General features: G+C 64.5%; 60 protein-coding genes and 3 riboswitches (1 of these 63 cut by a window edge). Of the genes, 45 read left to right on the plus strand and 15 right to left on the minus strand.

The annotated features are described in order from the left end of the window. The first annotated feature begins 198 nt into the window (after positions 1-198). From rpsJ to bfr, 30 genes are all read left to right on the plus strand, one after another. Positions 199-510 carry a 30S ribosomal protein S10 gene (gene rpsJ / locus PNI01S_RS09045; protein WP_003243886.1) on the plus strand — a complete coding sequence of 104 codons (312 nt, stop codon included), beginning with the start codon at positions 199-201 and terminating at the stop codon, positions 508-510. 82 nt (positions 511-592) lie between these two features. Next, on the plus strand, positions 593-1,228 hold the full coding sequence (gene rplC, locus PNI01S_RS09050; RefSeq protein ID WP_024767389.1) for a 50S ribosomal protein L3: 636 nt from the start codon (positions 593-595) through the stop codon (positions 1,226-1,228). A gap of 14 nt (positions 1,229-1,242) precedes the next feature. Next, positions 1,243-1,845 (plus strand): 50S ribosomal protein L4, encoded by a 603-nt coding sequence (gene rplD / locus PNI01S_RS09055; protein WP_017521904.1) that lies wholly within the window; start codon positions 1,243-1,245, stop codon positions 1,843-1,845. Beyond that, positions 1,842-2,141, plus strand: a complete 300-nt coding sequence (rplW, locus tag PNI01S_RS09060; protein WP_015475322.1) for a 50S ribosomal protein L23 — start codon at positions 1,842-1,844, stop codon at positions 2,139-2,141. The genes rplD and rplW overlap by 4 nt, the downstream gene beginning before the upstream one ends. A gap of 11 nt (positions 2,142-2,152) precedes the next feature. Beyond that, a complete protein-coding gene (gene rplB, locus PNI01S_RS09065; RefSeq protein ID WP_024767388.1) occupies positions 2,153-2,974 on the plus strand; it encodes a 50S ribosomal protein L2 in 822 nt (273 codons plus the stop codon). 16 nt (positions 2,975-2,990) lie between these two features. After that, entirely contained in the window at positions 2,991-3,266 is a 276-nt protein-coding gene (rpsS, locus tag PNI01S_RS09070) for a 30S ribosomal protein S19 (protein ID WP_015475324.1), read from the plus strand. 12 nt (positions 3,267-3,278) lie between these two features. Further along, the gene (rplV, locus tag PNI01S_RS09075; RefSeq protein WP_015475325.1) at positions 3,279-3,611 is read left to right on the plus strand and encodes a 50S ribosomal protein L22; all 333 of its coding nucleotides are present in this window, start codon (positions 3,279-3,281) and stop codon (positions 3,609-3,611) included. Positions 3,612-3,624: 13 nt separating this feature from the next. Then, positions 3,625-4,311, plus strand: a complete 687-nt coding sequence (gene rpsC / locus PNI01S_RS09080) for a 30S ribosomal protein S3 (RefSeq protein WP_024767387.1) — start codon at positions 3,625-3,627, stop codon at positions 4,309-4,311. Between the two features lie 11 nt (positions 4,312-4,322). Beyond that, complete coding sequence (rplP, locus tag PNI01S_RS09085; protein WP_009617163.1) at positions 4,323-4,736, plus strand: 50S ribosomal protein L16; 414 nt, start codon at positions 4,323-4,325, stop codon at positions 4,734-4,736. Next, positions 4,736-4,927 carry a 50S ribosomal protein L29 gene (gene rpmC, locus PNI01S_RS09090; protein WP_003093720.1) on the plus strand — a complete coding sequence of 64 codons (192 nt, stop codon included), beginning with the start codon at positions 4,736-4,738 and terminating at the stop codon, positions 4,925-4,927. The genes rplP and rpmC overlap by 1 nt, the downstream gene beginning before the upstream one ends. 2 nt (positions 4,928-4,929) lie before the next feature. Beyond that, positions 4,930-5,196 carry a 30S ribosomal protein S17 gene (rpsQ, locus tag PNI01S_RS09095; RefSeq protein ID WP_024767386.1) on the plus strand — a complete coding sequence of 89 codons (267 nt, stop codon included), beginning with the start codon at positions 4,930-4,932 and terminating at the stop codon, positions 5,194-5,196. Between the two features lie 16 nt (positions 5,197-5,212). Continuing rightward, positions 5,213-5,581 (plus strand): 50S ribosomal protein L14, encoded by a 369-nt coding sequence (rplN, locus tag PNI01S_RS09100; protein WP_017521901.1) that lies wholly within the window; start codon positions 5,213-5,215, stop codon positions 5,579-5,581. A gap of 12 nt (positions 5,582-5,593) precedes the next feature. Further along, positions 5,594-5,908 carry a 50S ribosomal protein L24 gene (gene rplX / locus PNI01S_RS09105; protein ID WP_024767385.1) on the plus strand — a complete coding sequence of 105 codons (315 nt, stop codon included), beginning with the start codon at positions 5,594-5,596 and terminating at the stop codon, positions 5,906-5,908. A 19-nt stretch (positions 5,909-5,927) separates the two neighbouring features. Next, the gene (gene rplE / locus PNI01S_RS09110; protein ID WP_017521899.1) at positions 5,928-6,467 is read left to right on the plus strand and encodes a 50S ribosomal protein L5; all 540 of its coding nucleotides are present in this window, start codon (positions 5,928-5,930) and stop codon (positions 6,465-6,467) included. 13 nt (positions 6,468-6,480) lie between these two features. Next, the gene (gene rpsN, locus PNI01S_RS09115; RefSeq protein ID WP_024767384.1) at positions 6,481-6,786 is read left to right on the plus strand and encodes a 30S ribosomal protein S14; all 306 of its coding nucleotides are present in this window, start codon (positions 6,481-6,483) and stop codon (positions 6,784-6,786) included. A gap of 188 nt (positions 6,787-6,974) precedes the next feature. Continuing rightward, positions 6,975-7,367, plus strand: coding sequence for a 30S ribosomal protein S8 (gene rpsH / locus PNI01S_RS09120; RefSeq protein ID WP_015475331.1), 393 nt, complete (start codon positions 6,975-6,977; stop codon positions 7,365-7,367). An 11-nt stretch (positions 7,368-7,378) separates the two neighbouring features. Further along, positions 7,379-7,912, plus strand: coding sequence for a 50S ribosomal protein L6 (rplF, locus tag PNI01S_RS09125; RefSeq protein WP_015475332.1), 534 nt, complete (start codon positions 7,379-7,381; stop codon positions 7,910-7,912). 10 nt (positions 7,913-7,922) lie between these two features. After that, a complete protein-coding gene (rplR, locus tag PNI01S_RS09130) occupies positions 7,923-8,273 on the plus strand; it encodes a 50S ribosomal protein L18 (protein WP_017521897.1) in 351 nt (116 codons plus the stop codon). 3 nt (positions 8,274-8,276) lie between these two features. Then, complete coding sequence (gene rpsE, locus PNI01S_RS09135; RefSeq protein ID WP_009617173.1) at positions 8,277-8,777, plus strand: 30S ribosomal protein S5; 501 nt, start codon at positions 8,277-8,279, stop codon at positions 8,775-8,777. A gap of 2 nt (positions 8,778-8,779) precedes the next feature. Next, positions 8,780-8,956 (plus strand): 50S ribosomal protein L30, encoded by a 177-nt coding sequence (gene rpmD / locus PNI01S_RS09140; protein WP_009617174.1) that lies wholly within the window; start codon positions 8,780-8,782, stop codon positions 8,954-8,956. A gap of 3 nt (positions 8,957-8,959) precedes the next feature. Continuing rightward, entirely contained in the window at positions 8,960-9,394 is a 435-nt protein-coding gene (rplO, locus tag PNI01S_RS09145; protein ID WP_017521896.1) for a 50S ribosomal protein L15, read from the plus strand. Beyond that, the gene (gene secY, locus PNI01S_RS09150; RefSeq protein ID WP_024767080.1) at positions 9,395-10,726 is read left to right on the plus strand and encodes a preprotein translocase subunit SecY; all 1,332 of its coding nucleotides are present in this window, start codon (positions 9,395-9,397) and stop codon (positions 10,724-10,726) included. A gap of 24 nt (positions 10,727-10,750) precedes the next feature. Beyond that, complete coding sequence (rpmJ, locus tag PNI01S_RS09155) at positions 10,751-10,867, plus strand: 50S ribosomal protein L36 (protein ID WP_014854209.1); 117 nt, start codon at positions 10,751-10,753, stop codon at positions 10,865-10,867. 130 nt (positions 10,868-10,997) lie between these two features. Continuing rightward, entirely contained in the window at positions 10,998-11,354 is a 357-nt protein-coding gene (gene rpsM, locus PNI01S_RS09160; protein WP_024767079.1) for a 30S ribosomal protein S13, read from the plus strand. A gap of 18 nt (positions 11,355-11,372) precedes the next feature. Continuing rightward, a complete protein-coding gene (gene rpsK, locus PNI01S_RS09165; protein WP_003093689.1) occupies positions 11,373-11,762 on the plus strand; it encodes a 30S ribosomal protein S11 in 390 nt (129 codons plus the stop codon). A gap of 16 nt (positions 11,763-11,778) precedes the next feature. Next, the gene (rpsD, locus tag PNI01S_RS09170) at positions 11,779-12,399 is read left to right on the plus strand and encodes a 30S ribosomal protein S4 (RefSeq protein ID WP_017521893.1); all 621 of its coding nucleotides are present in this window, start codon (positions 11,779-11,781) and stop codon (positions 12,397-12,399) included. 22 nt (positions 12,400-12,421) lie between these two features. Further along, positions 12,422-13,423 (plus strand): DNA-directed RNA polymerase subunit alpha, encoded by a 1,002-nt coding sequence (locus PNI01S_RS09175; protein ID WP_024767078.1) that lies wholly within the window; start codon positions 12,422-12,424, stop codon positions 13,421-13,423. 43 nt (positions 13,424-13,466) lie between these two features. After that, the gene (rplQ, locus tag PNI01S_RS09180) at positions 13,467-13,856 is read left to right on the plus strand and encodes a 50S ribosomal protein L17 (protein ID WP_015475338.1); all 390 of its coding nucleotides are present in this window, start codon (positions 13,467-13,469) and stop codon (positions 13,854-13,856) included. A 272-nt stretch (positions 13,857-14,128) separates the two neighbouring features. After that, a complete protein-coding gene (gene katA, locus PNI01S_RS09185) occupies positions 14,129-15,577 on the plus strand; it encodes a catalase KatA (protein ID WP_084357969.1) in 1,449 nt (482 codons plus the stop codon). A gap of 125 nt (positions 15,578-15,702) precedes the next feature. Next, positions 15,703-16,167 carry a bacterioferritin gene (bfr, locus tag PNI01S_RS09190; protein ID WP_024767076.1) on the plus strand — a complete coding sequence of 155 codons (465 nt, stop codon included), beginning with the start codon at positions 15,703-15,705 and terminating at the stop codon, positions 16,165-16,167. Positions 16,168-16,234: 67 nt separating this feature from the next. Here the strand turns inward: bfr and uvrA are convergent, their stop codons facing one another. Further along, positions 16,235-19,069 (minus strand): excinuclease ABC subunit UvrA, encoded by a 2,835-nt coding sequence (gene uvrA, locus PNI01S_RS09195; RefSeq protein WP_054906705.1) that lies wholly within the window; start codon positions 19,067-19,069, stop codon positions 16,235-16,237. A gap of 213 nt (positions 19,070-19,282) precedes the next feature. On the opposite strand from uvrA, the gene PNI01S_RS09200 reads away from it, so the two are divergent. The 3 genes from PNI01S_RS09200 (at position 19,283) to PNI01S_RS09210 (ending at position 21,552) form a co-directional block, all read left to right on the plus strand. Next, complete coding sequence (locus tag PNI01S_RS09200) at positions 19,283-20,671, plus strand: MFS transporter (protein WP_024767075.1); 1,389 nt, start codon at positions 19,283-19,285, stop codon at positions 20,669-20,671. Between the two features lie 18 nt (positions 20,672-20,689). Beyond that, positions 20,690-21,187: a single-stranded DNA-binding protein gene (ssb, locus tag PNI01S_RS09205; protein WP_017521888.1), complete on the plus strand. Its 498-nt coding sequence runs from the start codon at positions 20,690-20,692 to the stop codon at positions 21,185-21,187. Positions 21,188-21,363: 176 nt separating this feature from the next. After that, positions 21,364-21,552 (plus strand): hypothetical protein, encoded by a 189-nt coding sequence (locus PNI01S_RS09210; protein ID WP_024767074.1) that lies wholly within the window; start codon positions 21,364-21,366, stop codon positions 21,550-21,552. 131 nt (positions 21,553-21,683) lie between these two features. On the opposite strand, the gene PNI01S_RS09215 is transcribed toward PNI01S_RS09210, so the two are convergent. The 7 genes from PNI01S_RS09215 to cobG form a co-directional block, all read right to left on the minus strand. Further along, positions 21,684-24,128, minus strand: coding sequence for a TonB-dependent siderophore receptor (locus PNI01S_RS09215; RefSeq protein WP_084357971.1), 2,445 nt, complete (start codon positions 24,126-24,128; stop codon positions 21,684-21,686). Positions 24,129-24,431: 303 nt separating this feature from the next. Then, entirely contained in the window at positions 24,432-25,400 is a 969-nt protein-coding gene (locus PNI01S_RS09220) for a FecR domain-containing protein (protein ID WP_167632559.1), read from the minus strand. After that, entirely contained in the window at positions 25,397-25,894 is a 498-nt protein-coding gene (locus tag PNI01S_RS09225) for a sigma-70 family RNA polymerase sigma factor (RefSeq protein WP_084357973.1), read from the minus strand. Before PNI01S_RS09225 ends, PNI01S_RS09220 begins: the two co-directional genes overlap by 4 nt. A 187-nt stretch (positions 25,895-26,081) precedes the next feature. Then, positions 26,082-27,731 (minus strand): precorrin-3B C(17)-methyltransferase, encoded by a 1,650-nt coding sequence (gene cobJ / locus PNI01S_RS09230; RefSeq protein WP_084357975.1) that lies wholly within the window; start codon positions 27,729-27,731, stop codon positions 26,082-26,084. Continuing rightward, on the minus strand, positions 27,731-28,471 hold the full coding sequence (locus PNI01S_RS09235; protein ID WP_084357977.1) for a precorrin-2 C(20)-methyltransferase: 741 nt from the start codon (positions 28,469-28,471) through the stop codon (positions 27,731-27,733). The genes cobJ and PNI01S_RS09235 overlap by 1 nt, the downstream gene beginning before the upstream one ends. Beyond that, positions 28,471-29,097 (minus strand): precorrin-8X methylmutase, encoded by a 627-nt coding sequence (locus PNI01S_RS09240; RefSeq protein ID WP_084357979.1) that lies wholly within the window; start codon positions 29,095-29,097, stop codon positions 28,471-28,473. The genes PNI01S_RS09235 and PNI01S_RS09240 overlap by 1 nt, the downstream gene beginning before the upstream one ends. Then, positions 29,090-30,436, minus strand: coding sequence for a precorrin-3B synthase (cobG, locus tag PNI01S_RS09245; protein ID WP_065083716.1), 1,347 nt, complete (start codon positions 30,434-30,436; stop codon positions 29,090-29,092). Before cobG ends, PNI01S_RS09240 begins: the two co-directional genes overlap by 8 nt. A gap of 86 nt (positions 30,437-30,522) precedes the next feature. Continuing rightward, a riboswitch (cobalamin riboswitch) is annotated at positions 30,523-30,762 on the minus strand. Between the two features lie 67 nt (positions 30,763-30,829). On the opposite strand from cobG, the gene PNI01S_RS09250 reads away from it, so the two are divergent. From PNI01S_RS09250 to PNI01S_RS09265, 4 genes are all read left to right on the plus strand, one after another. Further along, positions 30,830-32,041, plus strand: a complete 1,212-nt coding sequence (locus tag PNI01S_RS09250) for a bifunctional cobalt-precorrin-7 (C(5))-methyltransferase/cobalt-precorrin-6B (C(15))-methyltransferase (RefSeq protein WP_065083715.1) — start codon at positions 30,830-30,832, stop codon at positions 32,039-32,041. A 2-nt stretch (positions 32,042-32,043) separates the two neighbouring features. After that, positions 32,044-33,141: a cobalt-precorrin-5B (C(1))-methyltransferase gene (locus PNI01S_RS09255; RefSeq protein WP_065083714.1), complete on the plus strand. Its 1,098-nt coding sequence runs from the start codon at positions 32,044-32,046 to the stop codon at positions 33,139-33,141. Continuing rightward, positions 33,138-33,866 carry a cobalt-precorrin-6A reductase gene (locus tag PNI01S_RS09260; RefSeq protein ID WP_024767462.1) on the plus strand — a complete coding sequence of 243 codons (729 nt, stop codon included), beginning with the start codon at positions 33,138-33,140 and terminating at the stop codon, positions 33,864-33,866. The genes PNI01S_RS09255 and PNI01S_RS09260 overlap by 4 nt, the downstream gene beginning before the upstream one ends. A 138-nt stretch (positions 33,867-34,004) precedes the next feature. Further along, the gene (locus PNI01S_RS09265) at positions 34,005-34,628 is read left to right on the plus strand and encodes a glutathione S-transferase family protein (protein WP_065083713.1); all 624 of its coding nucleotides are present in this window, start codon (positions 34,005-34,007) and stop codon (positions 34,626-34,628) included. 82 nt (positions 34,629-34,710) lie between these two features. Here PNI01S_RS09265 and PNI01S_RS09270 read toward each other — a convergent pair whose 3' ends face one another. After that, entirely contained in the window at positions 34,711-35,376 is a 666-nt protein-coding gene (locus tag PNI01S_RS09270) for a vWA domain-containing protein (RefSeq protein ID WP_262499413.1), read from the minus strand. Beyond that, complete coding sequence (locus PNI01S_RS09275; RefSeq protein WP_065083711.1) at positions 35,373-36,380, minus strand: magnesium chelatase ATPase subunit I; 1,008 nt, start codon at positions 36,378-36,380, stop codon at positions 35,373-35,375. The genes PNI01S_RS09270 and PNI01S_RS09275 overlap by 4 nt, the downstream gene beginning before the upstream one ends. Before the next feature lie 580 nt (positions 36,381-36,960). Between PNI01S_RS09275 and PNI01S_RS09280 the strand changes: the two genes are divergently transcribed. The 3 genes from PNI01S_RS09280 to PNI01S_RS09290 all read left to right on the plus strand — a co-directional run bounded on the left by PNI01S_RS09280 (position 36,961) and on the right by PNI01S_RS09290 (position 38,791). Beyond that, complete coding sequence (locus tag PNI01S_RS09280; RefSeq protein WP_084357981.1) at positions 36,961-38,058, plus strand: 3-deoxy-7-phosphoheptulonate synthase; 1,098 nt, start codon at positions 36,961-36,963, stop codon at positions 38,056-38,058. Between the two features lie 113 nt (positions 38,059-38,171). After that, positions 38,172-38,552: a hypothetical protein gene (locus PNI01S_RS09285; protein ID WP_084357983.1), complete on the plus strand. Its 381-nt coding sequence runs from the start codon at positions 38,172-38,174 to the stop codon at positions 38,550-38,552. 26 nt (positions 38,553-38,578) lie between these two features. Beyond that, on the plus strand, positions 38,579-38,791 hold the full coding sequence (locus PNI01S_RS09290) for a hypothetical protein (protein ID WP_084357985.1): 213 nt from the start codon (positions 38,579-38,581) through the stop codon (positions 38,789-38,791). A gap of 62 nt (positions 38,792-38,853) precedes the next feature. On the opposite strand, the gene cobN is transcribed toward PNI01S_RS09290, so the two are convergent. Continuing rightward, positions 38,854-42,585: a cobaltochelatase subunit CobN gene (gene cobN, locus PNI01S_RS09295; RefSeq protein ID WP_084357988.1), complete on the minus strand. Its 3,732-nt coding sequence runs from the start codon at positions 42,583-42,585 to the stop codon at positions 38,854-38,856. A gap of 111 nt (positions 42,586-42,696) precedes the next feature. Next, entirely contained in the window at positions 42,697-43,749 is a 1,053-nt protein-coding gene (gene cobW / locus PNI01S_RS09300) for a cobalamin biosynthesis protein CobW (RefSeq protein WP_084357990.1), read from the minus strand. A gap of 234 nt (positions 43,750-43,983) precedes the next feature. Next, a riboswitch (cobalamin riboswitch) is annotated at positions 43,984-44,178 on the minus strand. Positions 44,179-44,238: 60 nt separating this feature from the next. Then, a riboswitch (cobalamin riboswitch) is annotated at positions 44,239-44,450 on the plus strand. 106 nt (positions 44,451-44,556) lie between these two features. Between cobW and PNI01S_RS09305 the strand changes: the two genes are divergently transcribed. From PNI01S_RS09305 to cobM, 4 genes are all read left to right on the plus strand, one after another. Then, positions 44,557-44,742, plus strand: a complete 186-nt coding sequence (locus tag PNI01S_RS09305; RefSeq protein ID WP_024764032.1) for a CbtB domain-containing protein — start codon at positions 44,557-44,559, stop codon at positions 44,740-44,742. A 91-nt stretch (positions 44,743-44,833) separates the two neighbouring features. Beyond that, on the plus strand, positions 44,834-45,553 hold the full coding sequence (locus tag PNI01S_RS09310; protein WP_084357992.1) for a CbtA family protein: 720 nt from the start codon (positions 44,834-44,836) through the stop codon (positions 45,551-45,553). A 69-nt stretch (positions 45,554-45,622) separates the two neighbouring features. Next, the gene (locus PNI01S_RS09315; protein WP_037017174.1) at positions 45,623-46,039 is read left to right on the plus strand and encodes a cobalamin biosynthesis protein; all 417 of its coding nucleotides are present in this window, start codon (positions 45,623-45,625) and stop codon (positions 46,037-46,039) included. Then, positions 46,036-46,782 carry a precorrin-4 C(11)-methyltransferase gene (gene cobM, locus PNI01S_RS09320; protein ID WP_084357994.1) on the plus strand — a complete coding sequence of 249 codons (747 nt, stop codon included), beginning with the start codon at positions 46,036-46,038 and terminating at the stop codon, positions 46,780-46,782. Before PNI01S_RS09315 ends, cobM begins: the two co-directional genes overlap by 4 nt. A gap of 97 nt (positions 46,783-46,879) precedes the next feature. Here the strand turns inward: cobM and PNI01S_RS09325 are convergent, their stop codons facing one another. The 3 genes from PNI01S_RS09325 to ccoG all read right to left on the minus strand — a co-directional run bounded on the left by PNI01S_RS09325 (position 46,880) and on the right by ccoG (position 51,880). Continuing rightward, positions 46,880-48,670 (minus strand): ATP-binding response regulator, encoded by a 1,791-nt coding sequence (locus tag PNI01S_RS09325; protein ID WP_065084358.1) that lies wholly within the window; start codon positions 48,668-48,670, stop codon positions 46,880-46,882. A gap of 298 nt (positions 48,671-48,968) precedes the next feature. Then, a complete protein-coding gene (gene mapR, locus PNI01S_RS09330; protein ID WP_024764028.1) occupies positions 48,969-50,384 on the minus strand; it encodes a GntR family transcriptional regulator MpaR in 1,416 nt (471 codons plus the stop codon). 86 nt (positions 50,385-50,470) lie between these two features. Beyond that, positions 50,471-51,880, minus strand: a complete 1,410-nt coding sequence (ccoG, locus tag PNI01S_RS09335) for a cytochrome c oxidase accessory protein CcoG (protein WP_084357996.1) — start codon at positions 51,878-51,880, stop codon at positions 50,471-50,473. 345 nt (positions 51,881-52,225) lie between these two features. Here ccoG and nirA point away from each other — a divergent pair, with 345 nt between their 5' ends. Further along, positions 52,226-53,527, plus strand: the 5' portion of a protein-coding gene (nirA, locus tag PNI01S_RS09340; protein WP_024764026.1) for a nitrite reductase NirA. Its footprint extends 363 nt past the window's final position; the window shows 1,302 of its 1,665 coding nt (coding positions 1-1,302); it begins with the start codon at positions 52,226-52,228; the stop codon falls past the right edge of the window.

A 53,527-nucleotide genomic window follows, 5' to 3' on the forward strand; every position in this document is an offset into this window, starting at 1 on the left:
CCGTACCGTTGGCGCCGGCGTGGTTGCCAAGATCATCGAGTAATCGCTGATCCGCTGCAGAAAAAGGGACCCTTCGGGGTCCCTTTTTCGTTGAGTTGGTTAAATATTGACACCCCCCAGGCGCATCCGTACAATTGCGCCTCCTTTTAACGGGCGGAGTCCGTCCGTTGGGAATGGCAACTTGGAGTCTGAGGTCAAATGCAAAATCAACAAATCCGTATTCGGTTGAAGGCTTTTGATCACCGCCTGATCGACCAATCTACCCAGGAAATCGTGGAAACCGCGAAACGTACTGGCGCTCAGGTGCGTGGTCCGATTCCTCTGCCGACCCGCAAGGAACGTTACACCGTGCTGATTTCCCCGCACGTCAACAAGGACGCTCGTGACCAGTACGAAATTCGTACCCACAAGCGTGTTCTCGACATCGTTCAGCCGACCGACAAAACCGTCGACGCGCTGATGAAGCTCGACCTTGCTGCTGGCGTCGAAGTACAGATCAGCCTCGGCTAATGCCTTCGGCATTGGTCGTGTAACGCTCTGAAATGGGCGGCCATAGCGGGTGAAAGCCCCGTACACTAAAGAGGTTCTAAAGATGACAATTGGTGTTGTCGGTCGTAAGTGCGGCATGACCCGCATCTTCACCGAAGATGGTGTCTCCATTCCGGTCACGGTCATTGAGGTCGAGCCGAATCGCGTCACCCAGTTCAAAAACGAAGAAAGCGATGGCTATCGCGCTGTGCAGGTCACTGCTGGCGAGCGCCGTGCTTCTCGCGTGACCAAGGCGCAAGCCGGTCACTTTGCCAAGGCGAATGTCGCCGCCGGTCGCGGCGTGTGGGAATTCCGTCTGGGCGAAGAGGAGTTCAAGGCAGGCGATTCCATCTCTGTCGATCTGTTCCAGGCAGGCCAGCTGGTAGACGTTACCGGCGAGTCCAAGGGTAAAGGCTTTGCCGGTACCATCAAGCGCTGGAACTTCCGTGGTCAAGATAACACCCACGGTAACTCCGTTTCCCACCGCGTCCCGGGTTCCATCGGCCAGTGCCAGACTCCTGGTCGAGTGTTCAAGGGCAAAAAAATGTCGGGCCACATGGGTGCTGAGCGTGTAACCGTTCAATCCCTTGAGGTCGTGCGTGTCGATGCAGAGCGCAATCTGCTGCTGGTCAAAGGTGCCGTTCCCGGCGCTACCGGTGGTGATGTGCTGGTGCGTCCGGCAGCCAAGGCTCGCGGTTAAGAGAGGAAGCTGAGATGCAACTGAATGTAAATGGCGCTCAGGCGATCGAGGTTTCCGAGCGTACTTTTGGTAGCGAATTCAACGAGACCCTGGTTCACCAGGCAGTCGTCGCCTACATGGCTGGCGGTCGTCAGGGCACCAAGGCTCAGAAGACTCGTTCCGAAGTCTCCGGTGGCGGCAAGAAGCCGTGGCGTCAGAAGGGCACTGGTCGTGCTCGTGCTGGCACCATCCGTAGCCCCATCTGGCGTGGCGGCGGCGCGACTTTCGCAGCCAAGCCCCAGGATCACTCCCAGAAGCTCAACAAGAAGATGTACCGCGCTGCTCTGCGCTCCATCCTCTCTGAGCTGGTTCGTCTGGATCGTCTGGTTGTCGTTGCCGACTTCGCTGTCGACGCACCGAAGACCAAAGGTCTGGTCAGCAAGCTGGAAGGCCTGGGCCTGAAAGATGTACTGATCGTCACCGAAGGCGTCGATGAGAACCTGTACCTGGCAGCTCGCAACCTGGCCCACGTCGATGTACGTGACGTTCAGGCTTCCGATCCGGTCAGCCTCATCGCCTACGACAAGGTGCTGGTCACCGTGTCTGCCGTGAAGAAGTTCGAGGAGCTGCTGGCATGAACCAGGAACGCGTATTCAAAGTGCTGCTGGGCCCGCATATCTCCGAGAAGGCCACCGGCCTGGCGGACGGCAACAGCCAATTCGTTTTCAAGGTTGCCACTGATGCAACCAAGCTGGAAATCAAGAAGGCCGTAGAAAGCCTGTTCGGCGTGAAAGTACGTCGCGTCACCACCCTGAACGTTCAGGGCAAGACCAAGCGTACCGTTCGCGGCCTGGGCAAGCGTAACGACTGGAAAAAAGCGTACATCGCTCTCCAGCCGGGCCAGGATCTCGATTTCGCAGCTGGCGCTGAGTAAAGGGGTGCATCATGGCAATCGTTAAATGCAAACCGACTTCCGCTGGTCGTCGTTTCGTCGTCAAGGTAGTGAACCAGGACCTGCACAAAGGTGCTCCGTTCGCTCCCCTGCTCGAGAAGAAGTCCAAGTCGGGCGGCCGTAACAACAACGGTCGTATCACCACCCGTCATATCGGTGGTGGCCACAAGCAGCACTATCGTCTGGTCGACTTCCGTCGCAACAAGGATGGCATTCCTGCCATCGTTGAACGCGTCGAATACGATCCGAACCGTACTGCTCACATCGCTCTGCTGAAATACGCGGACGGCGAGCGTCGTTACATCATCGCCCCCAAAGGCGTGGTGGCTGGCGATCAACTGATCTCCGGTATCGGCGCTCCGATCAAGGCCGGCAACAACATGCCGCTGCGCAACATCCCGGTGGGTAGCACCATCCACGGTATCGAACTGAAGCCTGGCAAAGGCGCTCAGATCGCTCGCTCCGCTGGCGCTTCGGCTCAGCTGGTTGCCCGTGAAGGTGCCTACGTAACCGTGCGTCTGCGTTCCGGTGAAATGCGCAAAGTCCTGGCTGACTGCCGTGCGACCCTGGGCGAAGTCTCGAACTCCGAGCACAGCCTGCGTTCGCTGGGTAAAGCCGGTGCCAAACGCTGGCGTGGCGTTCGCCCGACCGTTCGTGGTGTTGCCATGAACCCGGTCGACCACCCGCATGGTGGTGGTGAAGGTCGTACCTCTGCTGGTCGTCATCCGGTATCGCCGTGGGGTCTTCAGACCAAGGGTAAGAAGACTCGCGCGAACAAGCGTACCGACAACATGATCGTCCGTCGCCGCAAGTAAATAGAGGGATACGACAGTGCCACGTTCTCTGAAAAAAGGTCCTTTTATCGATCTTCACCTGCTGAAGAAGATCGAAGTGGCGGTGGAAAAGAACGACCGCAAGCCGATCAAGACCTGGTCGCGCCGTTCGATGATTCTGCCGCACATGGTTGGTCTGACCATCGCTGTCCACAACGGCCGTCAACACGTGCCGGTCCTGGTCAACGAAGACATGGTCGGTCACAAACTCGGCGAGTTCGCTGCTACCCGCACTTATCGTGGGCACGCTGCGGACAAGAAAGCCAAGCGTTAAGGGGTAAGGAAGATGGAAGTAGCCGCTAAGCTCTCGGGCGCTCGTATCTCCGCCCAGAAAGCCCGCTTGGTCGCCGACCAGATCCGCGGGAAGAAGGTGGGCGATGCGCTCAACCTCCTGGCTTTCAGCAACAAGAAAGCCGCCGAGATCATGAAGAAAGTGCTGGAGTCGGCCGTTGCCAACGCCGAGCACAACGAAGGCGCCGATGTGGACGATCTCAAAGTCTCCACCGTCTTCGTCAACGAAGGTCGTTCGCTCAAGCGCATCATGCCGCGTGCCAAAGGCCGTGCTGATCGCATCGTCAAGCGGTCTTGCCATATCACTGTCAAGGTTGCGGACAAGTAACGGAGTCGATCAGATGGGTCAGAAAGTACATCCCAATGGCATCCGCCTGGGTATCGTCAAGGAGCACACCTCCGTTTGGTACGCAGATAAGCGCACTTACGCCGATTATCTGTTCGCCGACCTGAAGGTACGTGAGTATCTCCAAGACAAACTAAAAAGCGCGTCCGTAAGCCGTATCGATATCCATCGTCCGGCTCAAACCGCACGCATCACCATCCACACCGCTCGTCCCGGCATCGTGATCGGCAAGAAAGGTGAAGATGTTGAGAAGCTGCGTCAGGACCTGACCAAGCAAATGGGTGTGCCGGTGCACATCAACATCGAAGAGATCCGCAAGCCGGAACTCGACGGTATGCTGGTTGCGCAAAGCGTAGCTCAGCAGCTGGAGCGTCGCGTTATGTTCCGTCGCGCCATGAAGCGCGCCGTACAGAACGCCATGCGCATTGGTGCCAAAGGCATCAAGATCCAGGTAAGCGGTCGTCTGGGCGGCGCTGAAATCGCTCGTACCGAGTGGTATCGCGAAGGTCGTGTGCCCCTGCACACCCTGCGTGCCGACATCGACTACGCAACCTACGAAGCGCACACCACCTACGGTGTGATCGGTGTGAAGGTTTGGATCTTCAAAGGCGAGGTCATTGGTGGCCGCCAGGAAGAGCTGAAGCCCCAAGCGCCCGCTCCTCGTAAAAAAGCTGCTAAGTAAGGAGTACGCAAATGCTGCAACCCAAGCGTACGAAGTTCCGCAAGCAAATGACCGGTCACAACCGTGGCCTGGCTCATCGCGGTTCTAAAGTCAGCTTCGGCGAGTTCGCCCTCAAGGCAACCAGCCGTGGCCGTCTCACCGCGCGTCAGATCGAGTCCGCACGTCGTGCGCTGACCCGTCACGTAAAACGTGGCGGCAAGATCTGGATCCGCGTATTCCCCGACAAGCCTGTTACCAAGAAGCCCCTGGAAGTACGTATGGGTAAAGGTAAGGGTGGCGTCGAGTACTGGGTAGCCCAGATTCAACCGGGCAAGGTCCTGTACGAGATCGAGGGTGTATCCGAAGAGCTGGCGCGTGAGGCATTCGCCCTGGCTGCTGCAAAGCTGCCGCTCGCCACCTCCTTTGTTAAGCGGACGGTGATGTGATGAAAGCGAATGAACTTCGTGAAAAATCCGTTGAGCAGCTGAACGAGCAACTGCTCGGCCTGCTGCGCGACCAGTTCAATCTGCGCATGCAGAAAGCAACTGGCCAGTTGGGGCAGTCTCACCTGCTCTCGCAGGTTAAGCGCGATATCGCTCGCGTGAAAACTGTGCTCAACCAGCAAGCAGGTAAGTAATCATGGCTGAAGCTCAGAAAACCGTCCGTACGCTGACTGGCCGCGTCGTCAGCGACAAGATGGACAAGACCGTTACCGTTCTGATCGAGCGTCGAGTCAAGCACCCGATCTACGGCAAATACGTGAAGCGTTCGACCAAACTGCACGCCCACGACGAAACCAATCAGTGCCGCATTGGTGACCTGGTCACCATTCGCGAAACTCGTCCGCTGGCCAAGACCAAGGCCTGGACCCTGGTTGATGTCGTCGAGCGCGCGGTTGAAGTCTAAGGGTCGGAGATAGAAGATGATTCAGACTCAATCCATGCTCGAAGTCGCTGATAACAGCGGCGCGCGTCGCGTAATGTGCATCAAGGTACTCGGCGGTTCGCACCGCCGTTACGCCGGCATTGGCGACATCATCAAGGTCACCGTCAAGGAAGCGATTCCGCGTGGCAAGGTGAAGAAGGGCCAGGTAATGACTGCCGTGGTCGTTCGCACCAAGCACGGCGTACGTCGTACCGACGGTTCCATCATTCGCTTCGACGGCAACGCCGCCGTCCTGCTGAATAACAAGCAGGAGCCGATCGGCACCCGTATCTTCGGGCCGGTGACTCGTGAACTTCGTACCGAGAAGTTCATGAAGATCGTCTCGCTTGCCCCTGAAGTGCTGTAAGGAGTAGCCGTCATGCAAAAAATTCGTCGTGACGACGAAGTCATCGTCATTGCCGGCAAGGACAAGGGCAAGCGTGGCAAGGTGCTCAAGGTTCTGGCTGACGACCGTCTGGTCGTTGGCGGTGTGAACCTGGTCAAGCGCCACACCAAGCCCAACCCCATGCTCAACCAGCAAGGCGGGATCGTCGAGAAGGAGGCGCCTCTGCACGTCTCCAACGTCGCCATCTTCAACGCTGAAACCAACAAGGCTGACCGCGTTGGTTTCAAAGTCGAAGACGGTAAGAAGATTCGTGTCTTCAAGTCGACCCAGAAACCGGTTCAGGCTTGAGGGAGCTAGGTAGATCACCATGGCACGATTGAAAGAAATTTATCGGAAGGAAATCGCTCCCAAGCTGAAGCAAGAGCTTCAGCTGGCGAACGTGATGGAAGTTCCGCGCGTTACCAAAATCACCCTGAACATGGGTCTTGGCGAAGCTGTCGGCGACAAGAAAGTCATCGAGAGCGCCGTAGCCGATCTGGAAAAGATCGCGGGTCAGAAGCCGGTCGTGACTTACGCTCGTAAGTCCATCGCTGGCTTCAAGATTCGTGAAGGCTGGCCGATCGGTGTGAAAGTCACCCTGCGTGGCGATCGCATGTACGAGTTCCTGGACCGTCTGCTGTCGATCTCTCTGCCGCGCGTGCGTGACTTCCGCGGTCTGAATGCCAAGTCCTTCGACGGCCGTGGCAACTACAGCATGGGCGTCAAAGAGCAGATCATCTTCCCGGAAATCGATTACGACAAGATCGATGCCCTCCGCGGTATGGATATCACTCTGACCACTACCGCGCGTTCGGATGATGAAGGTCGTGCCCTGCTGCGCGCCTTCAAATTCCCGTTCCGCAACTGATTGGAGTAGGACCATGGCTAAAGAGAGCATGAAGAACCGTGAGCTGAAGCGTCAGCGCACGGTAGCCAAGTACGCTAAAAAGCGTGCCGAGCTGAAAGCGATCATCGTTAATCCGAGCACCACTGCGGAAGATCGTTGGAATGCCCAGGTCGCCCTGCAGAAGCAACCGCGTGACGCGAGCGCCAGCCGCCTGCGTAACCGTTGCCGTCTGACCGGTCGTCCGCACGGTTACTACCGCAAGTTCGGCTTGAGCCGTAACAAGCTGCGTGAAGCAGCAATGCGCGGTGACGTACCGGGCCTGGTGAAAGCCAGCTGGTAAGTGCTAGACGGAGTCGGCAACGGCTCCGTTGATCGCTTTGCGAAGCAAGCCCCCTCGTGGGGCTTGATTCGTTTTTGAGCGATCTCTAGAATACCCGGCTCCCCTGAGCCCGGGTTTAGATCGTCCGGTGTTTTGAGGGCGAGTTATGAAGTTGAAGGCTTATCTTTTGTATCAGGAGCATTAAGCCCATGAGTATGCAGGACCCGTTAGCAGACATGCTAACTCGCATCCGTAATGCCCAGATGGCTGAGAAGACCGTCGTGAGCATGCCGTCTTCCAAGCTGAAAGCGGCAGTCGCCAAAGTCCTCAAGGACGAAGGTTACATTGCGGATTTCCAAGTCACCGCCGAGGCCAAGCCTCTGCTGTCGATCGAGCTGAAGTACTTCGAAGGCAAGCCTGTCATCGAGGAAGTGAAGCGAATCAGCCGTCCTGGCCTGCGCCAGTACAAATCCGTAGACCAGCTGCCGAAAGTTCGCGGCGGCCTGGGCGTTTCGATCGTCTCCACCAACAAAGGTGTGATGACTGACCGTGCTGCCCGTGCCGCTGGCGTCGGTGGCGAAGTGCTCTGCACTGTGTTCTAAGGGGAATCAGCATGTCTCGCGTTGCTAAGAACCCCGTCATTCTGCCTGCCGGCGTTGAAATCAAGCTGGCTGGTCAGGAACTTTCGATCAAGGGCGCCAAAGGTGCTCTGGAGCTGAAAGTACATCCGTCCGTCGAAGTCATTCAGGACAACGGTGAGCTGCGTTTCGCTGCGCGTAACGGCGACCAGCAGACCCGTGCCATGGCCGGTACCACCCGCGCTCTGGTCAACAACATGGTGATCGGCGTCAGCCAAGGCTTCGAGCGCAAGCTCCAGCTGGTTGGTGTTGGTTACAAAGCGCAGGCCAAAGGCCAAGTGCTGTCCCTGGCTCTCGGCTTCTCCCACCCGGTTGATTACGAACTGCCTGCCGGCATCGTCGCGGAAACCCCCAGCCAGACCGACATCCTGATCAAGGGTATCGACAAGCAGCTGGTTGGCCAGGTTGCCGCGGAAATCCGCGACTTCCGTCCGCCGGAGCCGTACAAAGGCAAGGGCGTGCGTTACGCCGACGAAGTCGTCCTTCGTAAAGAAGCCAAGAAGAAGTAGGGCATAGCAAATGAGCGTCAAGAAAGAAACCCGTCTGCGCCGCGCTCGCAAGGCTCGCCTGAAGATGCGCGAACTGGAAGCCGTACGCCTCTGCGTGTACCGCTCCTCCCAGCACATCTACGCCCAGGTCATTGCAGCCGACGGCGGCAAGGTCCTGGCCAGCGCCTCGACCCTGGACAAGGAACTGCGCGAAGCTGCCACCGGCAACGTCGACGCAGCCAAGAAAGTTGGTCAACTGGTCGCGGAACGCGCCAAGGCTGCCGGCGTCACTCAGGTGGCGTTCGACCGTTCTGGCTTCAAGTACCACGGTCGTATCAAGGCCCTGGCTGATGCCGCTCGTGAAGGCGGTCTGGAGTTCTAAGTTATGGCAAACAACGATCAAAAGCGCGACGAAGGCTACATCGAGAAGCTGGTTCAAGTGAACCGCGTCGCCAAAACCGTAAAAGGTGGCCGTATCTTCGCCTTCACCGCGCTGACCGTGGTTGGCGATGGCAAGGGCCGTGTTGGCTTCGGTCGTGGCAAGGCGCGTGAAGTGCCGGCCGCTATCCAGAAGGCAATGGAAGCTGCTCGCCGCAACATGATCCAGGTTGATCTGAACGGCACCACCCTGCAGTACCCGACCAAGTCCGCCCATGGCGCCTCCAAGGTGTACATGCAGCCGGCTTCCGAAGGTACCGGCATCATCGCCGGCGGCGCCATGCGTGCTGTCCTGGAAGTGGCTGGTGTGCAGAACGTTCTGGCGAAGTGCTACGGCTCCACCAATCCGGTGAACGTGGTCTACGCAACCTTCAAGGGCCTGAAGAACATGCAGTCCCCTGAGTCGGTAGCGGCCAAGCGTGGCAAGAGCGTCGAGGAGATTCTCTAACCATGGCAACTGTCAAAGTTACCCTGATCAAGAGCCTGAACGGCCGTCTGGCCAATCACAAGGCTTGCGTCAAAGGCCTCGGCCTGCGTCGCATTAATCACACTGTCGAAGTTCAGGACACTCCTGAAAACCGCGGCATGATTAACAAGGCTTACTACCTGCTGCGTGTGGAGGGTTAATCCATGCAACTGAACGATCTGCGTTCCGCGCCGGGTGCCCGTCGCGAAAAGCACCGTCCGGGCCGTGGCATCGGTAGCGGTCTGGGCAAGACCGGTGGCCGTGGTCACAAAGGTCAAACCTCCCGCTCCGGTGGCTCCATCGCTCCGGGCTTCGAGGGTGGTCAGCAACCGCTGCACCGTCGTCTGCCGAAGTTCGGCTTCAACTCGCTGAAAGCCATGGATCGCGCAGAAGTGCGCACTTCCGAACTGGCCAAGGTCGAGGGTGATGTCGTTACCGTGCAGGCCCTGAAGGATGCCAACGTGATTAACCAGAACGTACAGCGTGTGAAAGTCATGCTGTCGGGCGACGTTACTCGCGCGGTCACTCTGAAAGGCATCGGCGCCACCAAGGGCGCTCGTGCGGCTATCGAAGCAGCTGGCGGCAAAATCGAGGACTAAATGGCTAAGCAAGGTGCTCTCTCTGCGCTGAGCAACGGTGGTGGTTTGTCCGAGCTCTGGGCACGTCTGCGTTTCCTGTTCCTGGCGATCATCGTCTATCGGATCGGCGCGCACATCCCAGTCCCGGGCATCAACCCCGATCGCTTGGCGGCACTGTTCCGGCAGAACGAGGGGACCATTCTTAGCCTCTTCAACATGTTTTCCGGCGGCGCGCTGGAGCGCATGAGTATTTTTGCACTGGGGATCATGCCGTACATCTCGGCGTCGATCATCATGCAGCTCATGACCGCTATCAGCCCGCAGCTGGAGCAGTTGAAGAAAGAGGGTGAGTCTGGGCGTCGCAAGATCAGCCAGTACACCCGCTACGCGACTCTCGTCCTGGCACTCGTCCAGGCCATTGGCATGTCCATTGGTCTGGGTAGCCAGGGCGTGGCCTTCTCCAACGACTTCGGCTTCTACTTCGTGTCGGTCACCACCTTCGTGGCGGGTGCACTCTTCATGATGTGGCTGGGTGAGCAGATCACCGAGCGGGGTGTCGGCAACGGCATCTCCATGTTGATCTTCTCCGGTATCGTCGCAGGTCTGCCCCGAGCAATCGGTCAGTCCTTCGAGTCCGCGCGTCAAGGTGACATCAACATCTTCGCCCTGATCGCCATCGGCCTGCTGGCCGTGGCCATCATCGCGTTCGTGGTGTTCATCGAGCGGGGTCAGCGTCGTATCGCCGTGCATTACGCCAAGCGCCAGCAAGGTCGCAAGGTGTTTGCCGCCCAGACCAGCCATTTGCCGCTGAAAGTGAACATGGCGGGTGTAATCCCTGCGATTTTCGCCAGCAGCATCCTGCTGTTCCCGGCATCCCTGGGTGCCTGGTTCGGTCAGTCGGAAGGCCTGGGTTGGCTGCAGGACGTCGCGCAAGCGATCGCGCCTGGTCAGCCGCTGAACATTCTGCTGTTTAGTGCAGGGATCGTCTTCTTCTGCTTCTTCTACACAGCGCTGATGTTCAACCCGAAGGACGTGGCGGAAAACCTCAAGAAGTCCGGTGCATTTATTCCGGGTATTCGTCCGGGTGAACAGTCTGCTCGCTACATCGATGGCGTGCTGACCCGTTTGACCATGTTCGGTGCCCTGTACATGACGGCTGTGTGCCTGCTGCCCCAGTTCCTGGTCGTAGCTGCCCACGTTCCGTTCTACCTTGGCGGGACCTCGTTGCTGATCGTGGTCGTGGTTGTGATGGACTTTATGGCCCAAGTACAATCTCACCTCGTTTCTCACCAGTACGAATCCCTCATGAAGAAAGCCAACCTGAAGGGCTATGGCAGCGGTCTGCTGCGCTGACCCGTAAGGTTCGAGGAGTCACTGATGAAAGTTCGTGCATCGGTTAAGAAGCTGTGCCGCAACTGCAAGATCGTCCGTCGCGAAGGCGTCGTTCGTGTGATCTGCAGCGCGGAGCCGCGTCACAAACAGCGCCAAGGCTGAGTGTGATTCACGCGTGATAGCCCGGCAGCTAGTGTGCTGCCGGGTTGATTATTTGTTTTTACAGCGCTAATATCCGCGCCCTTTCTTGGCTCCCTGGGCGCCGGGTAGCTGTCAATTGGAGTTTTTCTGAATGGCCCGTATTGCAGGCGTAAACATTCCGGATAACAAGCACACTGTTATCTCGCTGACCTACATCTATGGTGTTGGTCGCACTACCGCACAGAGCATCTGTGCAGCCACCGGCATCAGCCCGGCTGTAAAGATCAAAGAGCTGAGCGAAGAGCAGATCGATTCGCTGCGTACCGAAGTGGCCAAGCTGACCACTGAAGGTGACCTGCGTCGCGAAATCAACATGAATATCAAGCGTCTGATGGACCTCGGTTGCTACCGCGGTCTGCGTCATCGTCGTGGTCTGCCGGTTCGCGGTCAGCGTACCAAGACCAACGCGCGCACCCGTAAGGGCCCGCGTAAGCCGATCCGCAAGTAATCGCTTAGGAATATAGTCATGGCAAAACCTGCTGCTCGTCCTCGCAAGAAAGTCAAAAAGACGGTGGTTGATGGGATCGCGCACATCCACGCGTCCTTCAACAACACCATCGTTACCATCACTGATCGTCAGGGCAACGCCCTGTCCTGGGCCACTTCCGGTGGTTCGGGTTTCCGTGGCTCGCGTAAGAGCACTCCGTTCGCTGCCCAGGTAGCGGCCGAGCGTGCCGGCCAGGCTGCTCTGGAATACGGTCTGAAGAACCTTGACGTCAACGTCAAGGGCCCGGGCCCGGGTCGCGAGTCGGCTGTTCGTGCGCTGAATGCCTGCGGTTACAAGATCGCCAGCATCACCGACGTAACCCCGATCCCGCATAACGGCTGCCGTCCGCCGAAAAAGCGTCGCGTGTAATAGGAGACAGTGAGAAATGGCTCGTTACATTGGTCCCAAGTGCAAACTGTCCCGCCGCGAAGGCACTGACCTCTTCCTGAAGAGCGGCGTTCGTGCCCTCGACTCGAAGTGCAAGGCAGAACAAGTTCCCGGCCAGCATGGCCAGCGTCGTGGTCGTCTGTCCGACTACGGTCTGCAGCTGCGCGAGAAACAAAAAGTTCGCCGCATCTACGGCGTTCTGGAACGTCAATTCCGTGGCTACTATCAGGAAGCGTCCCGCCGCAAGGGCTCCACGGGTGAAAACCTGCTGCAGCTGCTTGAGTGCCGTCTGGACAACGTCGTCTACCGTATGGGCTTCGGTTCCACTCGCTCCGAATCCCGTCAGCTGGTGTCCCACAAGACCATCAGCGTCAACGGTCAGACCGTAAACGTGCCGTCCTACCAGGTCAAAGCCGGTGATGTCGTTGCTGTTCGCGAGAAATCGAAGAACCAGCTGCGTATCGCCCAAGCTCTGGACCTGTGCGCCCAGCGCGGTCGCGTTGAGTGGGTCGAAGTGGACACCGACAAGAAAGCCGGCACCTTCAAAAGTGTCCCGGCTCGTGCCGATCTGTCCGCCGACATCAACGAAAACCTGATTGTCGAGCTCTACTCCAAGTAAGGGCTAGAAAATAGGTGCATCCATGCAGAGTTCGGTAAATGAGTTCCTGACCCCCCGCCACATCGATGTGCAGGTGGTCAGCCAAACCCGCGCCAAGATCACTCTCGAGCCTCTCGAGCGTGGTTTCGGCCATACCCTGGGCAACGCGCTGCGTCGCATCCTGTTGTCCTCCATGCCTGGCTGTGCGGTAGTCGAGGCCGAGATCGACGGCGTACTCCACGAGTACTCCGCCATCGAAGGTGTGCAGGAAGATGTCATCGAGATCCTGCTCAACCTGAAAGGCCTGGCCATCAAGCTGCACGGCCGTGACGAAGTGACGCTGACCCTGGCGAAAAAGGGCTCGGGTGTGGTGACCGCTGCCGATATTCAGCTGGATCATGATGTCGAGATCGTCAACGGTGACCATGTTATCGCCCACCTGGCCGATAACGGCGCGCTGAACATGAAGCTGAAAGTCGCTCGTGGCCGTGGCTACGAGCCGGCTGATGCCCGCACCAGCGATGAAGACGAAAGCCGCAGCATTGGCCGTCTTCAGCTCGATGCCTCGTTCAGCCCCGTACGTCGTGTTGCCTACGTGGTCGAGAACGCCCGTGTCGAACAGCGTACCAACCTGGACAAGCTGGTCCTCGATCTGGAAACCAACGGCACCCTGGACCCTGAAGAGGCTATCCGTCGCGCCGCTACCATCCTGCAACAGCAGCTGGCAGCGTTCGTGGACCTCAAAGGCGACAGCGAGCCCGTCGTTGAAGAGCAGGAAGACGAGATCGATCCGATCCTGCTGCGTCCGGTCGATGACCTTGAGCTGACCGTCCGTTCGGCCAACTGCCTGAAGGCAGAGAACATCTACTACATCGGTGACCTGATTCAGCGCACCGAAGTAGAGCTGCTCAAAACGCCGAACCTGGGCAAGAAGTCCCTGACCGAAATCAAGGACGTTCTGGCCTCTCGCGGTCTGTCCCTCGGTATGCGCCTCGATAACTGGCCGCCGGCAAGTCTCAAGAAAGACGACAAGGCTACTGCCTGATCGTCGTAGCTACCGAACGTAAAGTTTGGAAAGGAATTGAACCATGCGCCATCGTAAAAGTGGTCGTCACCTGAGCCGCACCAGCGCGCACCGCAAGGCTATGTTCCAGAACATGGCTGTGTCGCTCTTCGAACACGAACTGATCAAAACCACCCTGCCCAAGGCCAAGGAACTGCGTCGCGTTGCCGAGCCGCTGATCACCCTGGCTAAAGTGGATAGCGTTGCCAACCGTCGTCTCGCTTTCGACCGTACCCGTTCGAAAGAAGCCGTAGGCAAGCTGTTCAACGAACTGGGCAAGCGCTACGCCAACCGCCCGGGCGGCTACCTGCGCATCCTGAAGTGCGGCTTCCGCGCCGGCGACAATGCCCCCATGGCATACGTCGAACTGATTGACCGCGCTGTTGGCGGCCAAGCAGTAGAAGCTGCAGAGTAAGGTTTACGCCTTATAAGAAACCGGGCCTTGTGCCCGGTTTTTTATCGCCTGGAGAAAAGTTTTTATCTATTGATAGGCTCGAATCAATAAATTGGATTATCAAGTCCCTTGTCACCGATCCTTAACGCCGTCGACTTCCACTGCTTGCTGAGCTGGATCAACAGCCGCAATGCCGTTGGAGGCGCTTAATTGTCCGATTGGGATGCCGGGCCGGGCCTTCTGCCTCCGCAGTTTGCCGGCATACAGGCACCCCGCCGTTGAGGAGAGTAACGATGAGTGACAACACCCGTCTGACGACTGCAGCTGGAGCTCCGGTCGCCGATAACCAGAACGTCCAGACCGCCGGCCCGCGGGGCCCGATGCTGCTGCAGGATGTCTGGTTCCTGGAAAAACTGGCGCACTTCGACCGCGAAGTAATCCCTGAGCGCCGCATGCACGCCAAAGGCTCGGCCGCCTATGGCACCTTCACTGTTACTCACGACATCACCCGCTATACCCGCGCCAAGCTGTTCTCCCAGGTCGGCAAGCAGACTCCCCTGTTCCTGCGCTTTTCCACCGTAGCGGGCGAGCGTGGCGCAGCAGACGCCGAGCGCGATATCCGTGGCTTCGCCCTGAAGTTCTACACCGAGGAAGGCAACTGGGACCTGGTCGGCAACAACACCCCGGTCTTCTACTTCCGCGATCCGCTGAAATTTCCCGACCTGAACCACGTGGTGAAGCGCGATCCGCGCACCAACCTGCGCAACGCCACGCTGAAGTGGGACTTCTTCTCGCACCTGCCCGAAGCCCTGCACCAGTTGACCATCGACTTCAGCGACCGTGGCCTGCCGCGCAGCTACCGTCACGTCCATGGCTTTGGTAGCCACACGTTCAGCTTCATCAATGCCAGCAACGAACGCTTCTGGGTCAAGTTCCACTTCAAGACCCAGCAGGGCATCGAGAACCTGAGCAATGAGGAAGCGGCGAAACTGGTCGGCGCCGACCGCGAGAGCTCCCAGCGCGACCTGTATGACGCCATCGAGCGCGGCGACTTCCCGCGCTGGAAAATGTACGTACAGGTGATGCCGGAGAAGGAAGCGGCGACTTACCGCTACAACCCGTTCGACCTGACCAAGGTCTGGCCGCACGGCGACTACCCGTTGATCGAGGTGGGGTACTTCGAGCTCAATCGCAACCCGGCGAACTACTTCGCCGAAGTCGAGCAGTCGGCATTCTCTCCGGCAAACATCGTTCCTGGCATCGGTTTCTCGCCGGACAAGATGCTCCAGGGTCGCCTGTTTTCCTACGGCGATGCACACCGCTATCGCCTGGGCGTGAACCACCACCAGATCCCGGTGAACGCTGCGCGTAACAACCCGCGCATCTATCACCGCGACGGCGCCATGCGGGTGGACGGCAACAACGGCGACATGACTGTCAGCTACGAGCCGAACAGCTTCAACCAGTGGCAGGAGCAGCCGGACTATTCCGAGCCGCCGCTGACCCTGGAAGGCAGTGCGGATCACTGGAACCACCGCGTTGACGATGACTACTACAGCCAGCCGGCGGCGTTGTTCCGCCTGTTCGACGAAGCCCAGCGGCAGCGGCTGTACGAGAACATTGCTGGCGATATGGCAGGCGTGCCGGAAGCGATCCAGCGCCGTCAGCTCGCGCTGTTCTCCAACATCGATCCGGCCTACGGCGAGGGTGTCGCCAAGGCTCTCGGCTTGAAGCTGGACTAAGCTCAACCCGATCCACCAACCGCCCTCTTCGGAGGGCGGTTGCGTTTCCGGTGCTTGACCCCGGTCATGGCCAGTCGCGACCATAGCGCCGTTTAATTCGCTGTCACGTCCCAGGGAGAAGGCTGATGCAAGGCCACGCCGAGGTTATCGATTATCTCAACACGCTGCTGACCGGTGAGCTGGCCGCTCGCGACCAGTATTTCATCCACTCGCGCATGTACGAGGATTGGGGCTTCAGCAAACTCTACGAGCGTCTCAACCACGAGATGGAAGAGGAAACTCAGCACGCCGATGCGTTGCTGCGTCGCATCCTCCTGCTCGAAGGCACCCCGCGCATGCGCCCGGACGACATTCACCCGGGCAAGACCGTGCCGGAAATGCTGGAAGCCGACCTGAAGCTGGAGCGCCATGTGCGCGCTGCGCTGGCTAAGGGCATTGCGCTGTGCGAGAAGCACAAGGACTTCGTCACCCGCGATATCCTGCGCGTGCAGTTGACCGATACCGAGGAAGATCACGCCTACTGGCTGGAGCAGCAACTCGGCCTGATCGCCAAGATGGGCCTGGAGAACTACCTGCAGTCGCAGCTCTGATTCGCCAGCCGTAAAGAAAAAGCCCCTGCGCTGATCGGCGACAGGGGCTTTTTCATACCGGCGCTGATCAGGCCCGGTCGCGCTCCAGCAGCGGCTTGAGGAAGTGCCCGGTGTGCGACACCGCCAGCTCCGCGACCTGCTCCGGCGTGCCGGTGGCGATGATCTGGCCGCCCTTGGAGCCGCCCTCGGGGCCGAGGTCGACCAGCCAGTCGGCGGTCTTGATCACGTCCAGGTTGTGCTCGATGACGACCACTGTGTTGCCGTGGTCGCGCAGGCGGTGCAGCACGTCGAGCAGTTGCTGGATATCCGCGAAGTGCAGGCCGGTGGTCGGCTCGTCGAGGATGTACAGGGTCTTGCCGGTATCGCGCTTGGACAGCTCGCGGGACAGCTTGACCCGCTGTGCCTCGCCGCCGGACAGCGTGGTCGCGCTCTGGCCGAGCTTGATGTACGACAGGCCGACGTCCATCAGCGTCTGCAGCTTGCGGGCGATGGCGGGGACGGCGTCGAAGAACGCGCGGGCGTCCTCGATGGTCATGTCCAGCACCTCGGTGATGCTCTTGCCCTTGTAGCGGACTTCCAGCGTCTCGCGGTTGTAGCGCTTGCCCTTGCAGACGTCGCAGGGGACGTAGATGTCCGGCAGGAAGTGCATCTCCACCTTGATCACGCCATCGCCCTGGCAGGCCTCGCAGCGGCCGCCCTTGACGTTGAACGAGAAGCGCCCCGGGCCGTAGCCGCGCGAACGGGCCTCCGGCACGCCGGCGAACAGTTCGCGGATCGGCGTGAACAGCCCGGTGTAGGTCGCCGGGTTGGAGCGCGGGGTGCGGCCGATCGGGCTCTGGTCGATGTCCACCACCTTGTCCAGGTGCTGCAGACCGTCGAACGAGTCGTAGGGCGCCACTTCCAGGGTGGTCGCGCCGTTGAGCGCGGTGGCGGTGATCGGGAACAGGGTGTTGTTGATCAGCGTCGACTTGCCCGAGCCGGAAACGCCGGTGATGCAGGTGAACAGGCCGACCGGGATTTCCAGGTTGACGTTCTGCAGGTTGTTGCCGCGCGCGCCCTTGAGCTTGAGCAACTGCTTCTTGTTGCGCGGGGTGCGTTCTGCGGGCACGACGATCTTGGTGCGGCCGGACAGATAGGCGCCGGTGACCGAGTCCGGATGGTCCATGACCTGCTGCGGTGTGCCCTCGGCGACGATCTGCCCGCCGTGTACGCCGGCACCCGGGCCGATGTCCACGACATAGTCGGCGAGGCGGATGGCGTCCTCGTCGTGCTCGACCACGATCACCGTGTTGCCCAGGTTGCGCAGGTGGGTGAGGGTGCCCAGCAGGCGCTCGTTGTCGCGCTGGTGCAGGCCGATGGAAGGTTCGTCGAGGATGTACATGACGCCCACCAGGCCGGCGCCGATCTGGCTGGCCAGGCGGATGCGCTGGGCCTCGCCGCCGGAGAGGGTGTCGGCGCTGCGGTCCAGGGTCAGGTAGTCGAGGCCGACGTTGACCAGGAACTGCAGGCGCTCGCGGATCTCCTTGAGAATCTTCGAGGCAATCTCGCCACGGCGACCGGTCAGGGTCAGGCTCTCTGCGTATTCACAGGCGGTGCCCACCGGCATCGAAGTGATCGCTGGCAGCGTCTTGTCGCCGACCCACACGTGGCGTGCTTCGCGGCGCAGGCGAGTGCCGTGGCAGTCCGGGCAGGGCTGGGTGCTGAGGAACTTGGCCAGTTCCTCGCGCACGGTGGCCGACTCGGTTTCGCGGTAGCGACGTTCCAGGTTCGGCAGGATGCCTTCGAACGGGTGCGCGCGCTTGACGATGTCGCCGCGGTCGTTGAGGTAGCGGAATTCGACGTTCTCGCGGCCCGAACCATTGAGGATGAACTTCTGGTGGTCCGGGTCGAGATCCTGGAAGGGCTCTTCCAGGCTGAAACCGAAGTGCCCGGCCAGGGAACCGAGCATCTGGAAGTAGTAGACGTTGCGCCGGTCCCAGCCGCGGATCGCGCCTTCGGCCAGGGTCAGTTCACCATTGACCACACGCCGCGCGTCGAAGAACTGCTTCACGCCCAGGCCATCGCAGGTCGGGCAGGCGCCGGCCGGGTTGTTGAAGGAGAACAGCTTGGGTTCCAGCTCGCTGATGGAGTGGCCGCAGATCGGGCAGGCGAAGCGCGCGGAGAAGATCATCTCCTCGCCTTCTTCATCATCCATCGGTGCGACTAGCGCGATGCCATCGGCCAGGTTGATCGCCGTCTCGAAGGACTCGGCCAGGCGCTGCTGCAAATCACCGCGTACCTTGAAGCGGTCGACCACGATGTCGATGGAGTGCTTGAGCTTCTTGTCCAGCTTCGGCACTTCGTCCAGCTCGTAGAGCTTGCCGTCGACGCGGGCGCGGACGAAACCCTGGGCACGCATCTCGTCGAATACTGCCAGGTGCTCGCCCTTGCGTTCGCGGATCACCGGTGCCAGCAACATCAGCTTGCGGCCTTCGGGCAGCGCCAGTACCTGGTCGACCATCTGGCTGACGGTCTGTGCTTCCAGCGGGATGTCATGGTCCGGGCAGCGCGGAATACCCACGCGCGCATAGAGCAGGCGCAGGTAGTCGTAGATCTCGGTGATGGTGCCGACGGTGGAGCGCGGGTTGTGGGAGGTGGACTTCTGCTCGATGGAGATCGCCGGCGACAGGCCTTCGATGGTGTCGACGTCGGGCTTTTCCATCATCGAGAGGAACTGCCGGGCATAGGCAGACAGGGATTCCACGTAACGGCGCTGGCCCTCGGCGTAGAGCGTGTCGAAAGCCAGGGAAGACTTGCCGGAACCGGACAGGCCGGTGATCACGATCAACTTGTCGCGCGGCAGGGTCAGGTCGATGTTCTTCAGGTTGTGGGTACGTGCCCCACGGATGAGGATCTTGTCCACTACGGCCTCGCTTGGCGGGCGAAAACAAATGAGTATACGGGGCGGGGTCGGCACGCGGCAAAGTGGCGCGTGTGTTCGCTTGGACTCCGGGGCTGCTAGAATGCGCGGCTATTTTTCGGCGTTGGCGACAATCGGCCCTGCAAGGCCTGGGTGGCGCGGCGCCACGGGGGCAATTCAGCGCACTCCCGTTTTTCGTCTTTCCATGAGGGGCCTATGCACGATTCCCACACTGAGCGCATGAGTGGCACCGAAACCCGCGCGGCCGCCGGCCTGTCCCTGGTCTTCGCGTTCCGCATGCTCGGCATGTTCATGGTCCTGCCGGTGCTCGCCACCTATGGCCAGGACCTGGCCGGCGCCACCCCGGCACTGATCGGCCTGGCCATCGGCGCCTACGGCCTGACCCAGGCGATCCTGCAGATCCCGCTGGGCACCTTGTCCGACCGCATCGGCCGCCGGCCGATCATCATCGTCGGCCTGCTGGTGTTCGCCGCCGGCGCCGCGCTGGCGGCCAACGCCGATTCCATCTGGGGCATCATCGCCGGCCGCGTCCTGCAGGGTGCCGGGGCGATTTCCGCGGCGGTGATGGCGATGCTTTCCGACCTCACCCGCGAGCAGCACCGCACCAAGGCCATGGCGATGATCGGCATGAGCATCGGCGTGTCCTTCGCCGTGGCGATGGTTGCCGGCCCCGTGCTGACCCACTGGTTCGGCCTGCACGGGCTGTTCTGGTTCACCGCCGGCATGGCCCTGGTGGGCATGCTGATCATCCTGTTCTTCGTGCCAACGCCTGACCACCGCATGCAGCATCGCGAGTCGAGCGTGGCCAAGCAGTCGCTGCTGCCGACCCTGAAGAACGGCGAACTGCTGCGCCTGGACGCCGGCATCCTGGTGCTGCACGCGATCCTCATGGCCAGCTTCGTCGCGCTGCCGCTGGCACTGGTCGAGCGCGCCGGGCTGCCCAAGGAAGAACACTGGTGGGTCTACCTGACCGCGCTGCTGGTGGGCTTCTTCGGCATGGTGCCGTTCATCATCTACGCCGAGAAGAAGCGCCAGATGAAGCGCGTACTGGCCGGCGCCGTGGCAACCCTGATGCTCTGCGAACTGTTCTTCTGGGAGTTCGGCAACAGCCTCAAGGAACTGGTGTTCGGCATCATCGTCTACTTCACCGCGTTCAACCTGCTGGAGGCCTCGCTGCCCTCGCTGGTGAGCAAGGTGTCGCCGGCCGGTGGCAAGGGCACGGCGATGGGCGTGTACTCCACCAGCCAGTTCCTCGGCGCCGCCGTGGGCGGCATCCTCGGCGGCTGGATGTACCAGCACGGCGGGCTCGACGGGGTGTTCATCGGCTGCGCGGTGCTGGCTGCCCTCTGGCTGGCGATTGCTGTTACCATGCGCGAACCGCCTTATGTAACGAGTATTCGCCTGCCTTTGTCCGACGAGGCCCTGCGCGATGCTTCGTTGGCTGAGCGTTTCAAGGCATTGCCCGGTGTGAGCGATGTGATGGTGGTCGCTGAAGAAGCGGCCGCTTATGTCAAAGTGGATTCCCAACAAGTGGATCGCACGTCCCTCGAGCGCCTCGCCGGTGCCGAGCAGGCGACGTGCTGAAGCCTTTAGGAGAGCGTCATGGCCCGTGGGGTTAACAAAGTCATTCTGGTAGGTAACGTCGGTGGCGATCCGGAAACCCGTTACATGCCCAACGGCAACGCGGTGACCAACGTCACCCTGGCCACCAGCGAGAGCTGGAAGGACAAGCAGACCGGCCAGCAGCAGGAGCGTACCGAGTGGCACCGCGTGGTGTTCTTCGGTCGCCTGGCGGAGATCGTCGCCGAGTACGTGCGCAAGGGCTCGCAGATCTACGTCGAAGGCAGCCTGCGCACTCGCAAGTGGCAGGGCCAGGACGGTCAGGACAAGTACACCACCGAGATCGTGGTCGACATCAACGGCAACATGCAGCTGCTCGGCGGCCGTCCGGGCGCCGGTGGTGACGATGCTCCGCGCGCTCCCCGCGAGCCGCAGCAGCGTCCGCAGCAGGCCCAGCGTCCTGCGCCGCAGCAGCAGTCCCAGCCCGCGCCGCAACCGGCTCCGGACTACGACAGCTTCGACGACGATATTCCGTTCTGATCCGAACGATTCGTCTCCCAAGAGCGCAGCCTTCGAGCTGCGCTTTTGCGTTTCTGGGACGCTCGTTTTGGCGAATGTTCGTAAAAGTCTTTCTCGGTGGCGACTATTTAATTAGCTAGCTAACTGAATGATTCTGGAGCTGCCTTGATGTACGGCAAAACCGGAGAAGAAAAGACATGAGCATTACAGTGACCGAGCGTGACGACGACCATAAATCCCGCGAGTTCCGCGCCCATGGAGGGCGTTGCTGGGATGTGTACCAGGAAGGCCTGCTGGTCGGCATCTTCCACAGCGAGAGCGAGGCGCAAGCCTATCGCGTCGCCCTGGAGTTGGAGACGCGCTACCGCCACGCGGCAGAGTTCTAGAAAGCAAAAAGCCCCGTGGCGACGGCCGCGCCACGGGGCGTGTGAGTCCTGAATCCCTACAAAAAACATCCGCGTGCGCAGGCAATGCGGAGGTTCTGGGGAAACCGCCCGGCGAACCGGGCGGCAGGCGATCAGAACTGGTAGTTCACCGTCGCGGTGACGTTGCGCTTCTCGCCGAAGTAGCAGAAGTCCAGGCTGTAGCAGGACGCGACGTAATCCTTGTCCAGCAGGTTGTTGGCGTTGAGGCTGACATCCAGGCCCTTCAGGCCGACGCGGGAAAGGTCGTAGCCGATGCGCGCATCCAGCAGGGTGTAGTCCGGCACGCGCAGGGTGTTTTCCTTGTCCGCCCAGGTCTCGCCGACGTAGCGGGCGCCGCCGCCGAGGCTCAGGCCATCCAGCGGGCCGGCGTTGAAGCCGTAGTCGGCCCACAGCGAGGCCATGTGCTTGGGCGCCTGGTTCGGGGTGTGGCCCTGGTTGCCGTCCAGCGACTTGGTGTAGGTGATGTCGGTGTAGGTGTAGCTGCCGAGCAGCTTGAGGTTGTCGGTGACCTGGGTGTGGGCTTCCAGCTCGAAGCCCTGGGAACGCACTTCGCCCACGGAGGTGTAGAAGTTGTCCTGCGGCTCCTTCGACGCGACGTTCTCCTGGGTGATGTGGAAGACCGATGCGGTGTACAGGCTGCGGCTGCCCTCGGGCTGGAACTTCAGGCCGGCTTCCCACTGCTTGCCCTCGGTCGGTTCCAGCGGTGTACCGGACTGGTCGGAGTAGGCGTTGGGGTTGAACGACTCGGAGTAGCTGATGTACGGCGCGATACCGTTGTCGAACAGGTACAGCGCGCCGAGGCGGCCGGTGAACTTCTTCCAGTCGTCGTCGGCCTTGCTGCCGGTGCTGCGATTCTTGTCCTCGACGGTCACCCAGTCCTCCCGCATGCCCAGCGAGAAGCGCCAGTTGTCGATGTCGATCAGGTCCTGCAGGTAGACGCCGGTCTGCTCGAGGCGACGGGTATGGTTGTCGTCGGGGTAGTAGCTGATGGCGTCGTTGCCGTAGTGCGGGTGGAAGGCGTCCAGCGGTTGCGCCGAGCCCGAGCGCCAGTCCACGGTGGTGCGACGCTTCTGGTAGTCCAGGCCCATCAGCAGGGTGTGCTTGGCGGCGCCGGTGTTGAACTCGGCCTGGGCCATGTTATCGATGATGTACGCCTGCAGGTGCTCGCTGGCGCCGGAGAAGTAGCGGTTCAGGGTGTTCTCGTCAGGCGCGGTCCAGCCGTACGCATAGACCTGGGAGAGGTCGACGTCGGAGTGCAGGTAGCGGAAGTTCTGCCGCGCGGTCCAGACGTCGTCGAAGCGGTGCTCCAGCTGGTAGCCGAACATGCGCTGCGTGCGGTCGAAGTCGTCCTTGCTCGGCTCGCCGTCGAAGAATTCGCGGGAGATCTTCTGGCCATTGTGGTGGAACAGCGCGCCATCCGCCGGCACGCCGCCGTGGTAGCCGCCGTTCGGGTCGTGCTGCAGGTAGCCCCGCAGGGTCAGCGTGGTGTCGTCGGTGAAGTCGATGGCCAGGGTCGGGGCGATGGCGTAGCGCTCTTCCTTGACGTGGTCGAACTGGGTGTCCGAACCCTTGCCCAGGCCGACCAGGCGGTAGGCGATGCGCTTCTCTTCATCCAGTGGGCCGCTGAAGTCGAAGCCCATTTCCTTCTGGCCCATGTTGCCGACGGTGCCGGTGATCTGGTGGTAATCCTCGTACAGCGGCTTCTTGCTGGTCAGCGCCACCAGCCCGCCCGGAAGACTGCGGCCGTAAAGCACCGAGGACGGGCCCTTGAGCACATCGATGCGCTCAAGGAAGTACGGGTCGATCTGCATCGAGCTGAAGGTGCCGCTGTCGCCCATGGCCTTCAGGCCGTCGAGGTAGATGTTGTCAACGCTGTTGTCGGCGAAGCCGCGCATGACGATGTAGTCGTAGCGGTTCGAGGCGCCGACCTGGCCGGTGAAGATACCGGGGGTGTAGCGGATCGCCTGCTGCACGGTCTTCGACGCGGTGTCGTCGATCTGCTCGCGGGTGATCACCGAGACGCTCTGGCTGGTTTCCAGCAGGGACTTGGAGGTCTTGGTGGCGATCTGGCTGTGGGTTGCCAGGTAGCCGTCTTCCTCGCCCAGTGCGTTGCCCAGGGCGAATACGTCGCTGGACGGCATGGCCAGCACGTCGGTCGGTGCGGCCGGGCGCAGCACGTAGTTGCCGTTGCCCTGGTCCACGGCCTCCAGCGGAGTGTCCGCCAGCAGGCGCCCGAGGCCCTGGTCCACCGAGTAGGTGCCGTTCAGCCCCGCCGAATTCAGCCCGCGTGTCTGCTCCGGGGTTGCCGACAGGGTGATCCCCGCTTCGCGGGCGAAGGCGTTCAGTACCTCGCCCAGCGGGCCGGCCGGGATGGCATAGGCGCGGCTGCTGGTGATGGCGGCGCCGTCTTCGGCGAAGGCGGTCAGCGGCAGGCTGGCGCCGAGGCTGGCGCACAGCAGCGCGCCACGCACGGCATGGGCCAGGCGGCTGGCGCGGGGCAGGGCGGGGGAGGCGGTCGGGGTGTGGACGGCTCGCATGGAGGGGCTTCCGTGGACAGGGGAATGATCGGGTTATTCCTCCTTGCCGACCGAGGCGGCGAAACCCGACAAAAATAATTCTCGATTGCGAAGAAATATTATTTTGCGGCGACCTTATCGGTGGCTTGGTTTAAGGCTCGGGCAAGGGCCCCTCTCCCTGAAGAGAGAGGGGACTGATCGGAGTGGGGGGATACGTCTTTGCTCGCCGGTGGGCGCAGTTCTTTCCGTTCGCACGGATAACTCCCTCCCCCTTCAGGGAAAGAGCGGGGGAGAGGGTGTTGGGCCGAGCGCCGATCTTCCCATTCAGCTCCGCGCGCTGACCGTCACCCACCAGTCGGTGCGCTTCTCCACTCGCACCGGCAGCGTCTGCGGCAGCAGGGCCAGCAGTTGATTGGTATCGTCCAGGCGGAATACGCCGGAGAGCCGCAAGTCGGCCACGCTTTCGTCGCAGTGCAGGTGGCCATGGCGATAGCGGCCGATCTCGGCGAGGAAGTCGGCCAGGCGCATGTCGCGGGTAACGATCAGCCCATCGGCCCAGGCGGCGCTGTCCATGTTGCTGCGTTCGGCCAGGAGGGCGCTGTCGCCGTTGATCTCGAAGGTCTGTCCGGGCTCGGCGATGGCAGTGGTCTGACCGCGCACGCGCGGAGCGATGGCCACCGAGCCTGCCTCGACGCTCAGGCGTGTGCTGCGCTCGTCCTGGCGCAGGACAAACCGCGTACCCAGCGCCTCGAACAGACCATCCCGGTTGCTCACCCGCAGTGGGCGTGAGGCGTCCTTGGCCGTGCTCAGCAGGATCTCGCCACGCTCCAGAAGCAGCAGGCGCTGGTTCGTATCGAAGCGCACATTCACCGCGCTGTCGGTGTTCAGTTGCAGCACGCTGCCATCGGTCAGGGTGAAGCGCTGGCGCTCGCCGACGGTTGTGCTGAAGTCCGCCATCCAGCGTTGCCAGGGCGCGACCTCGCGGGCCAGCCACAGCGCGGAGGCGCCGACGGCGAAGGTCGACAGCAGCTTGAGCGCCTGGCGCCGCTGCAGTCGCTGAGTGGAGCTTTCCAGGGTTTCCAGCGCCACCCGAGCACCGGGCACTGCCTGGTAGCTGGCCGCCAGTTCACTGTTCAGCGCCTGCACCCGCAGCCAGGCGGTTTCGTGTTCGGGATTGGCCTGGCGCCAGTGTTCGCAGGCGTTGCGCAGTTCGGCATCGGCATTGCCGTTCAGCCGCAGGGTCCACTGGATCGCCTGCTTCACCACCCGTGGATCGGGTGTGGTGCCATTCATTCGGCGTACCGCAGTTGGTAGCAGTGGAACAGCGCCTCGGCGACGTAGCGCTCCACCGAGCGCACGGAAACGCCCAGTTCCTCGGCGATCTGCGCATGCGGCATGCCTTCGCACTGGGCCAGCAGGAAGGCGCTGCGCACCTTGGGCTTGAGCCCATCGAGCAGGCGGGCGATGTTTTCCAGCAGTTGCAGGATGCTGTGCTGGGCCTCCGCCGAGGGGACTTGTGCCTCGGGCAGGTGCGCGATGGATTCGAGGTAGGCGCGCGCCAGTTCCTCGCGGCGCCAGTGATCGATCACCAGGCCTCGGGCCACGGTCCGCAGGAAGGCGCGCGGAGTGCGCAGCTCACTGCGCTCGGGCCGCAACAGCACGCGCACGAAGGTGTCCTGCGCCAGGTCGGCGGCATCGGCGGCATTGCCCAGCCGGCCGCGCAACCAGTTGTGCAGCCAGCCGTGATGGTCGCTGTAGAGCGACTGGACGTCGTAGGTGGAAGACATGGGTGCGCAAAACTGCAAATGATAATTTATCGCATTTTCAACAAGGCGATGGCCATTTGCAAGATATGTCTGAGGCTCCGGTGTTTCCTGTAGGAGCGAGCTTGCTCGCGAACTGTTCGGCACCGGAGCTGCCGGGAAATCTGTTCGCGAGCAAGCTCGCTCCTACAAATAGGCCTCGTGCCTTTCCTCAGCGATACCAGCGCGGCGTGTACACCCAGTCACCACCGCCGGCACGGGAGAAGCGTCGGGTCAGCGACGAGCCGATGATCACCAGGGTGCGCATGTCCACCATCTCCGGCTCCAGTTCGCCGAGGGTGACGACGCGCAGGGCTTCCGCCGGGCGGCCGATATCGCGGCCGAGCACCACCAGGGTTTCCGGCGTGCGGTGGCGGCGGACGATGTCCAGCGCGCGCCCCAACTGCCACGGTCGCGCCTTGGAGATCGGATTGTAGAAGGCCATGGCCAGGTCGGCGGCGCCGGCATGGTCGAGGCGCTTCTCGATGGTTTCCCAGGGCTTGAGGTTGTCCGACAGGGAAATCAGACAGAAATCGTGCCCCAGCGGCGCCCCGGCCTTGGCCGCGGCGGCCAGTGCGGCGGATACGCCCGGCAGCACCTCCAGCTCCACGCCATGCCAGTGCGGGTCTTCGCTCTCGTGCAGGGCTTCCATCACGGCGGCGGCCATGGCGAATACGCCGGGGTCGCCGGAGGAAATGACGACAACCCGGCGCCCGCTGGCGGCCAGCTCGAAAGCGTGGCGGGCGCGCTGCATTTCCTCGCGGTTGTCGGTGCAGTGGCGCACCTGGTCCTCGCGCAGCGGCTCGGCCATCTTCACGTAGGTTTCGTAGCCGAGCAGGTCCTGGGCTTCGTCCAGGGCGCGGCGCACGGCGGGGATCATGAAGTCGCTGGCGCCGGGGCCGAGGCCGATCACGCTGAGCTTGCCGCGTGGCTGGCCGATGCCGTGGGCTTCGACCGGCGTCGCGGCGCGGTGCAGGTGGAAGGAGTCGCCGTGCAGCACGGGCGGCGGCAGCTCGCTGTCGTTGCCGATGAAGCGCAGCGGCACGCCCAGCTCGCTGGCGGCCTCTGCCAGGGCCGGATCGGCCATGCGGCAGCGCGGGGCGATGACCGCCGCCAGCGATGCCTTTGCCAGTCCGGCTTGCGCCAGGCCCTGGTGGATGCGCTCAGGCAGATGCGAATCCACCAGCGTGACATGAGCCAGCACGACGCGCGGGTGGATGCGCAGTTCGTTGTGTGCGATGCCATCGGCGCCCGCATCGATGCGCAAGGTATGCGCGGCGTCTTCGGCCAGCGGCAGGTCCAGCTTGTCCAGCCAGGGAGCGTCGCCTTCGATGCGCAGCGTGTCGCCGCCCAGCAGGTCGGAGACGAAGCGTTTGCCCTGTTCGATGTCCGCCAGCGCGTAGCCCTGCGGCGGATCGAGCAGGCAGGCGCCGAAACGCAGCTCGCCGCTGGTGGTGATGGCCGGCGCCACCTCCAGTGCGGTGGCGATTTCGCGGGCGATGCGATTCACCCCGCCGAGTCCGCCGAGCAGCGGTACCACGGCGCTGCCGTCTTCGGCGACGGCCAGCACCGGCGGTTCGGCGCCCTTCTCCTCGAGCAGCGGGGCAAGGGTACGGATGACGATGCCGGCGGCGCACAGGGCGATGATCGGGGTGTCGTCGCGGTAGAGCTGGCGCAGGGTATCGCCGAAGTTGGCGTAAGACTCGTCGGCGCCTTCAACTCGGTCCTTCAGGCCCATCACGCGCGCCTGTGGATAAACCTTCTGCAGGCGCCGGGCAGTGGCCAGTGCGCCCTGGCCGAGAATGACGATAGCGGTGCGCATCAGCCGTTCCACCGCTGGCCGGGGATGACGATCATCGAGAAGTAGGGCGACGCCATCGGGTCCACGTCATCCAGTGCGACGATACGCTGCTCGCGCATGGTCGCGCGTTCGACGTAGTGCGCGCTGTCGTCGCGGCCCAGCTCGCGCAGCACGCGGCGGACCTTGTCGAAATTGCGGCCGAGCTTCATCACCACGGCCGCGTCGGCGTCGGCCAGGCGGCGCTTGAGTTCGTCTTCCGGCAACACGCCGGAGAGCACCGAGAGGCTCTGGTTGCGGTACACCAGCGGTACGCCGAGCACGGCCGCACTGCCGAGCATCGAGCAGACGCCGGGTACGACTTCGGTGTCATACCGATCCGAAAGGCGGTCGTGCAGGTACATGTACGAGCCGTAGAAAAAGGGATCGCCCTCGCAGATCACCGCGACGTCACGGCCGGCGTCCAGATGCTCGGCCACCTGGGCGGCAGCGGTGTCGTAGAAGTCGCTGATCACGCCTTCGTAGGTCAGCGGCGGTTCGAGCTTTTCGGTGGTCACCGGGTACACCAGCGGCAGACGCTGCTGAGTTTCCAGCAGGTGCTCCTCGATGATGGCGAAGGCATTGCCGCCCTGGCCTGCGTGGTGCTTGGCCTTGGCCACGAAGTAGCCGATCACCGGGGACGCGCGCAGCAGGCGCAACGCCTTGAGGGTCAGCAGTTCCGGGTCGCCCGGGCCGACGCCCAGGCCGATCAGGCGGCCGGCCATCACTCCACCTCCGTGGCGAGTGCGTTCACCGCCGCGGCCGCCATCGCGCTGCCGCCACGACGACCGCGGACGATCACGTAGGGTACGCCACGGCTGTCGGCGGCCAGTGCATCCTTGGACTCCATGGCGCCGACGAAGCCCACCGGGAAGCCGAGGATCAGTGCCGGTTTCGGTGCGCCGGCGTCGAGCATTTCCAGCAGGTAGAAGAGGGCGGTCGGCGCGTTGCCGATCACCACCACGGCGCCTTCGAGGTGCTCGCGCCAGTGCTCCAGGGCCACCGCCGAGCGGGTGTTGCCCAGCTCGCGGGCGAGCGTCGGGACGTTCGGATCGTTGAGGGTGCAGATCACCTCGTTGTGTGCCGGCAGGCGCGCGCGGGTGATGCCCTCGGCGACCATCCGCGCATCGCAGAGGATCGGCGCGCCCGCGGCCAGCGCCGCGCGGCCGATGGCACCGGCGCCTGCGGAGAAGCGCAGGTCCTGCACCACGTCGACCATGCCGCAGGCGTGGATCACGCGCACGGCCAGTTTCTCCAGGTCGGCCGGGATGCCGGTGAGGTCGGCTTCGGCGCGGATGGTGGCGAAGGATTGGCGATAGATCGCCTGGCCGTCGCGAATGTAATCAAGCATCGATGGAGTCTCCAGGTGCGGCCAGTAGGTCGCCGGCGGCATCGAGGGAAAGGTTGCGCGCCAGCGGCTGGCCGAAGCCGGCCACGCCATCGGCGCGACGGAACAGGTCATAGCGGCCGTCGGCGACGGCCAGCAGGGTGTAGGGGGCGACGTGGGCGGCGGCGCAGGAGCGTGGGCAGCCGCACAGATGCACGCCGGCTGGTGGCGCGTGGCGCAGGCGTTCGGCGAGGCGCAAGGCATCGGCCTTGGTATCGGCCAGCCCGCGCGCACAGCCGCTGGAGCCACTGCACGCGACGATGCGCGACAGCGGCTGCGCAGCGTCGATCACCAGGCCGAGGCCGCCCAGTGCGCCGAGTGCAACGGCGGCATCCACCTGGGCCACCTCCGGCAGGATCAGACTTTGCCAGGGTGTCAGCCGCAGCTGCCCGCCACTGAAGCGCTCGGCGAGATCGGCGAGGCCGAACAGTGTGGCGCTGTCGAGGCGGCCGAGGACGAATCCCGCGCCGACCATGGTGCTTTCTGGCTGGCGCTGAGGCTGAATCCCGAGATGGCCGAAAGCCTGTGCTGCAGGGCGCCGCCAGTTATCCACAGCGGGTCCGAGTTGCAGCGCAAAGGGCAGGCGTTGCTGCAGGCGCTCCAGCAGCACTTCGTCGCCGAGCATTTCGCGCAGGTGGCGCATGCGCGTCTGGCCGTCGCCGGCGAGGTCGAGGAACAGCTGCAGCAAGGTTTCCACCAGCAGCGGCACCTGCTCGGCACTGACGGCGGCAAGGGCGGGGCGATCCGTCTCGTTGCGTGGCGGACAACCGGCCAGGCCGAAGGCGAACAGCGGTGCTGCGTCGTCAGACATCGCCGACAGCCAGAGATCGTTGGGGTGCTCCAGCATTGCCAGGGCTTCGCCACCGTCGAGCTGGATGCCGAACTTGGGCGACAGGCCATGGAAGCGCGGGGTGCGCTCCAGCAGGTCGAGCAGTTGGCGGGCCAGCGGAGCAGCGTCGAAAGCCGTGGCGGCGTCGAGGCCGAGCGCCGGGCTGACCAGCAGATTGCGCACATCATCCGACGCCAATTCACGCGGGCCGAGACCGGCGCTCAACAATTCATGGCTCAGCGCATTTTCAGCGCCAGCATGCACGCCGCGAATCTGCAGATTGGCGCGGTTGGTCGCTTCCAGCACGCCATCGGCATGGCGCTCGGCGGCCTGGGCAATGGCTCGCGCAGCGTGGGCGTCGAGCTGCCCACAGGGCAGCTTGATGCGGCAGATGCCGCCATCGCGGGAGGCCACGATGCGCAGCAGGCCGGGGCAGGCATGCGGGCGGACGGGCAGAGCGGATGTGTCTTGCACTGAGGTCACCAGGGCTGGGTCGCGGTGACCTGCGAATCCCCACAGGGGACTTCACGACACCGATACACCCCGCTCGATGTCTGCACACGCGACTGGTTTCGTCGGCAGGTCTCCTGGCTGGCAGGTCCTCATCCAGCGCGGCCTTCCCGGTTGCCCAGTGGCCTGGCCGGCGGCACGGAACGTTGTCCCGCGGCGCCGCATTGCGCGGACTCGCTGCTTACAGTTGCGGGGGCAGCCACGGCTTAACCGTGTTCCCTCTTCGGCTCCCGGAAACCTCACCGATAGGGGCGAAGCGTCCTACGAGCACCGACGAAGCGGGTATTATGCCTGCTTTGCCCGAAGGCAGGAAAAGCCTGCCCGTCGGATCGATCGTCGCACTCTCGAGGAATTTTCATGACGCCCTGGCTGACCATCGTCGGCATCGGCGAGGACGGTTACGCCGGCCTCGGCAAGGCCGCGCGCCGTGCCCTGCTCGCCGCCAGCGAAGTGATCGGCGCGCCGCGCCAGCTGGAGCTGCTGCCGCACTGCCTGCTCGCCAACCGCCAGGCCTGGCCGAGCCCGTTCAGCCTGGAGCCGGTGCTGCGCCGGCGCGGCGAGCCGACCTGCGTGCTGGCCAGCGGCGACCCGATGTGGTTCGGCGTCGGCGCAAGCCTGGCCCGCCAGGTTCCGGCCGAGGAAATGCGCGTGCTTTGCGCTCCGTCCTCCGCCTCGCTGGCTGCCGCGCGGATGGGCTGGGCATTGCAGGACTGCACGTTGCTGTCGCTGGTGGCGCGGCCATTGGCGGCGCTCAATGCGCAGATTCACGACGGTGTGAAGCTGTTGATCCTCAGCAATGACGGCGACAGTCCTGCGGCCGTTGCTGCGCTGTTGCGCGAGCGGGGGTTTGCTGCGAGCCGGCTCAGCGTGCTGGAGCACCTGGGCGGCGACCACGAACGACGCATCGATGGTCTGGCGAATGACTGGTCGCTGGCGCAGGCGGCTGCGCTGAATCTGCTGGCGGTGCAGTGCATCGCCGGTGAACACGCGCAGCGCCTGCCGCTCACGGTCGGCCTGCGCGACGATGACTATCGCCACGACGGTCAGTTGACCAAGCGCGATGTACGCGCCGTGACCCTGGCGCGGCTGGCGCCGAAACCGGGCGAGCTGCTCTGGGATGTCGGCGCCGGTTGCGGCTCCATCGGCATCGAATGGATGCGCGCACATCCGAGCTGCCGCACGCTGGCCATCGAAGCCAACGAAGGGCGCCAGGAGCACATCCGCTTCAATCGCGATGCCCTCGGCGTACCGGCGCTGCAACTGGTCTGCGGCGCCGCGCCGGAAGCACTGCAGGGGCTGGAGCGTCCGGATGCGATCTTCATCGGCGGCGGCGTGACTCTGCCCGGCGTATTCGACCAGTGCTGGGAGCAGCTCAAACCCGGCGGCCGCCTGGTGGCCAATGCCGTCACCCTGCAGAGCGAATCCATGCTGCTGAGCTGGCGCGCGCGCATCGGTGGCGAGCTGACCCGCCTGTCGGTGTCCCAGGCCCAGCCGCTGGGTGGCTTCGACACCTGGCGCGCGGCGCTGCCGATCACTTTGCTGGAAGTCTGGAAGCCGCTGGCCGAGTGAGCATGCGCGAAGAAACCCCGGAGCAGCCACGCCTGCTGCGCAGCGGCTACACCACCGGCAGTTGTGCTACGGCCACCAGCCTCGCGGCAGCACGCCTGCTGCTCACCGGTGAAGCGCTGGATGCCGCGCAGATCGCCCTGCCCAAGGCGCGTTGCGCGACCCTGCGCCTGGAGTTCTGCCGGCTTACTGCTGAAGGTGCCGAAGCCGGCACGCTGAAGGACGCCGGCGACGACCCGGACGTGACCCATGGCGCGCTGGTATTTGCCCGTGTCGTGCTGAGCGATGAGCCGGGTGTGCGTTTTCATGCCGGGGACGGTGTCGGCACGGTGACCAAACCCGGGCTGGTGCTGCCGGTGGGCGAGCCGGCGATCAACCCGGTGCCGCGGCAGATGATGCGTGACAACCTCGCCGCGCTGGCGGCCGAATGTGGCTATGCCGGCGGCTTCGAGGTGACGATCCATATCGAGGGCGGCGCCGAGCTGGCGCAGAAGACCATGAACCCGCGCCTGGGCATCCTCGGCGGTCTGTCGATTCTCGGCACCACCGGCATCGTCCGGCCGTTCTCCTGCTCGGCCTACATCGCCTCGATCCAGCAGGGTATCGACGTCGCCCGCGCCAACGGCTTCCGCCATCTTGCCGCCTGCACCGGCAACGCCAGCGAGGACGCCATGCGCCGCCGCTACGGTTTCGACGACACCGCGCTGATCGAGATGGGCGACTTCGCCGGCGCCGCGCTCAAGCACCTGCGCAAGGTGCCGGTGGAGCGCTTCAGCGTCTGCGGCGGCTTCGGCAAGATCAGCAAGCTCGCCGCCGGCCACATGGACCTGCACAGCCGGCATTCCAGCATCGACCTGCCGCAGTTGGCCGAGTGGGCGGCGGACATCGGTGCCTCGGCAGACTTGCAGCAGCGCATGCGCGAGGCCAACACCAGCCAGCAGGCGCTGGCGCTGTGCCGTGCCGAGGGCATCGCCCTGGGCGATGCGGTGTGCGCCCGCGCGCTGGCCTTCGCCCGGCGTATCGTGCCCCTTGAAGTAACGCTGGAAGTCTTCGCCATCGACCGCCAGGGCAACCTGGTGGGCGAGGCGCTGGAGGTGCGATGAAACGGGTGCTGCTGCTGGGCGGAATCGGTGAGGCGCTGGCTATCGCGCGACGGCTGGGACCGCAGCATCTCTACAGCCTGGCCGGCCTCGGCAAGGTACCGGACGACCTCGCCTGCGAAGTGCGCGTGGGTGGCTACGGTGGCGCCGAAGGCCTGGCCGGATTCATCCGCGAACAGGGCTTCGACCTCCTGCTCGATGCGACCCATCCCTATGCTGCGCAGATCAGCGCCAACGCCGCCCGTGCTGCGGGGCTGGCCGGTGTGCCGTGCTGGGCGCTGCGGCGGCCCGGCTGGCAGTCGGGTGCTGGCGATGATTGGCGCGAGGTCGCCGATTGGCCCGGGTTGATCAGCGCACTGAAGGATTTTCGCCGTCCGCTGTTCACCCTGGGGCGTGAGCCGCTGGAGCACCTCGATGAAATTCCCGCCCACCAGCACTGGACGGTGCGCTGTCTGCAAAACCTCCCAGGTAATCCGCGCGCCGAAGTACTGGGCGCCCGCGGGCCGTTCACCCTGGAGGGCGAGCGCGAGCTGTTCGCGCGGTTGGGTACCGACGTGCTGATCAGCAAGAACAGCGGCAGCCAGGCCACCGAGCCGAAGCTGCAGGTCGCTCGCGAGCGGGGCGTGCCGGTACTGATTCTGGCGCGCCCGGCGTTGCCGCTCGTGGCGCGGGAGTTCGACAGCGTTGAGTCGCTGTGGGAGGCGCTGGAACGCCTGCTGGCGGAATGAGGGAACGCATCGAACGAGGAGCGTTCACAGCGTCGTCATGGTTCGCGAGCAGGCTCGCTCCTGCAGAACCGTCATGAAGCTTCTCCGGTGGCCGGCGCACCTCTATGCTGGGCCCCGGTTTTCACAGGGAGTGACACCATGCTGCGAATTCTCGGCCGCGCTTCATCGATCAATGTGCGCAAGGTGCTCTGGACCTGCGCCGAACTGAACCTGCCGTACGAACGGGAGGACTGGGGCTCGGGCTTTCGCTCCACGGCTTCGGCTGAGTTCATCGCACTCAACCCCAATGCCATGGTGCCGGTGCTTGTCGACGGCGACTTCGTGCTCTGGGAGTCCAATGCCATCTGCAGCTATCTCGCCAGCCAGTATCCGCTCGATGAACTGCTGCCCAACTCGCCTCGCGAACGCGCGCTGGTGGAGCAATGGATGGGGTGGCAGGCCACCGAACTGAACAATGCCTGGCGCTATGTATTCATGGCCCGTGTGCGCAACAGCCCCAGCCATACCGACGAATCCGCCGTCGCCCTGAGCGAGGCGCAGTGGAACCATTGCATGTCCCTGCTGGACCGGCAGCTGGAGCGCACCGGTGCCTTCGTCACCGGCGCCTGCTTCAGCCTTGCCGACGTCGTCCTTGGCCTGTCGGTGAACCGCTGGTACCTGACGCCCATGCAGCGCCCGGAACTGCCGGCCGTGGCGGCCTACTACGAACGGCTGAGCGAGCGGCCGGGGTTCCTGTTGCATGGGCGTAATGGGGAACCTTGAGATCAGCGGAAAATCGGTGCCAGGGGACGACCCCTAGCCCTCTCCCTCTGGAAGAGGGCTGGGGTGAGGGGCTCTCGGTAGCTCACGCAGGGAGTTCACCAATAGGCCGATACTCCGCGCCCAGCTCCTGCGCCAGTTTTTCTGCGCGACCAAGTCGCACCGCGCCACCCTCGATATCCACCAGCACAGTCGGGCAGCCCATCGGCTGCAATGCAGGCCAGTCGCGCAGGCGCCCATCGGTCAGGACCAGCAGACGCTGGCGTTCGGCGGGCTTCTGTCGCTGGCGCTTGTCCAGCCATTCGCGGGCTTGCTCAAGCGCTTCGATCAGTGGGGTGCCGCCGCCGGCTCCAAGTTGCTCCAGCCACACCTGAAGCTGACTCGATGCCTTCTGGCCCTGCCACAACCAGCGCGGCTGTGCGCCGGTGGCATGCAGCACGGCGAGACGCGCGCGTTGGCGATAGGCCTGCTCGAAGGTGTCGGCGAGCAGCCCCTTGGCCTGGGCGAGGGCGCCGTGGCGACGGGTGCTGGCTGAGGCGTCGACTATCACCAGCCAGAGTTCGGCGGGCTTGCGGCTGCGGGCGCGCAGCACCAGGTCGGCGCGGCGTTGCGGGCGGCCATTGCGCAGGGTCGCGGGCCAGTCGATGCGGCCCTGCGCGCCCGGCTGACGGGCGCCGCCGCGGCCGCCCGCAAGTTGGCCGGGTCGGGGGTTGGCATCCGCGCCTGGGGCCTGGCGCGGGCGGATGCTCAGGGCTTTTTTGGCCAGCCCGTCAACTGTCGGCGCTCGCCCATCGTGACGTTCTGGGCGGGGAGTTCACCCCATTGGCCTTCGCCGTTGGAGGCGTTGGACGGTGCTTGCGCCTGCCTGGACGAAGGTTGCTGCGGCGTTGCCGATTGCGCTGGTGCAGGGCGGCGACGATGGGCGAGGGCGAAGTGTTCCACCGCTTCGATGTCCTGCGCCTCGATGGCGTTGGCGCCGCGCCAGGCGGCGTGGGCACGGGCTGCGCGCAACCAGACCAGATCGGCGCGCAGGCCATCGACGCCAGCGGCGTGGCAGCGCTCGGCGATCTCGTTCAATGCAGCATCATCCAGCGCAATCGCGGCAAGGCCTTGCCGGGCATCGATACAGCGCTGTTGCAGCGCTTGCTGTGCGCCTTGCCACCGAATGAGGAAGGCCTGCGGATCGGCATCGAAGGCCAGTCGGCGGCGAACGATCTCGGCGCGCTCGGTCGGCGCCGGGGTGCCGTGCAGTTGTACCTTGAGGCCGAAGCGATCCAGCAGTTGCGGGCGCAACTCGCCTTCCTCGGGGTTCATGGTGCCGATCAGCACGAAGCGCGCGGGGTGACTATGGGACAGGCCGTCGCGCTCGATCAGGTTGATCCCGCTGGCAGCCACGTCGAGCAGCAGGTCGACGAGGTGGTCGGGCAGCAGGTTCACTTCATCGACATAGAGCACGCCGCCGTGGGCGTGGGCCAGCACGCCAGGGGAGAACTGCGCGCGACCTTCGCCCAGCGCCGCGTCCAGGTCGAGGGTGCCGACAATGCGTTCCTCGCTGGCGCCCAGCGGCAGGGTGACGAAGCGCCCGCCGTCCAGCAGATCGGCGACGCCGCGCGCCAGGGTGGACTTGGCCATCCCGCGTGGCCCTTCGATCAGCACGCCACCAATGGCGGGGTCGATGGCTGCCAGGCACAGGGCCAGCTTCAGCTCATCGGCGCCGACGACGGCGGCCAGGGGGAAGTGGGGAAGGGCGCTCATGGGGGATTCCTGCGGATTTCGTCCGTGCATGGTAGCGAACCGGGCGTAGGAGGTGCGACCAATGTCCATCAGAACGATAGAGCCAAGTCATTGATCGATGCGTCGCGATGCAGTAACTTGGCTCTACTTCCACGGAGAACATCATGCCGTCCAGCTTGCCCGTCCAGTCCCTCGCCCGCCTCGGTGCCATTGGCTCCGTGGTTGCTCGCGCGCAGGTCCTGGCCGCTGCTGCCGGTTATTTCTTCTATGGGTATTGGTTTAGCCAAAGGCGCGCCTGATACCCCACAGGCGCCCTAGCAAGCAGGGTCGCCAACCAGACAGTTTCCCAAAACCCCGGTCGGCAACCCGACCGGGGTTTTTGTTTTTCAAAGCCCACAAGGCCCAACGCATTGAAACGAGCGAAAACGCTCAGACAGAGGATCGAGACATGACCGCCTACACCACCGACTACCGCTATTACCGCAACTCCGACTGGCGATTTAGCAGCGCGCTGCGTGCCACCCAACGAGCCTTGCCACGAACACTTAGATAGAGCGCCGAGCGCGGAACGACCACCGCGCCGGCCAAGGATGCCAGTCAGATGAACGCTTCCACCTCCACCCTGATCCGCCAAGCACACGCAGCCACCGCCGAAGTCCTCGACCTGCCGCTGCCCTCCGCTCGCCGCCGCGAACAGCCGCTGCCGAGCCCCGCCGAACTGCGCCAGCACCTGCCGCTGTCCGCCGCCATGGCCCACCGTGTCCGCGAAGGCCGCGACGCGATCCGCGCCGTACTCGATGGCCGCGACCCGCGCCTGCTGGTGGTGATCGGCCCCTGCTCGCTGCACGACCATGTCTCCGCCCTCGAATACGCCGACCGCCTCGCCGAACTCGCACCGCAGGTGAGCGACCAGTTGCTGCTGGTGATGCGCGCCTACGTCGAGAAACCGCGTACGACCATCGGCTGGAAAGGCCTGGTCTACGACCCGCAGCTGGACGGCAGCGGCGACATGGCCGGCGGCCTGGAACTGTCGCGCCGGCTGATGCTGGGCATGCTCGAACGCGGCCTGCCGGTCGCCACCGAACTGCTGCAACCGCTGGTGGCCGGCTACTTCGACGACCTGCTGGGCTGGGCCGCCATTGGCGCGCGCACCAGCGAATCGCAGGTGCACCGCGAGATGGTCAGTGGTCTCGATCTGCCGGTGGGCTTCAAGAACGGCACCGACGGCAGCATCGGCATTGCCACCGACGCCATGCGTTCGGCCGCGCACCCGCACCAGCACTTCGGCATCGATGCGCTGGGCCGGCCTTCGCTGGTACAGACCCAGGGCAACCCGGACACCCATCTGGTCCTGCGCGGCGGCCACGCCGGGCCGAACTTCGATGCGGCCAGCGTGCAGCAGATCCGCCAGAGGCTGGAAAAGCTCGGCCTCGATCCGCGCATCATGGTCGATTGCAGCCACGCCAACAGCGGCAAGGACCCGCTGCGCCAGCCGGCGGTGCTGGACAGCGTGCTTGACCAGCGCCTGGCCGGCGACGGCTCGCTGCGTGGTGTGATGCTGGAGAGTCACCTGTTCGACGGCTGCCAGCCGCTGTCCGGCGAGCTGCGTTACGGCGTGTCGATCACTGATGGCTGCCTGGGCTGGAGCGGCACCGAGGCGCTGCTGCTCAACGCGGCAGAGCGGCTGCGCCGCCGTTGAAACCGACGTACTTTGTAGGAGCGGGCCATGCCCGCGATTCGCGCATGGCCCGCTCCTACAGGAGGTCGTCCCGGATATGATCTGCTCCAACAATTCGCAGGGATGCTGATGTGATGAGCGATAGGAAAATGCTGGTGCGAACCGCATTCATGGGATGTGCCAGCCTGTTCTTCGCCGTGCCATTGATGTTGGTAGCGATCGTGAAAGTCTCGTCTGGCGAGCTGGCAGCAAGCATTTCAGTCGCCGGGCTTGGAGTGCCGCTGCTGCTGGTGACAATTCTTTGCCTTCTCCGTCGGAGTGAGCCCTTCCCGGACGTTTTGTCCCTGCCCTTGTGCCGTGGTCTCTATCTGGCGAGCATCGTCCTGGCCGCTACGCTTTTCTGGCTGACGCAAGGCTGGCTCTATGCCCTGCCATCGTTGTTAAGCGCTTATCTGTTTCTCTTCCGGGAGGAGTGGATGTATCGGTGGCTTTTGCGCTGGGGGCCGATTTTCTAACCGACTCGATGCGGGAGCGCTACGAGATGTGGGAAGTGCTGGATGCCTTGCTTGAGCCTTTTTACGGCCCCGCGTTGTATGCCGTGGGCTGGCCGATCGTGAAGGTGCTGACGCTGGGGCATTATCCAAGACCGGGGTTGTCCCGCTCCTACTGCATGGAAGCGCAGTGGGTGCGTGGAGCGGGAGTGGCGCTACTGGTCATGCTGGGGGCGACGGCACTTGGCCTGTTCTCGGGCTGAACTGCCAGCGGACTGACGGCTATCGCTTCGCTCCACGCTACTCTACGCAAGCGCGAACTCCCTCACTGCTCCTCGCTGTCCACCAGCAGATTCTCCAGCATCTCCCGATACTCCCCCGGCTCCTCCCACAACCCGCGCTGCTGCGCTTCCACCAGGCGCTCGGCGATGTCGCGCAGGGCTTCGGGGTTGTGCTGGCGGATGAACTCGCGGGTGTCGTCGTCCAGCAGGTAGGCGTCGGCCAGCAGGCGGTACTGGTGGTCGTCGACCAGTTCGCTGGTGGCGTCGAAGGCGAACAGGTAGTCCACCGTCGCGGCCAGTTCGAAGGCGCCCTTGTAGCCGTGGCGCTTCATCCCGGCGATCCATTTCGGGTTCACCGCCCGGGAACGCACTACGCGGCCGAGTTCTTCCTTGAGGGTACGGATGCGCGGGTTGTCCGGCTGGCTGTGGTCGCCGTGGTAGCTGGAAAGTGATTGCCCCTGGATGACCTCGGCGGCGGCGAGCATGCCGCCCTGGAACTGGTAGTAATCGTTGGAATCGAGGATGTCGTGCTCGCGGTTGTCCTGGTTGTGCAGCACCGCCTGCAGGCCGGACAGGCGCTGGGCGAAGCGCTCGCGTGCCGGGGTGCCGTCGTCGCCGGCTCCGTAGGCGTAGCCGCCCCAATTCAGGTAGGCCTCGGCGAGGTCGGCGCGGCTGTCCCACTGGCGCGACTCGATCACGCCCTGCACGCCGGCACCGTACGCGCCGGGTTGCGCACCGAAGATGCGCCAGCCGGCCTGGCGGCGGGCTTCGTCGCTTTCCAGGCCCTCGCTCAGCAGGCGTGCCTGATCGGCACGCACACGGGCGGCCAGCGGGTTCAGGTCGTCCGGCTCGTCCAGCGCGGCGACCGCCTGCACGGCGGCGTCGAACAGGCGGATCAGGTTGGCGAAGGCATCGCGGAAGAAGCCGGATACCCGCAGCGTCACGTCCACCCGTGGGCGGTCGAGCAGGCTGATCGGCAGGATCTCGAAATCCTCCACGCGCTGGCTGCCGGCCTGCCACACCGGGCGCACGCCGAGCAGCGCGAGCGCCTGGGCGATATCGTCGCCGCCGGTGCGCATGGTCGCCGTGCCCCACACCGACAGGCCGAGCTGGCGCAGGTGGTCACCGTGGTCCTGCAGGTGGCGTTCGAGCAGGCGGCTGGCCGACTGGAAGCCGAGGCGGAAGGCGGTGGGCGTGGGCAGGTTGCGCACGTCCACGGTGAAGAAGTTGCGCCCGGTGGGCAGCACGTCGACCCGCCCACGACTGGGCGCGCCGCTGGGGCCGGGCGGGACGAAGCGGCCGGCAAGGCCGGCGAGCAGATGGCCGATCTCGCTGGCGCCGCAGGCGTCGAGGGTTGGCGCGATCTGCTGGTGCAGTTGCGCGAGGACCGCCGTGCTCGAGCTTCCGGGAGCGCTGGCGGAACCATCGATCAGGCGCAGGGCGAACAGCTCCAGGCGCTCGCGGGTGTCGCCGTTGCTGCGCCAGGGTTCGTCGCTGACGGCGGTCAGCACATCAGGGCGCGGACCTTCCCACGGCTCGGCGAAAGCTTCGTCCAGCGGATCGCGGCCAAGCTTCAGGTCTTCGCTCAGCGCCCGCAGCAGGCTGGCGTTGCCGCCGCGTCCGTCGCCCCGTGGAATGCGCACCAGCGACAGCAGTGTGTCACGGCGCAGTTCGCCCACCGGCGATTCGCCGAACACATGCAGGCCATCGCGAATCTGTGATTCCTTGAGGTCGCACAGGTAGGCGTCCAACTGCGGCAACCAGCTTTCCGCATCGTCGCTCAACTGCAAGCCCAGCTCGCGGTCCAGCGCGGTGTCGCGCACCAGCGTGAGGATGTCGCCGCGCAGTTCAGTGGCGCGGCGCGGGTCGAGCAGCGAGGCGTCGTAGTATTCGTCGGCCAGCCGTTCGAGGTCGCGCAGCGGGCCGTAGTTTTCCGCGCGGGTCAGTGGCGGCATCAGGTGGTCGATGATCACCGCCTGGGCGCGGCGCTTGGCCTGCGCGCCTTCGCCGGGGTCGTTGACGATGAAGGGGTAGAGGTTGGGGAGCGGGCCGAGGATCGCGTCCGGCCAGCACTCTTCCGAGAGCCCGACGCCCTTGCCCGGCAGCCATTCCAGGTTGCCGTGCTTGCCGACATGAACCACCGCGTCGACGCCGAACACCTCGCGCAGCCAGAAGTAGAAGGCGAGGTAGCCGTGGGGTGGCACCAGTGACGGGTCGTGGTAGATCGCCGCCGCATCGAGCTGGTAACCGCGCGCTGGCTGGATGCCGACGAAGCCCAGGCCGAAGCGCAGCCCGGCGACCATCATCCGGCCGTTGCGGAACATCGGGTCCTGCTGTGGCTCGCCCCAGCGCTCGCGCACGGCTTGCTGGTTGGCCTCGGGCAGGCGCGCGAAGCAGGCGAGGTAGTCGTCCAGCGCCAGGCTCTGCGCGCAGGGGCGCAGGTCGAGGCTGTCGAGGTCGTTGCTGACGCCGCCGAGCAGTTGCTGGATCAGCGCCGTGCCGGAATCGGGCAGGCCGGCGACCGGATAACCCTGGGCTTCCAGCGCGCGAAGGATATTCAGCGCGGCGGCTGGGGTGTCCAGGCCCACGCCATTGCCGATCCGCCCGTCGCGGGTTGGGTAGTTCGCCAGGATCAGCGCCACGCGCTTGTCGGCGTTGGCCTTGCGCGCCAGAAGCATCCAGCGCCGCGCCAGTTCGGCGACGAAATCCATGCCCGGCCGGTGCGGCAGGTAGCAGACCACATCGCTCTGGCTGCGCTCGCTGCGCCAGGCCAGGCCCTTGAAGCTGATCGGCCGGGTGATGAGGCGGCCGTCCAGCTCCGGCAGCGCGATGTGCATGGCCAGGTCGCGCGGGCCGAGACCCTGCGGGTTGGCGCGCCAGAGGTCGAGGTTGTCCAGTGAGCAGATGGCTTGCAGCACCGGCACGTCGCGGCGGAACGGTCGGTCCTGCGGCGCTTCCGGGTTCGACTGGGCGAAGCCCGTGGTATTGATGATCAGTTCGGCGTCGGCGCTATCGAGCAGGTTTTCCACCGCTTCCAGGCACGCAGCTTCCTTGAGGCTGGCGACGGCGATGGGTAGCGGATTGATGCCGTGGGCCTGCAGGTGCTCGCAGAAGGTATCGATGAAGCCGGTATTCGCCGCCTGCAGGTGCGTGCGATAGAACAGCAAGGCGGCCACCGGGCACTCCGGGTGCCAGTCGGCCTGCCAGCGGGCGAGGTCGCAACTGCCGGTCTGCGGGTGATACAGCGCGACGCGCGGCAGCGTCTGCGGCTCGCTCCACGGGTAGTCGCGTTGCAGATGGCGCGTGGCGAGGCAGGCGAAGAACTGCCGGGCATTGTCCAGGCCGCCCTGGCGCAGGTACTGCCAGAGGCGCTCGGCGTCCTGCGGTGCAACGCTGCAGAGCGCGGCCAATTCGGGGTCGGGCTTGTCGTCGCCGGGTACCGCGATCAGCGTGACGCCGCGTTCGGCCAATGCCGCCAGTTGCTCCATGCCGTAGCGCCAGTAGCCGACGCCGCCGTGTACCGAGATCAGGATGACCTTGGCGTGCTGCAACACCACGTCGACGTAGAGGTCCACCGAGGCGTGGTTCTGCAGTTGCATGGGGTTGGCCAGGCGCAGGCTCGGGTAATCCTCCGGCAGCTCGCGGGCGGCCTCGGCGAGCAGCGCCAGGTGCGAATCGCCGCTGCAGAGAATCACCAGCTCGGCGGGCGTCTGGGCCAGGTCGGCGATGCCGTCGTCGGGGACGAAGCCGCCGGGTTGGGTGCGCAGCAGGTGCATGGGCTTGCTCGATAGATTGCTTTTGTAGGACCGAGGGGGACGCCTAGTCCTTGCTCGCGAACCATGCCCCGCTGCGGAGGTTTGTTCGCGAGCAAGCTCGCTTCTACATGATCAAGAGAGGGCGGTGCGCAGCTCGTTGGCGATAGTGGCCTGGTCCAGCTCCTGGCCGATCACCACCAGGCGCGTGCCGCGGGTTTCATCGCTGCGCCAGGCGCGGTCGAAGTGCTTGTCGAAGCGCTTGCCGACGCCTTGCACCAGCAGGCGCATGGGCTTGCCGGGGATGGCGACGAAGCCCTTGATGCGCAGCACGGCGTGACGTTCGACCAGTGCGTTCAGTGCATCGAGCAGGGCGCGCTCTTCCACTTCCGGCAGATCGACGTGGAAGGAGTCGAACTCGTCGTGGTCATGATCTTCATGGCCCTCGTGGTCATGATGCGTCGGGCGGCTGTCGATGTGCAGCTCGGCCTCGGCGTTCAGCCCCAGCAGCACGGAGAGCGGCAACTGGCCGGAGTTGGCTTCGACGATCTTCACCGCCGGCGGCAGTTCCTCGGCGACTTCGGCGCGTACGCGGGCGAGCGCTTCGGCGTCCAGCAGGTCGGCCTTGTTCAGCACCACCAGGTCGGCGCTGGCCAGCTGGTCTTCGAAGAGTTCGTGCAGCGGCGATTCGTGGTCCAGGTTCGGGTCCTGCTGGCGCTGCTCGTCGACCTGCTCGGGATGGGCGGCGAAGGTGCCGGCGGCCACGGCCGGGCTGTCGACCACGGTGATCACCGCGTCAACGGTGCAGGCGTTGCGGATTTCCGGCCACTGGAAGGCCTGCACCAGCGGCTTGGGCAGGGCCAGGCCGGAGGTCTCGATGAGGATCTGGTCGAGGTCGCCACGACGCGCCACCAACTCGCGCATCACCGGGAAGAATTCTTCCTGCACGGTGCAGCACAGGCAGCCGTTGGCCAGCTCGAAGACGCGGCCGACCGCCTCTTCTTCGCTGCAACCGATGGAGCACTGCTTGAGGATGTCGCCGTCGATGCCCAGCTCGCCGAACTCGTTGACGATCACCGCGATGCGGCGGCCTTCGGCGTTGTCCAGCATGTGGCGGAGCAGGGTGGTCTTCCCGGCGCCAAGGAAGCCGGTGACGATGGTGACGGGGAGTTTGGCCAGGGTTTTCATGCGCGCCTCGCAAGCGGAAGTTGAAGGCGGATGAAGGGCGCGCGCGCGGGTTCGCCGCGAAACGAAGGTCGCCACCGGATCACCCCGCCCGGTTGTCTGTTGATAACGAACCGGTTCCGGATCTCGCGAGCCAGGGCCAGGCAAGGCGGAGGATCGCCGGGGACGCGGAGTTGACTGTAGTCAAAGAGCAGTCCACGGCGATCCTCCAACGCAGCATGGCCGACGCGCAGCAGATCGAAAACCAGTTACGAGGCAGGTCTCCTGGCTCACAGCCCTCTGGTATCTCTTCGCCTTCCCGCCCGAATCGGCAGTGGCGCGTGAAGAGACAGGCTGTTCACAGTTGCGGGGGCAGCCGTGGCGCATCCGAAGATTTCCACGTTCCCTCTTAGCTCCGGCCAGTGCCGGAGAACCTCGAAGGGAGGAAGGCTACGCAGCGATGGCGGGGCGGTCAATCGCCGGGGATCGGTTGACGCTTGCGGGGCTTCGTGGTCAGCTAGCGCGGTTTCAGGTGTCTCGCGCCACGCGCGCGAGGTGAAACGGGAAGCCGGTGCGTCCGCAAGGACCAGTCCGGCGCTGCCCCCGCAACGGTAAGCGATCGTAGGGTCATCAGTAGCCACTGTGCTCCGGCATGGGAAGGTTGACCCGCTTGGCCACTGGCTGACATCGCAAGCCCGGAGACCGGCCTGGAACTTTCGTTTTTTGGCAAACCCGCGGTGGGCGGGCGCAGGCCGTGGCGCGACCGTTCCGGCGCGTTCGAATGCGTTCAACCTCTGCGTTCTCTTACTTTGATCTTCAGAGGGAACGTTCATGTCCAGCAGCACCCTGACGCACGCGTCGAGCACTTCCATCCCCCTTTCCAAGCGCATCAGCCTGGCCGTTGGCGCCAGCCTGCTCGGTGCGCTGCTGGTGTACTTCGCTGGCTTCTCGCACATCGATGCGGTGCACAACGCCGCCCACGATACTCGTCACAGTGCGGGTTTCCCCTGCCATTAATGCCTGCCGTCGCGCCTGGCGCGACGGATTCGAGGCGCTCCAGCACGCTCGCTCACAGTGTTCGAGGCCTCGTCTCGCCTGGAGAATTGCAATGATCAAACGTATCGCCCAGACCGCCGGTTTCGCCGGTCTGATCGCGGCGCTGGTACTCACCGTGGCCCAGCTGCTTTGGGTGTCCCCGCTGATCCTCAAGGCGGAAACCTACGAGAAAGCCGAACCGGCTGCCGCGCTGGTCGAAGAAAACCACGAGCACGCCCATGAACACGCTGCTGGTGCAGTGGCTGCCCACGAGCACGACGCGCAAGCCTGGGAGCCGGAAGACGGCTGGCAGCGCATCCTCTCCACCACGGGCGGCAACCTGGTGGTCGCGGTGGGCTTCGCCCTTATGCTGGCTGGCCTGTTCACCTTGCGTGCGCCTGGCAAGACCTCCGAAGGCCTGCTCTGGGGCCTGGCCGGTTTCGCCGTGTTCACCCTGGCGCCGTCCCTTGGCCTGCCGCCGGAGGTGCCCGGCACCGCCGCCGCCGACCTGACCCTGCGCCAGACCTGGTGGATCGGCACCGCCGCGGCCTCCGCTGGCGGCCTTGCGCTGCTGGTGTTCGGCCGCAACTGGGCGCTGCGTGGCATCGGTATCGCCCTGCTGGTGGTACCGCATGTGATCGGCGCGCCGCAGCCGGAAGTGCATTCCAGTCTCGCGCCGGAAAGCATCGCCCACGAGTTCATCGTCGCCTCGCTGATTACCAACGCGGTGTTCTGGGCGGCCCTGGGCCTTGGCGCCGCCTGGTTGTTCCGTCGCTTCGCACCGTCGGTCTGATCCAGGCGTTATGCTCGACCCCGCAGACGGCCTGGCCGTCTGCGGGGTTTTGTTTTGGGGAGATTGCTGATGACGCTGGTTGCCGGCCTCGGTTGCCGCCGCGGCTGCACGCTCGATGAACTGCGCGCCTTGCTGGCGCAGACGCTGGCCGAGGCCGGTCTCGATGAGTCGAACCTCACCGCGCTGGCCAGCGCCACGCTGAAGGCCGACGAGGAAGGACTGACAGCACTGGCCGCCGCCCTCGACCTGCCGCTGGCGCTGTTCACGCCGCAACAACTGACCGCGTGCGAACCGCGCCTGGACCGGACATGCGAAACGGTCCGCACGGCCATCGGCGCTGCCAGCGTGGCCGAAGCCGCGGCACTGCTGCAGGCCGAAGCCCAGGCCGGTGCGCCGGCGCGACTGCTGGTGGGCAAGCGCCGCAGCGACCAGGCCACTTGCGCGCTGGCCTTCATCCCCGTCGAATCCGAACAGGAGCAGCCATGACGGTCCATTTCATCGGCGCCGGCCCGGGCGACCCCGAACTCATCACGGTCAAGGGCCAGCGGTTGATCCGTTCCTGCCCGGTGATCCTCTACGCCGGCTCGCTGGTACCGCCAGCGGTGCTGGAAGGACACAGCGCCGAGCGCGTTGTAAATACCGCCGAGCTGAACCTGGACGAGATCGTCGCGCTGCTGGCGCAGGCCCACGGCGAAGGCAAGGACGTTGCCCGCGTGCACTCCGGTGACCCTTCACTGTACGGCGCCATCGGCGAGCAGATTCGCCACCTGCGTGAACTGGGCATTCCCTACGAGATCGTTCCCGGCGTCACGGCCACTTCTGCCTGTGCGGCGATACTCGGCTGCGAGCTGACCCTGCCGGACATCTCGCAGACGCTGATCCTCACCCGTTACGCCCACAAGAAACGCATGCCCGAAGGCGAGTCCCTTGCCGAACTGGCGCAGCACCGCGCGACCCTGGCGATCCATCTCGGTGTGGGGCAGTTGCCGAACATCATCGCTGAGCTGCTGCCGCACTATGGCGCCGATTGCCCCATTGCGGTGATCCACCGCGCCAGCTGGCCGGACCAGGACCAGGTCACCGGTACGCTGGGCGATATTCTGGCAAAGGCCGCGGCAAAGGATTTCAAGCGCACGGCGCTGATCCTGGTGGGCAGGGTGCTGGGGGCGGAAGGCTTCGCCGACTCATCGCTCTATAGCGCAGGGCATGCGCACCTGTATCGCCCGTAGTCGCTCTTCGTCGGAGAGAGCTTGCTCGCGAACGGCCTGACGCTGGCTTCATCGGCAAGGTCTGTTGGTGAGCAGGAGCCAGGCGTCCCCTTCGTTCCTACAGGGGATCGTCCAGCGGCTCCAGTTCACTGCTGAACTGCTCATCGATCATCGCCTTCAGCTGCTCCGCTGCCAGCGGCTTGTGCAGCAGCGGCCAGCCATGGGCGGAAGCCTGGGCGAGCAGCTGTGGGTCGGTGTCGCCGGTGACCAGCACGGCGGCGATCCAGTCGTCTTCGTAGTGCCCGTGCAGGCGGGCGATGGCGTCGATGCCGGTCTGGTGGTCGCGCAGGCGGTAGTCACTGATGATCAGGTCCGGCTTCTGCGCGGCAGCGGTGGGGTCGGCCAGCAGGTCGGCGACGTCGGCGACGATGACATGCCGGTATTCCCAGCTCTGGAACAGCAGGCGCAGGCCTTCGCGGTTCTCCGCATCGTCCTCGATCACGTAGATCAGCTTGTCGCTGCCCACCACCGTGCGCGGCGGCTGGATTTCCGCTTGGCGCGGCTGCACGGCGGTGGCGCGGGGCAGGCTGATCATGAAGGCGCTGCCGTGGCCTTCGCGCGAGTGCAGCGCCAGCGGATGGTCGAGCAACCTGGCGGTGCGCTGGACGATGGCCAGCCCCAGGCCAAGGCCTTTGCTGCGGTCACGCTCGGGGTTGTTGAGCTGGTGGAATTCCCAGAACACCTTCTGCTGCTCGCGCTCGGGAATTCCCGGGCCGCTGTCCCAGACTTCCACGCGCACCTGGCGGCCACGGCGGCGCCAGCCGATCAGCACGCCGCCGTGGTCGGTGTAGCGGATGGCGTTTTCCACCAGGTTGCGCAGGATGCGTTCGAACAGCGCCGGGTCCGACTTCACGAACGGTGCGCCGGGGCGTACGCGCAGGTTCAGGCCCTTGTCCGCGGCTTGCACGCTGCATTCCTGCTGGATGCGTTCGAGCAGTTCGGCGAGGGAGAAAACCTGCAGGCTGGGCTGGACGATGCCGGCGTCCAGGCGCGAGATGTTCAGCAGCGCGTCGAACAGCGAGCCCTGCGCGGCGAGCGCGCGGGAAATGTGGTCGACGAGGTTTTCGCTGGCCTCGTTCAGCGGCTGTTTCTTCAGTGCGCCCAGGTACAGGCCCAGCGCGTAGGTCGGCTGGCGCAGGTCGTGGCTGGCGCTGGCGAGGAAGCGGGTCTTGGCCTGGTCGCTGCGTTCGGCGGCCTCTTTCTCGATGCTGAGCTTGCGCAGCAGCTCGCTGTTCTCGAAGCGCAGCAGCAGCGAGTCCACGAGGGTGGCGTGGAAGCGGTAGGCGAAGGCAAAGATGGTGACGGCGTAGACCAGCGCTGCCGCGCCGAGCGTCTTGCTCAGGGCGTCCGGCAGCAGCACCAGCAGGGCGGCGAAAGGCAGGGTGAAGGCCGGTACGATGAACAGGTAGAACAGCGGCAGGACGATGCTGTAGGCATTCATCACGCCGGTGCCCAGGCCCAGCAGGACGACCACCACGTACATCTGCATCGAGGGTGGCAGCACGGTCATCCAGTACGCGGCGGGCAGGCCCCAGAGCAGGCCCGAGAGGCCGGTGGTGATCATCACCTGGATCAGCCAGCTGCGCCGGGGGCCGGCGCCGCTGTCGCGCAGCTGGTCGTAGCGCCGCAGCAGCCACAGGCGGGCGCCGCCCAGCAGGGTTTGCGCGGCGAACCAGGCCAGCAGCGACTCCAGCGGCAGCGCGCCGTTGAGCACCCAGGTGGTGAGGCCGGCGACCAGGTAGGCGGCAATGATGGAGAAGGGCGAGTTGCGCCGCAGCACGTCGAACTGTTCGGCGCGGACCCGTTCGGCATAGGGGGAATGGCTGAGGTCGCGCTGCCAGAGATTCATTGGGCCGTCCGTGGAGGGTCAGTGGGCGCTGTCTGTATAGCAACGTCCGCCGGGCAATCCCAGAAAATTCAGGCCAGCCAGCGTTCTCCGCGTGGCAGCATCCCGCGCTGCAGGTACCAACGCACCCCGAGGTGCACGCCGAACGCGGCGCCCACCGTGAGCAAGATCATCAGGCCTTCCGCGTCCATGGCAGCGTCCCTTGTCCGGGTTTCCTGCCTGACAGGGTATTCCTGCGACAACTTGCCGCACAGATACAGATCGTTTCCGAATGTGCGGATCAGTCCTGCAGTCCGAACCTTCAGCCCTGCAGCGAGTGGATGATCCGTCCCAGGGTCTCCATCGCCTGTTCGCTGGTGGCGGTCCATGGATGCCCGTAGTTCAGGCGCAGGCAGTGGCCGAAGCGCCGCGTCGCCGAGAAGATCGGCCCGGGTGCGAGGCTGATGCCCTGGGCGTGGGCGAGCTGGAACAGCTTGAGCGCGTCGATCTGCTCGGGCAGTTCCAGCCAGAGGAAGTAGCCGCCGCTGGGGCGGGTGACGCGGGTGGCGGCGGGGAAGTGCCGGGCCACGGCGGCGAGCATCGCGTGCTGCTGGCTTTCCAGCGCGTGGCGGAGCTTGCGCAGGTGGCGGTCGTAGCCGCCGTGTTGCAGGTAGTCGGCGATGGCCGCCTGCGCTGGCACCGACGCCGACAGGCTGGTCATCAGCTTGAGCCGCTCGATCTGCTCGGCGTAGCGCCCGCCAGCCACCCAGCCCACGCGGTAACCGGGCGCCAGGCTCTTGGAAAAGGAGCTGCAATGCATGAACAGGCCCTCGGTGTCGAAGGCCTTCACCGGCTTGGGCGCCTGGGCGGCGAAGTACAACTCGGCGTAGACGTCGTCCTCGATCAGCGGCACCTGGTGCCGGGTCAGCAGGGCGGCGAGGGCGCGTTTCTTCTCCTCGCTCATGCTGGCGCCCAGCGGGTTCTGGAAGTTGCTCATGAACCAGCAGGCCTTGATCGGCAGGCGCGCCAGGCTGTCGGCGAGCACGTCGAGGTCGATGCCTTCGCGCGGGTGCACGGGGATCTCAACCGCTTTCAGTTTCAGCCGTTCCAGCACCTGCAGGCTGGCGTAGAAGGCCGGGGCTTCGATGGCCACGAGGTCGCCGGGTTGGGTCACCACCTGCAGGCACAGGTTGAGCGCTTCCAGCGCGCCGTTGGTGACCACCAGTTCCTCCACCGGCAGCGGCATGCCGCCGACCATGTAGCGCAGGGCGATCTGCCGGCGCAGGGCGTGGCTGCCGGGGGCGAGGTCAGCCACCACCGAACGCGGGTCCATGTCGCGCACAGCGTGTGCCATGGAGCGCGCCAGGCGCGGCAGGGGGAACAACTCCGGCGCCGGGAAGGCCGAGCCGAACGGCACGGTGTCCGGGTCCTTGATCGAGCTGAGCACCGAGAACACCAGTTCGCTGACGTCCACCTCGGTGGTCTGGGCGTCGTGGCGGGCGATTTCCGGCTCGGCCAGGGCGCGCTGCACGTGCTCGCGGACGAAGTAGCCGGAGCGCGCGCGGGCGACGATCAGGCCTCGGTCCTCCAGCAGGTAATACGCCTGGAACACCGTCGAAGCGCTGACCCCGTAGGTGCGGCTGGCGTGCCGCACCGAGGGGACTTTCTGGCCGGGGGCGAGTACGCCGCTGCGGATCAGGCCGGCGATCTCGTCGGCGAATTTCTCGTAGCGCTTCATCTTGTCCTGCGGGGCGCCCTGGGCGGTGGTGGAATCCGCCCACTCTAGGCGTTGCGCCGAGGTCACGCCAAGCTCCCGTGCCATGCTCAGCGCCTCGGCGAGACGAAGGTACTGGCGGCGTCGATGGCTTCATGGCCGTCGCTGATCCTGAAGTGCAGCGGCAGCGAACCACCGGCGCTGCTCTGCGCTTCGCTGGCGACCGAGACGGCGAAGTCGCGGATCTCGCCCGGCTGCAGCATCAGTTCCGGCACGCCTTGCAGGCGGTAGCCGGCTCCATCGGCGAGGCTCAGCTGGTAGTGCTGCGGTTGCTGGGTCTTGTTGATCAGCTTGAGGTTGTAGATGTTCTCGATCTCGCCGGCGGCGTTCTCGCGGAACAGGCCACGGTCGCGGGCGACGTCGAGGTTGATCAGCGGCCGGGCTTCCAGCGCCCAGATGAACGCGCCGATCATCACCAGCAGCACCGCCGCGTAGCCGATCAGGCGCGGGCGCAGCAGGTGGGTCTTGCCGCCTTCGAGCGCACGCTCGGAGGTGTAGCGCACCAGGCCGCGGTCATAGCCCATCTTGTCCATCACCGAGTCGCAGGCGTCGATGCAGGCGGCGCAGCCGATGCAGGCTATCTGCAGGCCGTCGCGGATGTCGATGCCAGTGGGGCAGACCTGTACGCACTGGTGGCAGTCGATGCAGTCGCCCAGGCCGAGGGCCTTGGGATCGGCGTCCTTCTTGCGCGCGCCACGGGACTCGCCGCGCGCCGCGTCGTAGGAAATGATCAGGGTGTCCTTGTCGAACATCACGCTCTGGAAGCGCGAGTACGGGCACATGTGGATGCACACCTGCTCGCGCAGCCAGCCGGCGTTGGCGTAGGTGGCGGCGGCGAAGAAGGCCACCCAGAAGGTGCTTTCCAGGTCGAGTTTGAAAGTGAGCAGATCCATCACCAGCGGGCGCACCGGCGTGAAGTAGCCGATGAAGGTGATCGCCGTGGCCAGGCTGACCAGCAGCCAGAGGCCGTGCTTGGCGCTTTTGCGCAGGACTTTCTCCGTGCTGACCGGGCCCGCGTCCCGCTTCATGCGCTGGTTGCGGTCGCCCTCGGTGACCTGCTCGGCCCACATGAAGATCCAGGTCCACACGCTCTGTGGACAGGTGTAGCCGCACCAGACGCGGCCGGCGAATACGGTGATGAAGAACAGGCCGAAGGCGGCGATGATCAGGATTGCCGAGAGCAGGATGAAATCCTGCGGCCAGAAGGTCGCGCCGAAGATGTAGAACTTGCGCTCGGGCAGATCCCAGAGCACCGCCTGGCGGCCGTTCCACTGCAGCCACAGGGTGCCGAAGAAAAGCAGGAACAACAGCGCACCGCCTAGGCGGCGGAGATCGCGGAAACGTCCGGCGAAGCGCTTGGTGTAGACCGTCGGGGTGACCGCCGACAGTGGTTTCGGCGGCGGGGTGAAGCGTTGCGGTGCGTCGATCTCGATGACCTTCGCGGGGATTCTTTCGCTCATTATCGTGGCCCATCAGGCAGAAGAGGCGCCGCGACTGTACGAATCGGTCTGCACCCGAAACAGATTCAGGTTCGCCGGAAAAAACCATATCAGATGGTGAAATTCGCTCCGCACCGCGCCGTTGCAGGGTTGGTGCCACGCGCCATGAGACGGCTGATCGGGCCTGTTGCGGCAACCGGTCGCAGGCCAGCCGGGGCAGGCCTCTCCCGCATCTGATCCGGTTTTTCCCGTGTTATCTGCCGCTGTTTTGCACAACAGCCGCCGGCCATAGTTCGGTCAACCGCAATGTGGCGCGCCCGACGACAGAAGCAGGCTGCCACGCAACGATCCGAAGGTGGCCTGGCGATGTACCGATACGACGATTACGACCGCGCCCTGGTGCGTGAACGGGTGGCGCAGTTCCGCGACCAGGTGCAGCGGCGCCTGAGCGATGAGCTGAGCGAAGAGGAATTCCTGCCGCTGCGCCTGCAGAACGGCCTGTACCTGCAGAAGCACGCCTACATGCTGCGGGTGGCGATTCCCTACGGCACCCTGTCCAGTGAGCAGATGCGCACCCTGGCCTGGATCGCCCGCGAGCACGACCGCGGCTACGGCCACTTCACCACGCGGCAGAACATCCAGTTCAACTGGGTGGAACTGGAGCGCGTGCCGGACATACTCGAACGCCTCGCCGAGGTCGAGATGCACGCCATCCAGACCTCCGGCAACTGCGTGCGCAATATCACCACCGAGGCCTTCGCCGGGGTCGCCGCCGACGAGTTCCTCGACCCGCGCCCACTGGCGGAAATCCTTCGCCAGTGGTCCACGGTGAACCCCGAATTCCTCTTCCTGCCGCGCAAGTTCAAGATCGCCCTCTGCGCCGCCGAGGAAGACCGCGCGGCGGTGATGATGCACGACATCGGCCTCTACCTGCGCCGCGCTGAAGATGGCGAGCTGCGGCTGAAGGTGCTGGTGGGAGGCGGGCTGGGGCGCACGCCGATGCTGGGCCAGGTGATCCGCGACGACCTGCCCTGGTGGCACCTGCTGTCCTACGTCGAGGCCATCCTGCGCGTGTACAACCGCCACGGCCGGCGCGACAACAAATACAAGGCGCGGATCAAGATCCTGGTGAAGGCGTTGGGTATCGAGGCGTTTTCCCGCGAAGTGGAAGAAGAGTGGCAGCACCTGCGCGATGGCGAGGCGCAGCTGACGCTCGATGAGTACCAACGCGTCGCAGCGGCATTCGATCCGCCGGTCTACGCGCCTTCCGACGAGCTTGCTTACGGCTCTGCGCTGGCTGCCGACGCGGCGTTCGCTCGTTGGGTCTCGCGCAACGTGCGCCCGCACCGCGTGGCGGGGTACGCCAGCGTAGTGCTGTCCACCAAGCCGGGTGCCGAGGCGCCGCCGGGCGATGCCACTGCTGAACAGATGGAGCGGGTAGCCGACTGGGCAGAGCGCTACGGCTTCGGCGAAATCCGTGTCGCCCACGAACAGAACCTGGTGCTGCCGGACGTTCGCAAGGCCGATCTCCACGCCCTGTGGCAGGAGGCTTGTGCCGCTGGGCTGGGTACACCGAACCAGGGCCTGCTGACCGACATCATCGCCTGCCCCGGTGGCGATTTCTGCGCGTTGGCCAACGCCAAGTCGATCCCCATCGCCCAGGGCATC

The organism is Pseudomonas nitroreducens NBRC 12694, from assembly GCF_002091755.1.
In the GTDB taxonomy this organism is placed as follows: domain Bacteria; phylum Pseudomonadota; class Gammaproteobacteria; order Pseudomonadales; family Pseudomonadaceae; genus Pseudomonas; species Pseudomonas nitroreducens.

Coding starts and splice junctions, on each gene's coding strand:
- cobW (WP_084357990.1), bottom strand. CDS start 43,749: ATGAAAACCCTGGCCAAACTCCCCGTCACCATCGTCACCGGCTTCCTT.
- ssb (WP_017521888.1), top strand. CDS start 20,690: ATGGCCCGTGGGGTTAACAAAGTCATTCTGGTAGGTAACGTCGGTGGC.
- rpmD (WP_009617174.1), top strand. CDS start 8,780: ATGGCAACTGTCAAAGTTACCCTGATCAAGAGCCTGAACGGCCGTCTG.
- PNI01S_RS09235 (WP_084357977.1), bottom strand. CDS start 28,471: ATGGCCGGCCGCCTGATCGGCCTGGGCGTCGGCCCGGGCGACCCGGAA.
- PNI01S_RS09225 (WP_084357973.1), bottom strand. CDS start 25,894: ATGTCTTCCACCTACGACGTCCAGTCGCTCTACAGCGACCATCACGGC.
- rplR (WP_017521897.1), top strand. CDS start 7,923: ATGAGCGTCAAGAAAGAAACCCGTCTGCGCCGCGCTCGCAAGGCTCGC.
- PNI01S_RS09275 (WP_065083711.1), bottom strand. CDS start 36,380: ATGAGCGCCCTTCCCCACTTCCCCCTGGCCGCCGTCGTCGGCGCCGAT.
- rplB (WP_024767388.1), top strand. CDS start 2,153: ATGGCAATCGTTAAATGCAAACCGACTTCCGCTGGTCGTCGTTTCGTC.
- rplO (WP_017521896.1), top strand. CDS start 8,960: ATGCAACTGAACGATCTGCGTTCCGCGCCGGGTGCCCGTCGCGAAAAG.
- rplW (WP_015475322.1), top strand. CDS start 1,842: ATGAACCAGGAACGCGTATTCAAAGTGCTGCTGGGCCCGCATATCTCC.
- rplX (WP_024767385.1), top strand. CDS start 5,594: ATGCAAAAAATTCGTCGTGACGACGAAGTCATCGTCATTGCCGGCAAG.
- rplV (WP_015475325.1), top strand. CDS start 3,279: ATGGAAGTAGCCGCTAAGCTCTCGGGCGCTCGTATCTCCGCCCAGAAA.
- rpsM (WP_024767079.1), top strand. CDS start 10,998: ATGGCCCGTATTGCAGGCGTAAACATTCCGGATAACAAGCACACTGTT.
- PNI01S_RS09310 (WP_084357992.1), top strand. CDS start 44,834: ATGATCAAACGTATCGCCCAGACCGCCGGTTTCGCCGGTCTGATCGCG.
- rpsH (WP_015475331.1), top strand. CDS start 6,975: ATGAGTATGCAGGACCCGTTAGCAGACATGCTAACTCGCATCCGTAAT.
- mapR (WP_024764028.1), bottom strand. CDS start 50,384: ATGAAGCGCTACGAGAAATTCGCCGACGAGATCGCCGGCCTGATCCGC.
- rplQ (WP_015475338.1), top strand. CDS start 13,467: ATGCGCCATCGTAAAAGTGGTCGTCACCTGAGCCGCACCAGCGCGCAC.
- PNI01S_RS09175 (WP_024767078.1), top strand. CDS start 12,422: ATGCAGAGTTCGGTAAATGAGTTCCTGACCCCCCGCCACATCGATGTG.
- PNI01S_RS09255 (WP_065083714.1), top strand. CDS start 32,044: ATGCGCGAAGAAACCCCGGAGCAGCCACGCCTGCTGCGCAGCGGCTAC.
- cobM (WP_084357994.1), top strand. CDS start 46,036: ATGACGGTCCATTTCATCGGCGCCGGCCCGGGCGACCCCGAACTCATC.
- rpmJ (WP_014854209.1), top strand. CDS start 10,751: ATGAAAGTTCGTGCATCGGTTAAGAAGCTGTGCCGCAACTGCAAGATC.
- rpsQ (WP_024767386.1), top strand. CDS start 4,930: ATGGCTGAAGCTCAGAAAACCGTCCGTACGCTGACTGGCCGCGTCGTC.
- PNI01S_RS09280 (WP_084357981.1), top strand. CDS start 36,961: ATGAACGCTTCCACCTCCACCCTGATCCGCCAAGCACACGCAGCCACC.
- rplE (WP_017521899.1), top strand. CDS start 5,928: ATGGCACGATTGAAAGAAATTTATCGGAAGGAAATCGCTCCCAAGCTG.
- rpsJ (WP_003243886.1), top strand. CDS start 199: ATGCAAAATCAACAAATCCGTATTCGGTTGAAGGCTTTTGATCACCGC.
- PNI01S_RS09265 (WP_065083713.1), top strand. CDS start 34,005: ATGCTGCGAATTCTCGGCCGCGCTTCATCGATCAATGTGCGCAAGGTG.
- PNI01S_RS09315 (WP_037017174.1), top strand. CDS start 45,623: ATGACGCTGGTTGCCGGCCTCGGTTGCCGCCGCGGCTGCACGCTCGAT.
- rplC (WP_024767389.1), top strand. CDS start 593: ATGACAATTGGTGTTGTCGGTCGTAAGTGCGGCATGACCCGCATCTTC.
- cobJ (WP_084357975.1), bottom strand. CDS start 27,731: ATGCGCACCGCTATCGTCATTCTCGGCCAGGGCGCACTGGCCACTGCC.
- rpsE (WP_009617173.1), top strand. CDS start 8,277: ATGGCAAACAACGATCAAAAGCGCGACGAAGGCTACATCGAGAAGCTG.
- PNI01S_RS09210 (WP_024767074.1), top strand. CDS start 21,364: ATGAGCATTACAGTGACCGAGCGTGACGACGACCATAAATCCCGCGAG.
- PNI01S_RS09285 (WP_084357983.1), top strand. CDS start 38,172: ATGAGCGATAGGAAAATGCTGGTGCGAACCGCATTCATGGGATGTGCC.
- rpsK (WP_003093689.1), top strand. CDS start 11,373: ATGGCAAAACCTGCTGCTCGTCCTCGCAAGAAAGTCAAAAAGACGGTG.
- ccoG (WP_084357996.1), bottom strand. CDS start 51,880: ATGAGCGAAAGAATCCCCGCGAAGGTCATCGAGATCGACGCACCGCAA.
- rplF (WP_015475332.1), top strand. CDS start 7,379: ATGTCTCGCGTTGCTAAGAACCCCGTCATTCTGCCTGCCGGCGTTGAA.
- katA (WP_084357969.1), top strand. CDS start 14,129: ATGAGTGACAACACCCGTCTGACGACTGCAGCTGGAGCTCCGGTCGCC.
- PNI01S_RS09250 (WP_065083715.1), top strand. CDS start 30,830: ATGACGCCCTGGCTGACCATCGTCGGCATCGGCGAGGACGGTTACGCC.
- rplD (WP_017521904.1), top strand. CDS start 1,243: ATGCAACTGAATGTAAATGGCGCTCAGGCGATCGAGGTTTCCGAGCGT.
- bfr (WP_024767076.1), top strand. CDS start 15,703: ATGCAAGGCCACGCCGAGGTTATCGATTATCTCAACACGCTGCTGACC.
- PNI01S_RS09290 (WP_084357985.1), top strand. CDS start 38,579: ATGTGGGAAGTGCTGGATGCCTTGCTTGAGCCTTTTTACGGCCCCGCG.
- PNI01S_RS09200 (WP_024767075.1), top strand. CDS start 19,283: ATGCACGATTCCCACACTGAGCGCATGAGTGGCACCGAAACCCGCGCG.
- secY (WP_024767080.1), top strand. CDS start 9,395: ATGGCTAAGCAAGGTGCTCTCTCTGCGCTGAGCAACGGTGGTGGTTTG.
- rpsC (WP_024767387.1), top strand. CDS start 3,625: ATGGGTCAGAAAGTACATCCCAATGGCATCCGCCTGGGTATCGTCAAG.
- PNI01S_RS09240 (WP_084357979.1), bottom strand. CDS start 29,097: ATGCTTGATTACATTCGCGACGGCCAGGCGATCTATCGCCAATCCTTC.
- PNI01S_RS09220 (WP_167632559.1), bottom strand. CDS start 25,400: ATGAATGGCACCACACCCGATCCACGGGTGGTGAAGCAGGCGATCCAG.
- rpsD (WP_017521893.1), top strand. CDS start 11,779: ATGGCTCGTTACATTGGTCCCAAGTGCAAACTGTCCCGCCGCGAAGGC.
- PNI01S_RS09325 (WP_065084358.1), bottom strand. CDS start 48,670: ATGAATCTCTGGCAGCGCGACCTCAGCCATTCCCCCTATGCCGAACGG.
- PNI01S_RS09305 (WP_024764032.1), top strand. CDS start 44,557: ATGTCCAGCAGCACCCTGACGCACGCGTCGAGCACTTCCATCCCCCTT.
- rpsN (WP_024767384.1), top strand. CDS start 6,481: ATGGCTAAAGAGAGCATGAAGAACCGTGAGCTGAAGCGTCAGCGCACG.
- rplP (WP_009617163.1), top strand. CDS start 4,323: ATGCTGCAACCCAAGCGTACGAAGTTCCGCAAGCAAATGACCGGTCAC.
- PNI01S_RS09260 (WP_024767462.1), top strand. CDS start 33,138: ATGAAACGGGTGCTGCTGCTGGGCGGAATCGGTGAGGCGCTGGCTATC.
- rpmC (WP_003093720.1), top strand. CDS start 4,736: ATGAAAGCGAATGAACTTCGTGAAAAATCCGTTGAGCAGCTGAACGAG.
- cobN (WP_084357988.1), bottom strand. CDS start 42,585: ATGCACCTGCTGCGCACCCAACCCGGCGGCTTCGTCCCCGACGACGGC.
- rplN (WP_017521901.1), top strand. CDS start 5,213: ATGATTCAGACTCAATCCATGCTCGAAGTCGCTGATAACAGCGGCGCG.
- PNI01S_RS09215 (WP_084357971.1), bottom strand. CDS start 24,128: ATGCGAGCCGTCCACACCCCGACCGCCTCCCCCGCCCTGCCCCGCGCC.